This is a genomic window from Gilliamella sp. App6-5, from assembly GCF_001690525.1.
Classification (GTDB): domain Bacteria; phylum Pseudomonadota; class Gammaproteobacteria; order Enterobacterales; family Orbaceae; genus Gilliamella; species Gilliamella apicola_H.
The window spans coordinates 1-49165 of the sequence record NZ_LZGT01000030.1; the positions used below are offsets into that span (position 1 = coordinate 1).

General features: G+C 35.8%; 40 protein-coding genes, 2 pseudogenes and 2 riboswitches. Of the genes and pseudogenes, 17 read left to right on the forward strand and 25 right to left on the reverse strand.

Features of this window, described 5'->3' with window-relative positions; all coding sequences use genetic code 11:
- Together A9G24_RS03465 and clpB are read right to left on the reverse strand one after the other, a co-directional pair.
- A pseudogene (locus A9G24_RS03465) lies at window positions 1-622 on the reverse strand (transposase); the annotation flags it as partial.
- Between the two features lie 119 nt (window positions 623-741).
- A complete protein-coding gene (gene clpB, locus A9G24_RS03470) occupies window positions 742-3312 on the reverse strand; it encodes an ATP-dependent chaperone ClpB (protein ID WP_065637778.1) in 2571 nt (856 codons plus the stop codon).
- A 289-nt stretch (window positions 3313-3601) separates the two neighbouring features.
- A riboswitch (PreQ1 riboswitch) is annotated at window positions 3602-3647 on the forward strand.
- A 3-nt stretch (window positions 3648-3650) separates the two neighbouring features.
- On the opposite strand from clpB, the gene queD reads away from it, so the two are divergent.
- The 3 genes from queD to A9G24_RS03485 all read left to right on the forward strand — a co-directional run bounded on the left by queD (window position 3651) and on the right by A9G24_RS03485 (window position 5872).
- The gene (gene queD, locus A9G24_RS03475; RefSeq protein ID WP_065637779.1) at window positions 3651-4079 is read left to right on the forward strand and encodes a 6-carboxytetrahydropterin synthase QueD; all 429 of its coding nucleotides are present in this window, start codon (window positions 3651-3653) and stop codon (window positions 4077-4079) included.
- Complete coding sequence (locus tag A9G24_RS03480) at window positions 4076-4690, forward strand: 7-carboxy-7-deazaguanine synthase QueE (protein WP_065637780.1); 615 nt, start codon at window positions 4076-4078, stop codon at window positions 4688-4690. Before queD ends, A9G24_RS03480 begins: the two co-directional genes overlap by 4 nt.
- A gap of 96 nt (window positions 4691-4786) precedes the next feature.
- The gene (locus tag A9G24_RS03485) at window positions 4787-5872 is read left to right on the forward strand and encodes a DUF1176 domain-containing protein (protein ID WP_065637781.1); all 1086 of its coding nucleotides are present in this window, start codon (window positions 4787-4789) and stop codon (window positions 5870-5872) included.
- 146 nt (window positions 5873-6018) lie between these two features.
- On the opposite strand, the gene pgeF is transcribed toward A9G24_RS03485, so the two are convergent.
- Entirely contained in the window at window positions 6019-6786 is a 768-nt protein-coding gene (pgeF, locus tag A9G24_RS03490; protein ID WP_141673049.1) for a peptidoglycan editing factor PgeF, read from the reverse strand.
- Window positions 6787-6794: 8 nt separating this feature from the next.
- A complete protein-coding gene (gene rluD, locus A9G24_RS03495) occupies window positions 6795-7769 on the reverse strand; it encodes a 23S rRNA pseudouridine(1911/1915/1917) synthase RluD (RefSeq protein WP_065637783.1) in 975 nt (324 codons plus the stop codon).
- A 92-nt stretch (window positions 7770-7861) separates the two neighbouring features.
- Here rluD and bamD point away from each other — a divergent pair.
- The 6 genes and pseudogenes from bamD to infA form a co-directional block, all read left to right on the forward strand.
- Window positions 7862-8584: pseudogene (gene bamD / locus A9G24_RS03500) on the forward strand (outer membrane protein assembly factor BamD); the annotation flags it as partial.
- A gap of 376 nt (window positions 8585-8960) precedes the next feature.
- Window positions 8961-11543 (forward strand): leucine--tRNA ligase, encoded by a 2583-nt coding sequence (gene leuS / locus A9G24_RS03505; protein ID WP_065637785.1) that lies wholly within the window; start codon window positions 8961-8963, stop codon window positions 11541-11543.
- Between the two features lie 35 nt (window positions 11544-11578).
- Window positions 11579-12073 (forward strand): LPS assembly lipoprotein LptE, encoded by a 495-nt coding sequence (lptE, locus tag A9G24_RS03510; RefSeq protein WP_065637786.1) that lies wholly within the window; start codon window positions 11579-11581, stop codon window positions 12071-12073.
- Between the two features lie 7 nt (window positions 12074-12080).
- A complete protein-coding gene (gene holA / locus A9G24_RS03515; protein ID WP_065637787.1) occupies window positions 12081-13085 on the forward strand; it encodes a DNA polymerase III subunit delta in 1005 nt (334 codons plus the stop codon).
- Window positions 13079-13732 (forward strand): nicotinate-nucleotide adenylyltransferase, encoded by a 654-nt coding sequence (nadD, locus tag A9G24_RS03520; protein ID WP_065637788.1) that lies wholly within the window; start codon window positions 13079-13081, stop codon window positions 13730-13732. Before holA ends, nadD begins: the two co-directional genes overlap by 7 nt.
- 185 nt (window positions 13733-13917) lie before the next feature.
- A complete protein-coding gene (infA, locus tag A9G24_RS03525) occupies window positions 13918-14136 on the forward strand; it encodes a translation initiation factor IF-1 (RefSeq protein WP_025315083.1) in 219 nt (72 codons plus the stop codon).
- Between the two features lie 117 nt (window positions 14137-14253).
- On the opposite strand, the gene A9G24_RS03530 is transcribed toward infA, so the two are convergent.
- On the reverse strand, window positions 14254-15702 hold the full coding sequence (locus A9G24_RS03530; RefSeq protein ID WP_065637789.1) for an amino acid permease: 1449 nt from the start codon (window positions 15700-15702) through the stop codon (window positions 14254-14256).
- Between the two features lie 202 nt (window positions 15703-15904).
- Window positions 15905-16171, reverse strand: coding sequence for a YkgJ family cysteine cluster protein (locus tag A9G24_RS03535; RefSeq protein WP_065637790.1), 267 nt, complete (start codon window positions 16169-16171; stop codon window positions 15905-15907).
- A gap of 115 nt (window positions 16172-16286) precedes the next feature.
- Here A9G24_RS03535 and yeiP point away from each other — a divergent pair, with 115 nt between their 5' ends.
- The 4 genes from yeiP (at window position 16287) to A9G24_RS03555 (ending at window position 20089) form a co-directional block, all read left to right on the forward strand.
- A complete protein-coding gene (yeiP, locus tag A9G24_RS03540; RefSeq protein ID WP_065637791.1) occupies window positions 16287-16859 on the forward strand; it encodes an elongation factor P-like protein YeiP in 573 nt (190 codons plus the stop codon).
- Between the two features lie 14 nt (window positions 16860-16873).
- Window positions 16874-17770, forward strand: a complete 897-nt coding sequence (gene ttcA / locus A9G24_RS03545) for a tRNA 2-thiocytidine(32) synthetase TtcA (protein WP_065637792.1) — start codon at window positions 16874-16876, stop codon at window positions 17768-17770.
- 257 nt (window positions 17771-18027) lie between these two features.
- On the forward strand, window positions 18028-18855 hold the full coding sequence (locus tag A9G24_RS03550; RefSeq protein ID WP_065637793.1) for an MBL fold metallo-hydrolase: 828 nt from the start codon (window positions 18028-18030) through the stop codon (window positions 18853-18855).
- A gap of 13 nt (window positions 18856-18868) precedes the next feature.
- Window positions 18869-20089, forward strand: a complete 1221-nt coding sequence (locus A9G24_RS03555) for an MFS transporter (RefSeq protein WP_065637794.1) — start codon at window positions 18869-18871, stop codon at window positions 20087-20089.
- Window positions 20090-20156: 67 nt separating this feature from the next.
- Here A9G24_RS03555 and A9G24_RS03560 read toward each other — a convergent pair whose 3' ends face one another.
- The 8 genes from A9G24_RS03560 to rplM all read right to left on the reverse strand — a co-directional run bounded on the left by A9G24_RS03560 (window position 20157) and on the right by rplM (window position 30082).
- A complete protein-coding gene (locus tag A9G24_RS03560; protein WP_065637795.1) occupies window positions 20157-22319 on the reverse strand; it encodes an extracellular solute-binding protein in 2163 nt (720 codons plus the stop codon).
- A gap of 64 nt (window positions 22320-22383) precedes the next feature.
- Window positions 22384-25227: a bifunctional [glutamate--ammonia ligase]-adenylyl-L-tyrosine phosphorylase/[glutamate--ammonia-ligase] adenylyltransferase gene (gene glnE, locus A9G24_RS03565; protein ID WP_065637796.1), complete on the reverse strand. Its 2844-nt coding sequence runs from the start codon at window positions 25225-25227 to the stop codon at window positions 22384-22386.
- A gap of 455 nt (window positions 25228-25682) precedes the next feature.
- Window positions 25683-26729, reverse strand: a complete 1047-nt coding sequence (locus tag A9G24_RS03570; RefSeq protein WP_065637797.1) for a hypothetical protein — start codon at window positions 26727-26729, stop codon at window positions 25683-25685.
- Window positions 26730-26745: 16 nt separating this feature from the next.
- Window positions 26746-27690, reverse strand: coding sequence for a CYTH domain-containing protein (locus tag A9G24_RS03575; RefSeq protein WP_065637798.1), 945 nt, complete (start codon window positions 27688-27690; stop codon window positions 26746-26748).
- 124 nt (window positions 27691-27814) lie between these two features.
- On the reverse strand, window positions 27815-28225 hold the full coding sequence (locus A9G24_RS03580; RefSeq protein WP_065637799.1) for a ClpXP protease specificity-enhancing factor: 411 nt from the start codon (window positions 28223-28225) through the stop codon (window positions 27815-27817).
- 49 nt (window positions 28226-28274) lie between these two features.
- On the reverse strand, window positions 28275-28907 hold the full coding sequence (locus A9G24_RS03585; protein WP_065637800.1) for a glutathione S-transferase N-terminal domain-containing protein: 633 nt from the start codon (window positions 28905-28907) through the stop codon (window positions 28275-28277).
- Between the two features lie 342 nt (window positions 28908-29249).
- Complete coding sequence (rpsI, locus tag A9G24_RS03590) at window positions 29250-29642, reverse strand: 30S ribosomal protein S9 (RefSeq protein ID WP_034915459.1); 393 nt, start codon at window positions 29640-29642, stop codon at window positions 29250-29252.
- Between the two features lie 11 nt (window positions 29643-29653).
- Window positions 29654-30082 carry a 50S ribosomal protein L13 gene (rplM, locus tag A9G24_RS03595; protein ID WP_065637801.1) on the reverse strand — a complete coding sequence of 143 codons (429 nt, stop codon included), beginning with the start codon at window positions 30080-30082 and terminating at the stop codon, window positions 29654-29656.
- Between the two features lie 276 nt (window positions 30083-30358).
- On the opposite strand from rplM, the gene A9G24_RS03600 reads away from it, so the two are divergent.
- A complete protein-coding gene (locus A9G24_RS03600; protein WP_065637802.1) occupies window positions 30359-30979 on the forward strand; it encodes a YrbL family protein in 621 nt (206 codons plus the stop codon).
- Window positions 30980-31240: 261 nt separating this feature from the next.
- On the opposite strand, the gene A9G24_RS03605 is transcribed toward A9G24_RS03600, so the two are convergent.
- The 11 genes from A9G24_RS03605 to coaA form a co-directional block, all read right to left on the reverse strand.
- The gene (locus A9G24_RS03605) at window positions 31241-31924 is read right to left on the reverse strand and encodes an amino acid ABC transporter permease (protein ID WP_065637803.1); all 684 of its coding nucleotides are present in this window, start codon (window positions 31922-31924) and stop codon (window positions 31241-31243) included.
- 6 nt (window positions 31925-31930) lie between these two features.
- Complete coding sequence (locus A9G24_RS03610; protein WP_065637804.1) at window positions 31931-32656, reverse strand: amino acid ABC transporter permease; 726 nt, start codon at window positions 32654-32656, stop codon at window positions 31931-31933.
- A gap of 3 nt (window positions 32657-32659) precedes the next feature.
- On the reverse strand, window positions 32660-33493 hold the full coding sequence (locus tag A9G24_RS03615) for an ABC transporter substrate-binding protein (RefSeq protein ID WP_442902750.1): 834 nt from the start codon (window positions 33491-33493) through the stop codon (window positions 32660-32662).
- Window positions 33494-33666: 173 nt separating this feature from the next.
- A complete protein-coding gene (gene ndk / locus A9G24_RS03620; RefSeq protein ID WP_065637806.1) occupies window positions 33667-34089 on the reverse strand; it encodes a nucleoside-diphosphate kinase in 423 nt (140 codons plus the stop codon).
- Window positions 34090-34101: 12 nt separating this feature from the next.
- Complete coding sequence (gene pbpC, locus A9G24_RS03625; protein WP_065637807.1) at window positions 34102-36399, reverse strand: penicillin-binding protein 1C; 2298 nt, start codon at window positions 36397-36399, stop codon at window positions 34102-34104.
- A gap of 119 nt (window positions 36400-36518) precedes the next feature.
- Window positions 36519-41678: an alpha-2-macroglobulin family protein gene (locus tag A9G24_RS03630; protein WP_065637808.1), complete on the reverse strand. Its 5160-nt coding sequence runs from the start codon at window positions 41676-41678 to the stop codon at window positions 36519-36521.
- 438 nt (window positions 41679-42116) lie between these two features.
- Window positions 42117-42797: a 7-cyano-7-deazaguanine/7-aminomethyl-7-deazaguanine transporter gene (locus A9G24_RS03635; protein WP_065637809.1), complete on the reverse strand. Its 681-nt coding sequence runs from the start codon at window positions 42795-42797 to the stop codon at window positions 42117-42119.
- A 46-nt stretch (window positions 42798-42843) separates the two neighbouring features.
- Window positions 42844-43500 carry a 7-cyano-7-deazaguanine synthase QueC gene (gene queC / locus A9G24_RS03640; RefSeq protein WP_065637810.1) on the reverse strand — a complete coding sequence of 219 codons (657 nt, stop codon included), beginning with the start codon at window positions 43498-43500 and terminating at the stop codon, window positions 42844-42846.
- 27 nt (window positions 43501-43527) lie between these two features.
- Window positions 43528-44001, reverse strand: coding sequence for a preQ(1) synthase (gene queF / locus A9G24_RS03645; RefSeq protein WP_065637811.1), 474 nt, complete (start codon window positions 43999-44001; stop codon window positions 43528-43530).
- Window positions 44002-44004: 3 nt separating this feature from the next.
- Window positions 44005-44049: riboswitch (PreQ1 riboswitch) on the reverse strand.
- A gap of 159 nt (window positions 44050-44208) precedes the next feature.
- Entirely contained in the window at window positions 44209-44637 is a 429-nt protein-coding gene (locus A9G24_RS03650) for a DUF1090 domain-containing protein (RefSeq protein WP_065637812.1), read from the reverse strand.
- Window positions 44638-44658: 21 nt separating this feature from the next.
- Window positions 44659-45594, reverse strand: coding sequence for a type I pantothenate kinase (coaA, locus tag A9G24_RS03655; protein WP_065637816.1), 936 nt, complete (start codon window positions 45592-45594; stop codon window positions 44659-44661).
- Between the two features lie 170 nt (window positions 45595-45764).
- Between coaA and yihI the strand changes: the two genes are divergently transcribed.
- The 3 genes from yihI (at window position 45765) to A9G24_RS03670 (ending at window position 48955) form a co-directional block, all read left to right on the forward strand.
- Complete coding sequence (gene yihI / locus A9G24_RS03660; protein ID WP_065637813.1) at window positions 45765-46256, forward strand: Der GTPase-activating protein YihI; 492 nt, start codon at window positions 45765-45767, stop codon at window positions 46254-46256.
- Window positions 46257-46571: 315 nt separating this feature from the next.
- Window positions 46572-47942, forward strand: coding sequence for an oxygen-independent coproporphyrinogen III oxidase (gene hemN / locus A9G24_RS03665; RefSeq protein WP_065637814.1), 1371 nt, complete (start codon window positions 46572-46574; stop codon window positions 47940-47942).
- A gap of 200 nt (window positions 47943-48142) precedes the next feature.
- Entirely contained in the window at window positions 48143-48955 is an 813-nt protein-coding gene (locus tag A9G24_RS03670; RefSeq protein ID WP_065637815.1) for a hypothetical protein, read from the forward strand.
- Window positions 48956-49165 lie beyond the last annotated feature (210 nt).

The following is a 49165-nucleotide window of genomic DNA, read 5'->3' on the forward strand; positions in this document are numbered from 1 at the left end:
GTTGTACTGACTTTAACCTCCTTGTATTTCTCTACCGTCGATGGCTTTAAGGCTTTTTTCCGTTTAATTCTCTTTCTGCGTTGATGGCTTGATTAAGCGCATCAATATATTGACTGGGCTCAACAATACGCTGCTCATTACGTGCTTTGCCTTTATTGGCATTTGCTTTTAGGTGAGTACTGTCCGTATATAATACCCGACCACTTATCAACCCTTTGGCAATGGCCTGCTCAACAATATTATCAAAAATCTGTTGATAGATTTCACTGTCATTAAACCGACGGCGACGATTTTGGCTAAGTGTTGAGGCGTCAATCACTTTTTCGGTTAATCCCATTCCCAGAAACCAGCGGTAAGCTAAATTGACCTGAATTTCCTGAACCAGACGACGTTCACTGGGGATACCGAAAAGATACCCCAATAACATGATTTTAAACAGTCTGACCGGATCTTCTGCCGGACGACCGTTATTAGGGCAATAAAGTGGTGCTACCGCTTCTCGAATAAATTCAAAATCAATGACTTTAGCTATTTTACGAACAAGATGATTTTGGGGGACAAGCGCATCTAGCGAGATTTGCTCTATTTTTTCTGGTGTCGCTGGAGTTGGTTTTTTTAGCATAGAAGAACTTCTCTTATAATGGACTCCTCTCTATTAGATCAAAGAACTCGCCAAAAAGCGAGTTCTTTGTCATCAATCTGAACCGACCCTAAAAGGTAGGTTTGTCATTTGATGGTTAATTACTGTTTAGCTTCAATATTATCGCCAACCAGCTCCAAATGAATAGTTTTACCCGGAACTAATTTGCCAGAAAGTATTTGCTGTGCCAATGGGTTTTCGATCTCTTGTTGGATCGCGCGTTTTAGCGGTCTTGCCCCATAAATTGGGTCGAAGCCGACTTTAGCAAGTTGTTCCAACGCTGCATCCGAGATATCCAATTGGTAACCACGTTCATCTAAACGTTTTTCAACGTGTGCTAATTGAATTTTTGCAATCGCTTTGATATTTTCTTGACCAAGTGGATGGAATACCACTGTTTCGTCAATACGATTGATAAATTCTGGTCTAAAGTGTTTAGTCACAACTGTCATCACTAGCGCTTTCATTTCGTCATAACTTAGCTCAACTTGACCTTGAATTAGATCAGATCCTAAGTTTGATGTCATAATTATGACGGTATTACGAAAATCAACCGTGCGACCTTGGCCATCGGTTAAGCGTCCATCATCCAGAACTTGCAGTAAGATATTAAAGACATCTGGATGGGCTTTTTCGACCTCATCAAGTAAAATGACTGAATAAGGTCGACGTCTAACGGCTTCAGTTAAGTACCCACCTTCTTCATAACCAACATAACCCGGAGGTGCACCAATTAAGCGAGCAACAGAGTGTTTTTCCATAAACTCTGACATATCAATACGCACCATGGCATCCTCGCTATCAAACATAAAGTTAGCCAGTGATTTGCAAAGCTCGGTTTTACCGACCCCTGTTGGTCCTAAGAATAGGAACGACCCAATTGGTTTGTTTGGATCAGAAAGTCCAGCCCGACTACGACGAATCGCATTGGCAACCGCTAATACCGCTTCATTTTGACCAATGACGCGTTTGTGTAAAGCATCTTCCATATGTAATAATTTGTCTTTTTCGCTCTCAAGCATTCTAGAAACAGGAATACCTGTCGCTTTAGATAACACTTCGGCAATTTCGTCATCGGTCACTTTGTTACGCAATAACTTCATTGTCTTGCCTTCTAACTGGGTTGCTGAAGCAAGTTTCTTTTCGAGCTCTGGTATTTTGCCGTATTGTAATTCAGACATTTTGCTCAAGTCGCCGGCTCGACGTGCTTGCTCTATTTCAGTCCGCGCTTTTTCCAGTTCAGCTTTGATGCTTTGCGTGCCCGAAACGGCTGCCTTTTCTGCTTTCCATTCTTCTTCAAGTGATGCATATTCCTTTTCTTTTTCAGAAAGTTCATCGTTTAACATCTCAAGTCGTTTTTTACTGGCATCGTCAGACTCTTTTTTAAGCGCTTGTTGCTCAAGTTTAAGTTGAATTATGCGCCTTTCAAGTCGATCTAAAGATTCAGGTTTTGAGTCCATTTGCATACGAATACTGGATGCTGCTTCGTCAATTAAGTCAATTGCTTTATCAGGTAACATACGATCAGAAATATAACGATGCGATAACGTTGCCGCTGCCACAATTGCTGGATCGGTAATTTGTACATGATGATGCAGTTCATAACGTTCTTTTAATCCACGCAAAATGGCAATAGTATCTTCAACTGTTGGCTCGGCAACATAGACTTTTTGGAAACGACGTTCTAACGCCGGATCTTTTTCGATATATTGACGATATTCATCAAGTGTTGTTGCGCCCACGCAGTGCAATTCTCCACGCGCTAATGCAGGTTTTAGCATATTACCGGCATCCATTGCACCATCGATTTTACCAGCACCAACCATGGTATGGATTTCATCGATGAACAATATAATGCGACCTTCTTCTTTTGCTAAGCCTTTAAGCACGGCTTTTAACCGTTCTTCAAATTCACCACGATATTTAGCACCCGCAATTAATGCGCCCATATCTAACGATAAAACGCGTTTATTCCGCAATCCTTCAGGCACTTCGCGGTTAACAATGCGTTGAGCTAAACCTTCCACAATGGCGGTTTTACCGACACCAGGTTCACCAATTAATACCGGATTATTTTTAGTACGGCGCTGTAATACCTGAATTGTTCGGCGAATTTCTTCATCACGACCAATAACAGGATCAAGCTTACCTTGTTCTGCTCGTTGAGTTAAATCAATGGTATATTTTTTAAGAGCACCACGTTGATCTTCTGCATTAGGATCGTTCACGTTATCGCTACCTCTTACTTGATTGACTGCTTGGCTAAATTTGTCTTTATTAACGCCTGATCTTTTAAGAATATCACTTAAACTACCCTTATCTTCTAAAGCGGCTAATATAAAGAGTTCTGATGAGATATAGCTATCGCCATTCTTTTGGGATAATTTATCGCAAAGATTTAATACTCGAACAAAATCTTGCGATGGCATAACATCCCCACCAACACCTTGAACTTGGGGTAATCGATCAATGGCTTGCGTTAATTCTTGTTGCAAAATAGCAACATTTGCACCAGCAGTAGTCAATAATGGTGTTATACTGCTACCTTCTTGATTAAGCATGGCTGATAGGACATGCACAGGCTCTATATATTGATTGTCTTTACCCAACGCAATAGACTGTGCACTAGCTAAAGCTTGTTGAAACTTGTTTGTTAATTTATCTAACCTCATAGTATTTATCTCCTGAGCAATAGATTTGGATTCAATGCTTAACGCATTCAACCCATTTGCATGTGATCTAAATGTGTGTTGCAAGCTAAATTTCAAGAGCAAATCCACAATATTTTTTATAAAATTTATACAGCAAGATCAGCAAGTATTTAAAGCTTAAATAGTGTCAAAAATAAAGGTTATCACGATTCAATCAATTACCACTCAATGTTGTTTTAAATAAAACTTACAAGATGACAAATTAGCTTTTATCTATTATATTAGCAGCGTCTTTATTTTGTTAGGTTCGCTAACCGTGGTTCGTAATCCATCCCACGTAAAAAAACTAGGTATATAAAATGTTCAAAATAGCCAAAGAGTTTCAATTTGATGCTTGTCATATGTTAGATGGGCACAATAAAAAGTGCCACAATCTGCACGGTCATACTTATCGTTTATTAGTCGAAATTAGCGGTGATCTTATCGATAATGGTTCGAGTCAAGACATGGTCATGGATTATGCCGATTTAAAGCTAATAGTTAAACAACATATTGTCGATCCGTTAGATCACGCCTATCTTTACAATAAACATAACCCCAATGAGAGCCGTATCGCGTCGTTACTACAAGAAATGGATCGTAAAATTTTCGCCTTTCCATGTAGAACCACCGCAGAAGCAATGAGCAAATTTATTTTTGATCGCCTATCTCAATATTTGCCTGTTTCGATGATCAAATTATGGGAAACGCCAACTTCATATTGTGAATATCACCGGAGCCAAAAATGATCGAATTTCGTATCGTTGAAATCTTCGAATCTTTACAGGGCGAGGGTTATAATACTGGCATGCCTGCTGTTTTTATCCGTTTTGCTGGGTGCAATTTAAATTGTGCTTGGTGTGATACTAATTTCCGCCAATTTACCCGATTTACGGTAGATGCTTTAATGACTAAAGTTAGAGAATATAAAAGCAAAAATATCATTATTACCGGTGGCGAACCAACTATGGTTAAAGCATTACCTGAATTGCTTGTACCATTAAAAAATGCAGGTTATTTTATTGCCATTGAAAGTAATGGTCTTGGTAAAGTTGATCCGCTTATTGATTATATAGCACTCAGCCCCAAATTTTGCTATCAATCACATTATCAAAAAATTAAGCAAACAACAGCAAATGAAGTCCGAATTGTTACAGAAAAACATGATGATTTTCTTGATTTTTGCCAATATATTGAAAAACAGATTAATGCTAAACGTTATTATCTTTCACCTTGTGAAAAAAATGGCGAAATGAATATGCTTGAGACAATTGAGCTTCTTGGAAAAATCAACCAATACCGTATAGATAATAAATGGCTATTAAGTCTGCAAACCCATAAATTTGCCAATATAGAATAATAGATTAGTATCAAATATTAATACTTAAATAACCTTAAAAACCAACAGTTTTTATTAATTTTAATCAAATAATTAATCTATTATTTGATTAAAATTATGATTATACTATCCCCCATACCCCATTTTATAAAATTAAACACCATGCGTTTTTACTATTATTTATTATTAACTGTGTTTTCAACTCCAGCCATAGCTTGGGATATGGTTTGTGATAATACGTTAACTTGTCGTGTTATAGAATATAGCGATATGTCTGATACAGGATTGATAAAATCATCAATATTATTTGAGCGAAAAGCGGGCGCTAATCAGCCAGTTGAAATTTATGTTAGAACAAAAAATAGCGAAGAAGATATCGAAATTAAAGACACACAACAATTAGACAATTCATTGGCTCTGTTCATTAATCAAGAATATTTCGGTGAATTAAAAGAAATACGGAACAATATTTATCAGTTATCACAACATCAAGCCACAAAAGTTATTCAAGCGTTTACAAAAAATGAGAAAGTTATATTCCGTAACAATAGAAGTCAATCATCCTATACCAATGGCGGATTTTATGATGTCATGTTAACAATGGACAAAAAACAAGGACGGGTTGGTACAACTGGCGCAGTTATAGCACATGGTAATAAAAATGAATCAAACGTTTATGCACCAATACCTGTACCAACTATAAAAAAAGGTAAAGTAATTGATCCAGAACAAAGTCAAGAACTGAATACTAATGAAGTAATTAAAATATTCCCCCAATTCAAAAAACGCTATATACATGAAGCTAAATGTGATGCTTATGATTTAGAAGATCCTTATTATGATGAAACACAAGGATATGATAAAAGATTTCGATTAATTAAATTAGATAATAACCACGATTTACTTGAAACTTGGTGTTGGTTTAGCGCATATAACTCAGGTAACGCCTATTGGATAATTTCTAACACAGTTAAACCAAGTAATAAAAATATAAAATTTATAAATAATGAGGGCAATACATACAAAAATGGAACAATATCCAGTATAGCTAAGCTAAGAGGTGAGGGAGATTGTTTAGAAAAATCTAGTTGGACTTGGAATGGACATAAATTTATGCTTTCCTCTAATATAAGTACAGGTGAGTGCTTAGGTTTTGACGGTGGGGCTTGGGAATTACCTTCTTTTATTAGCAAAATAAAGTAATAATTAAGTAATAAAAAGTTTTCAGGGTTTATAGGCGGTTTAGACATTGTACGCTTTATATATTAGCATTTTACCGCCGATTTTATACTATACTTACTTTATAAACACAGATAAAAATTGACGTTTTTTAGCTGAAAAACCACTTTTTATTCAAACCAGATCATTGATGCCATTCTGCCGGTTTTGTTTTCGCGCCGATAAGAATAAAATTTATCTTGTTCAGTATAAGTACAATAATCACCCCCAAAAATTTTAGTTACACCCATTGAATTTAATCGCTGTCTAGCGATTAAATAGAGATCAGCAAGATATTTTTGCTCAGTTGGATTGACAACTTTAAATGCTTTTTTCGCTTCTGGATCAGCGTCTTCAAACTGCGTTTTTACTTCATGACCAACTTCAAACTTTTTAGCACCAATTGCAGGTCCCATCCAAGCTAAAATATCAGAACGAGGGCAAGCAAACTTTTTAATTGTCTCTTCTAAAATACCATAACAAAGCCCACGCCATCCAGCATGAGCTGAAGCTACCTCATCACCATAACGAGAACAAAATAGCACAGGCATACAATCAGCGGTGAGCACTACACTTACCTGTTTAGCTTGCCACGTATAAGTCGCATCCGCTTCAATGATTTGTGTTTTGTCTGCTATCCCCGTTGGGGATTGTAATTTAATCGATGAAATATCAAGCACAGTCGTGCTATGAGTTTGATAAAGCCAATAAGGTTCACTGGGGATCTGTTCTGCTTGGATTAAGCGCCTACGATTCTCTGACACATGTTCTAAGATATCATTAGTTTGGCTACCTATATTTAAACTATCAAATGGAGTACAACTTATCCCTCCTGTCCGTGTTGAAGTAAAAGCATGAATATTTTTGGGCGCTGACCAATAAGGATAAATGGATCGGATCATATTTGTTACCAATCCAATTCTTCTTTATGTTGTTCGGTATCTTCTTGCAATGCTTGAATCAGTTTTTGCATATCATCAGGAATAGGCGCATGCCATTCCATTTGTTCCCCTGTTATAGGGTGATATAAGCGTAACATGGTAGCGTGTAATGCTTGGCGGTCAAAATCGCGCAAGATTTGCATAAACGATTCGCTTGCACCTTTGGGCGGTCTTGGACGCCCACCATAAAGTGGATCACCAATTAACGGATGGGCAATATGTGCCATATGCACACGAATTTGGTGAGTTCGACCTGTTTCTAAGCGCAAGCGCAAGCGTGTATGTAGACGGTACTTTTCCATTACTCGATAATGGGTGACCGCAGGTTTCCCCGTTGGAAATACTGCCATATGTGTGCGTTTAGTTGGATGGCGCGTAATAGGCTGATCAACCGAGCCACCTGCAGTGATAATACCCATAACAACCGCTTCATATTCGCGCGTGATTTCACGCAATTGGAGTGATTCAACTAAGTGTGTTTGAGCCATAATGGTTTTAGCAACAACCATTAAGCCCGTTGTATCTTTATCTAGACGATGCACAATACCTGCCCGTGGTACTCGAACTATATCGGGATAATAATTTAATAAGGCATTTAATACTGTACCATCAGGATTACCAGCGCCAGGGTGTACAACTAAATCGCGGGGTTTGTTGATCACTAAAATATCGTCATCTTCATAAACAATATTGAGTTTTATATCTTCGGGTTGATGATAGGTTTCTTCTTCGATTTCAGCATTAATTATTATTTTTTCGCCACCAAGTACTCTTTCTTTGGGTTTATTAACGATAACATCGTTGACAGTAACTTTATTATTCACAATCCAATCTTTTATTCTTGAACGCGAATAATCAGGAAAAAGCGCTGATAATGCTTGATCTAAACGCATCCCTAGTTGGGTTTGTTCTATTTCAGTTGATAATTTTAACTCGTGCATGTGTAATTTATCTATTTTAAGCTGTTTTGTTTTAGAGTATTATATACCAATCATCGCCTTTAATGTTTAATTATATTTGGATTGAAAACTGAATGAAATTGCGTTTACACTCTTTGTTAGCTATCGCTTTAAGCGGCATGTTAATTGGCTGTACTTCTTCCAAGTCCGATGTTGAAAATGTACCCGAAATTGAACTGCATAACAAAGCGAAATCATATCTCGAGAATGGTAATATTAAATCCAGTATCACTGTATTAGAGGCTTTGGACAAGAATTATCCATTTGGCCCCTATTCTCAACAAGTGCAACTTGATTTGATTTATGCTTACTATAAATCAGGTGATTTAACGCTAGCTGTTGCGTCAATTGACCGATTTTTAAAACTAAATCCAACACATTCAAACATTGATTGGGTGATTTATATGCGCGGTATTTCGAATATGGCGCAAGATGATAATATGATTCAAGGGTGGTTCAACGTTGATCGTTCAGATCGCGATCCTGACTATGCCGCAGCAGCGTTTAAGGATTTTACTTATTTAGTATCAAGCTTTCCAAACAGTCAATATGCCGCCGATGCGCAAAAACGCCTTGTGTTTTTGAAAAACAGATTGGCTCGCTATCAATTAAAAATTGCGCAGTTCTATACAAAACGTGGCGCTTATGTCGCAGTGATTAATCGTGTGACGGAGATGCTAGTTACATTTCCAGATACCGATTCAACTAAAGAAGCTTTGCTTTTAATGCGCAACGCCTATAACGAGTTAGGTCTAGTTGATGAAGCCCAAAAAGTCGATCAACTAATTCAAGCCAACCTTGAAAACATGCCTAAAGAAGAGCAACGTTCGCTATTATCACGCTTTACCAGCGTTTTTAATGGCGGTTAGATTTCCTAAATTGAAGATCCCTTCTTTGGATAATTTTGTTTGGCTTTAATCGCTATTTAATTAAACTTAAATAGCGATTAATTTGTTTTATAGCCACCCGTTATATCTAACCTACTATAGTTTAAGCATGTTATTTAACATTAGCAATAAAATATACTCAATAGTTTACAATTTATTATTCTTTAAATTTGCCACTGCAAGAAATCAATATCTTGATTCACATATCGTTTGTAAAACGTGTCAATAACCAATACAATTAGCAACATATTTTTATTAGCAATAATAGATAGGACATTAACTGGTCATGCAAGAACAATATCGCCCAGATGAAATCGAAGCCACTGTACAACAACACTGGCAAGACAATAAAACTTTTCACGTTACCGAAGATCCATCAAAAGAAAAATATTACTGTTTATCGATGCTACCTTACCCGTCTGGGCGTTTGCATCTTGGTCATGTTCGCAATTACACCATTGGTGATACCATTTCACGTTACCAACGCTTAAACGGTAAAAATGTACTACAACCAATTGGTTGGGATGCGTTTGGTTTACCTGCTGAAGGGGCTGCTGTTAAAAATAATACTGCACCAGCAAAATGGACATACGAAAATATTGCCTATATGAAAAAGCAATTACAGCTTTTAGGCTTCGGTTATGATTGGGATCGCGAAGTGACAACTTGCCGTCCAGAATATTACAAATGGGAACAATGGTTTTTTACCAAGTTATATGAAAAAGGCCTAGTTTATAAAAAAACATCTGCGGTTAACTGGTGTCCAAATGACCAAACCGTACTTGCTAATGAGCAAGTGGTTGAAGGTTGCTGTTGGCGTTGCAGCACCCCTGTTGAACGTAAAGAGATCCCACAGTGGTTTATTAAAATCACCGAATATGCTGAAGAGCTACTTAATGATTTAGATATCTTAAAGGACTGGCCAGAGCAAGTTAAAACTATGCAACGTAACTGGATTGGTCGCTCTGAAGGGGTTGAGTTTGATTTTGTTGTTGAAAATTATGCCGATAAATTACGCGTTTATACAACACGCCCCGATACTTTAATGGGGGTGAGCTTTATCTCAGTTGCCGCAGAGCATCCTCTTGCACAATTAGCAGCAAAAAACGATCCTAAAATTGCTGAATTTGTTGCTGAATGCAAAAATACCAAAACCGCCGAAGCCGATATGGCAACCATGGAAAAGAAAGGCATTGCAACTGGCTTTTATGCTATCCATCCGTTAACAGGAAAAAAAGTTCCTGTTTGGATTGCTAATTTTGTGTTAATTGAATATGGTACTGGTGCCGTCATGGCCGTGCCGGGACACGATGAACGCGATTATGAATTTGCCTCAAAATATCAGTTACCAATTAATCCTGTTATTTTAACTCAAGACGGCAATGCACCAGACTTGTCTGAAAAAGCATATACTGAGCATGGCAAATTATTTAATTCTGGCGAGTTTGATGGTCTGGATTTTGAGCAAGCGTTTAATGCTGTTGCCGATAAATTAATTGCGTTAGGTATTGGTCAACGAAAAGTTAATTACCGTTTGCGTGATTGGGGCGTCTCGCGCCAACGTTATTGGGGTGCGCCTATCCCAATGATGACGCTTGAAGACGGTACAACTATTCCAACACCAGAAGATCAGTTACCGGTTATTTTGCCAGAAGACGTCGAAATGAACGGTATCACTAGTCCAATTAAGGCCGATCCTAACTGGGCAAAAACAGCGGTGAACGGTCAGCCTGCTCTACGTGAAACCGATACGTTTGATACCTTTATGGAGTCATCTTGGTATTATGCCCGTTATACTTGTCCACAATTTGACAAAGGTATGTTAGACGAAAAAGCAGCTAATTATTGGTTGCCTGTCGATCAATATGTCGGTGGTATTGAACATGCGATCATGCATTTGCTTTATTTTAGATTTTTCCATAAATTAATGCGTGATTTTGGTTTAGTTTCGTCCGATGAGCCTGCAAAACGTCTATTATGCCAAGGTATGGTATTAGCCGATGCATTTTATTACACCAGCCCAACCAATGAACGCATTTGGGTTTCACCAACCGAAGTCACTATTGAACGTGATGAAAAAGGTCGCATTGCTAAAGCCGTTGACAAACATGGCAATGAACTAGTCCATGCAGGTATGACGAAGATGTCAAAATCCAAAAACAATGGTATCGACCCTCAAGAAATGGTTGAAAAATACGGAGCCGATACGGTTCGATTGTTTATGATGTTTGCTTCGCCAGCGGATATGACATTGGAATGGCAAGAGTCTGGTGTTGAAGGCGCTAACCGATTTATTAAACGTGTGTGGCGTTTAGTGTATGAACATACCCGAAAAGGTCAAACCGCTAAACTTGATATTACAGCCTTAGATAGTGAACAAAAATCATTACGCCGTGAGCTACATAAGACCATTGCAAAAGTAAGTGATGATATTGGACGCCGCCAAACGTTTAACACCGCTATTGCTGCTGTGATGGAGTTTATGAACCGCTTACAAAAAGCACCACAAGAAACCGAGCAAGATCGTGCACTCATGAGTGAGGCATTAAATGCGATTGTTCGTTTACTTTACCCTATGATGCCACACGCTTGTTTTGCTATGTGGCAAGCTTTAGGTCATAACGAATCGATTGATAATACAACTTGGCCTGTTGCTGACCAATCAGCAATGATTGAAGACGAAAAACTTATTGTTGTGCAAATCAATGGTAAAGTCCGTGGTAAATTTACGGTGCCAGCTGATGCCGATCAAGATTTTGTTGTGTCGCAAGCGAAACAAGAACCTAATATTCAAAAATACTTGAGCGATGTTACTATCCGTAAAGTAATTTACGTTCCAGGTAAATTATTAAATCTTGTTGTGGGTTAAGATTGTTTGATAACTAAATTTAGGCAGTTATAGATATGAAAAAATATTTAGCATTATTTATGTTATTAGCGATATCCTTAACAGGATGTGGATTTCATTTGCAGCATGAAACAGAAGTGCCTGAGCGGTTTAAAACGATGTCTTATGTAAGCTATGACCCTTATGGCCGTCTGTCTCGCGACATTAAAGAGTTATTACACGATAACAAAGTGACTTTAACTACTAATAATGCTACAAGTCAGGTACCATCGTTAAGAATGTTAAGCGAAAATCTAAGCCGCAATACTATTTCGATTTATCAAGATGGTAAAGCAGCCGAGTATCAATTGGTATTAACCGTTGAAGCACAAGTTATTATTGCTGGTCAACAAATATATCCAATTAGTGTACGTGTATTTAGGACATTTTTTGATAATCCATCTGAAGCTTTGGCCAAAACGGTTGAGCAAGATTTAATTGAAAACGAGATGTTTAAACAAGCTGCTAAACAAGTCATCCGTAAATTAAAATCGATTGATGCAGTAAATTAACGTTGTCATGATTAAAATTAGTGTCGATCAAATTAGTCATAAATTAGGATCACCCTATTATTTAATTTTAGGTAGTGATCCTTATTTACAACATTATGCGCAAACTGAGTTACGGAAAGCTTTTACTCACGCAGGCTTTAATGAACAGCTTACGTTTGTTATTGATAATCAAACCGACTGGACCGCAATTTTTGATAGCTGTCAGGCGATGAATCTATTTTCTACCAATACTTTAATTTCACTTGATTTTGGTGACGGTTCGTTAAATGCAGGTATTACCGCAAAACTTAATACACTAAGTGAGGTTTTAACCCCTGATATTGCGCTAATAATCACGCTTAATAAAATCACTAAATCGCAAGAAAATACTATTTGGTATAAGACATTATCAGATAAGCTAGTGGTTGTTAATTGTACCACACCAGATACGTTGCAGTTACCACAATGGATTAAAAATCATTTGCAGCAACAACATATAACCATTGGCCCAAAAGCAATTGAATTGCTTTGCTATTATTACGAAGGTAATTTACTAGCGTTAACGCAAATTATTGCGCAGCTAAAATTGCTGTATCCCGATCAGAACATTTCGTATGATGAAGTCGAAAGTAATATTAATGATTCAGCAATATTTACACCCTATCATTGGACTGATGCAATGATTTCCTGCAAAACGAAGCGAGCTATTCACATTTTACAGCAGTTGAAAATAAATGAATTTGAGCCGTTAATTTTGTTGCGGATTATTCAACGTGAGTTGATATTGATGATTAATTTAAAAAAGGGGTTGCAAACAAAATCATTAAAACAAACTTTTGATGAATATAAGGTTTGGCAAAATAAAAGAATGATTTATACTAATTATCTAAACCGTTGCGATCTTAAAAGCCTATTTAATTTGTTAGCCAAGCTGACTGAAATCGAAATCAGTTTAAAACATGATAATCAAGCGCAAATGTGGGATGCGATATCTAGTTTATCAATGCAGTTTATGGGATTCGATAAATGCTAACTGCGTTATTAGGGGGAACTTTTGACCCGATCCATTATGGGCACCTTCGCCCTGCTATTTCGTTAGCTAACGAAGTTGGGCTAAAACAGATTAGTTTATTGCCTAATCATATTCCACCCCATAAGCCACAACCCGAAGCAAGCACTGAGCAACGTTTGGCAATGTTAAAATTGGCTATTGAAGATTTGCCATTATTTAAATTGGATGTAAGAGAAATCTTACCTGAAGCTTCAACTCGTCCTTCTTATACCATTGAAACGCTTCAAGCTTGGCGACAAGAAAATGGGGATAGTGAAGGATTAGCTTTTATTATGGGGCAAGATTCATTATTGAGTTTGCCAACTTGGAATAAATGGCAAACGTTACTTGATTATTGTCATTTACTCATTTGTCGTAGGCCGGGTTATGCAAAAAATACCAATAATATTGAGCTACAACAATGGATTGATGTGCACAACACCCCAAACACACAAGATTTGCATGATTCACCGCATGGTTATATCTTTTTTGCGCATACACCACTTGAAGATATTTCAGCGACTGAAATCAGACAAAATATTAACCATCAAGCCAGTTGTGAAAATTTGTTGCCACCCAAAGTATGGCATTATATTTATCAGCAAGGACTTTATCGCGTAAAGAAATAACAGAAAGGACTTTACATCTGACAGTTTTTTCGGCATTATTTCGCCGCTGTGTTTATATATTTTAAATTCAGTTTTTTTGTGTTTATACTTAACTTCGCTAAGTCATCTAATAAAGCTCTAATATAGAGGCAAAACAGATAGTCAGTTGAGTATATTTAATTTGTATTTATTATTAAGAGGCCCCAATGGCAAAAGAAGATAACATTGAAATGCAAGGTACTATACTTGATACACTTCCAAACACGATGTTTCGTGTTGAACTTGAAAATGGTCATGTCGTTACTGCACATATTTCTGGTAAGATGCGAAAAAATTACATTCGTATTTTAACTGGCGATAAAGTTACTGTTGAAATGACACCTTATGATCTGTCTAAAGCACGTATTATCTTCCGTAGTCGCTAATATCGTTATCAAGATAAACTATTTAAAACTATATAACAGTTTATTTCTCTCTTTTTTAATAAAAAACCGTCGACTTTTGTCGACGGAAAAGTAAAGAATTGGGACTAAACTTATGAATTAATCTTCTTTAGAAAAGTCCATCTGTTCGTATTTAACCCATTTTGTCTTTTTCACTAGCTTGTAGCCAAAGTAAATCACTAAAAATAATGGTATACCAATATAGGTCGCGATAACACCATTCCAATCAATGGTATCTTGCAAGAAAGCTTCGTAATTTTGACCAAGGGTAATAATTAAGCATAATACAAAAGCGAAAATAGGGCCAAATGGGAAGCAACTTGATTGATACGGTAATTGATTAACATCCTTACCTTGAATAGTGTAACCCTTTCTAAAACGATAATGGCTAATCGCAATTCCTAGCCAAGCAATAAAGCCTGTCATACCTGACATATTAAGCAACCATAAATAAACAGCCTGATCTTTGTACATCGAGGTTAAGAAACAAAGCATAGCCACAAATGTTGTTGCTAACAACGCAGCACGAGGCACTCCTGATGATGATAAGTTTGAAAATATTTTAGGCGCTTTACCTTCTTTAGCAAGTGCATATAGCATGCGGGTTGAAGCATACAGCCCTGAGTTACCCGCAGATAATACGGATGTTAAAATAACTGCATTCATTAATGCCGCAGCAGATAATAATCCTGCATGTTCAAATACAAGGGTAAATGGACTAACACTGATATCAGTTTCATCGTTACGTAGTAAATTAGGATCAGTATAAGGAATAATCAAGCTGATAACTAAAATCGCAAAGATATAAAATAACAAGATTCGCCAAAATACTTGTCGCATAGCTTTAGGTATGTTTTTTTCTGGATCTTTTGATTCACCCGCTGCAATACCTATTAATTCGGTACCTTGGAATGAAAATCCAACCACCATTGCGACACCAATCATTGATGAAAACCCACCCGCAAAAGGCGCTTCTTTGATTGTCCAATTTTTCCAACCAGCCACTTCGACACCTCGAAAGATGCCAATAATCATTAATAAACCAACTACAATAAAAATAATCACAGTAACAACTTTAATTAATGAAAACCAAAATTCTGCTTCACCAAAACCTTTAACTGAAATATAGTTTAAGCAAAAGATGATACTTAAAAACAATAAGCTCCATAACCAGCTATAAGGTCCTGCATCAAACCAATAAGAGATAACTAATTGAGCTGCAACTAAGTCTACAGCAACCGTAATTGCCCAGTTGTACCAATAGTTCCAACCGATGGCAAAGCCAAACGCTTCATCGACATAACGTGAACCATAAGTTGCAAAAGTACCTGAAACAGGCAGATAAGCTGCTAGCTCACCAAGGCTGGTCATTAAAAAATACACCATCACACCTATAATGGCATACGAAAGCAATGCACCACCAGGACCTGCCTGAGCAACAGTTGCACCTGATGCAACAAAGAGCCCAGTTCCGATCGAACCACCAATAGCTATCATAGCTAAATGGCGGGCTTTTAAATCTCGTTTTAATTTGTTTTTCATAATCATTTTCTTCTGTCTAAAAAGATCAAATTTATTGGTAATATTAGCCACTTATTTGATGTATAAAGATATATGTGGTTAAAATCTATCTCAAAAATTTATTGATATTTATCACTAAATAATGAAGTGCGGAAAGTTTATCAAAAAAACTACTGTACGAGATAAATAATTCTAATAATCGAACTGTTTTGTTAAATTTAGGCAATACTTAACCTTTAGTTAGCTGTTCTAACTGTATTAGATAATTCATCGCTTGCATTCTATTATTACCACACATTTCGATGCTGGGTTTTAATCGACCACAAACTGTAGGCCTTGATGGGTGTAAAAATAATTTACATTGATAATTATTATCTAAATGAATGCAAGCAACGCCAGCAGGCTTCCCTTTAGGCATACCAGAAATAGTTGATGAAATCGATGGCGCAATACAACAAGCACCACAGTTTTGCCTGCATTTGAATAAATCTGCCATAGTTTTTCTTTAATTTAAGGCGCTTGAATAAATTTTGATGGTGACAATAACAAGTTAGCGGTAAAATAGCGAGCTAATTTTTAACTCTTTTTATTAATTGTGAAGAATAAATATTATGGCTAAAGCAAATGAAATAAAACGTGGCGATGCAGTCGCCTTTAATGGCAAATTATTACTGGTTAAAGATATTGATGTTCAAAGTCCAAGCGCACGTGGTGCAAGTACACTTTATAAAATGCGTTTTACCGATGTCAAAAATGGTGGTAAAGTTGAAGAGCGTTTTAAAGGTGATGATATCCTAGAAACGATTGAACTATCACGCCGTCCTGTTAGTGTTTCGTATATTGATGGCGATGAATATGTGTTTATGGATAACGAAGATTTTACCCCTTATATCTTCAAAAAAGAGCAAATAGAAGATGAGTTATTGTTTATTCCTGAAGGCGGCATGAATGATATTCAAGTGCTAATGGCGGATGGCGAAGTCCTTGCTTTAGAATTACCGCAAACGGTTAACCTCGAAATTGTTGAAACTTCGCCAAGTATTAAAGGGGCGTCAGCCAGTGCGCGAACTAAACCAGCTACGTTATCAACAGGGCTTGTTATTCAAGTTCCTGAATATATTGATAACCACGAAAAAGTTAAAATTCATATTGCTGAACGCCGTTATATGAGCCGTGTCGAATAACCAATAAAATTGTAATGAATATATATAATCAAAATAAACTACACAAACGATTGCGTCGCTTGACTGGTGAGGCAATCACTGACTTTAATATGATCGAAGAAGGTGATCGTATTATGGTTTGCTTATCAGGTGGTAAAGATAGTTATACTTTGCTTGATATTCTAATTAACTTGAAAATCAGCGCCCCCATAAACTTTGAACTAATTGCAGTTAATTTAGATCAAAAACAACCTGGCTTCCCCGAACATGTTTTGCCTCAGTATTTGCAATCACTAGGCATTGAATACAAAATCGTGCAAGAAAACACCTATGGTATTGTCAAAGAGAAGATACCTGAAGGTAAAACAACTTGCTCGCTTTGTTCACGGCTACGCCGAGGAATATTATACCGCACAGCCACCGAACTTAGTGCAACAAAAATTGCCCTTGGCCACCATCGTGATGATATTTTAGAAACATTGTTTTTAAATATGTTCTATGGCGGTAAACTCAAAGCAATGCCACCGAAGCTAATGAATGATTCAGGCGAACATATCATTATTCGACCACTAGCTTATTGCAAAGAAAAAGACATCGCTAAATACGCTGAAATTAAACAATTTCCGATTATTCCTTGTAATCTTTGTGGCTCACAACCCAACTTACAAAGGCAAGTAATTAAAGAAATGCTCAATGAATGGGATAAAAAGTTCCCCGGACGCATTGAAACCATGTTCCGAGCAACACAAAATATCACCCTATCCCATCTGTGTGATACCAATTTGTTTGATTTTAAAGGAATTAAAAAAGGTGATCTAGCTATTAACGGTGGTGATATCGCTTTTGACCGCGAAGATATGGTGCCAACCGTTGGCTTTGATGCTTCAGAGCTTGAAGAACAGGATATGATTTTATGGAAGAAAGCAAAATAGCTAATCCAGTCAATAAAGTTTATTGTTCCGCTAAATAACTTTCAAAATTAACCCAGTCTCAAAAGTTATCGGTGAATTTTTTTAATTCACCGATAATATTCCCCCTAAAATTTATGATCTTGCTCACGCATTAGTAAAAAATTACGTTTTTTTATTGTAGAATTATGTATCGTAAAATAAAATTGAAACGTTCCAATTTTAATAAATAGATAAAAACAAAACTAGATAGTGGCAAGCTAAACTTATAGGAGAACAATGTGAAATTACAATTTTTGGGAACGGCGGCATCCGAAGGTATTCCAAATCCTTTTTGTAAATGCCAAATATGCGAAAAATCGCGCATTATAAAAGGAAAAAACATACGCACGCGTAGTTCTGTTGTCATTGATGACATAATGCAAATTGATTTTGCTCCAGAATTTAGCTATCAAGTGATGCGTGAAAATATCGATGTCACCAAAATAAAAGATCTGCTGTTCACTCATACTCATCCTGATCACTTCAATGTAGGGGATTTGTTTAGCCGTATGGTGGACTATGGATTTAATATCACTCATCCACTTTATGTATACGGTAATGATATTGCAATCAATGGCTGCTTAAATGTATTACCAGGATATAGCCATGAGCGTTTTGTGTTCAATTTATTAGTGCCCTATCAATCTGTTATAACATCAGCCGGATATACAGTTACACCACTACTTGCTAATCATGCTAAATGGGAATTTTGCTATATCTATTTAATTGAAAAAGACGGCAAAACCATACTTCACGGTCATGATTCGGGATATTTCCCTGAACTAACTTGGCAATGGCTAAAAAATAGTGGTAAAAAAATCGATTTAGCGATTTTTGAGTGTACTTATGGATATAAACAAAATGATCGTACTAATAATCATATGAGTATTGAATCAGTAATATCGGCACAAAAACGGATGCTTGATGAAGGCATTTTTCATAGTAGTACACAACTCATCACCTCTCATCACTCTCACAGCAGTGGCTTTATGCACGATGAATTAGTTGAGATTTTTAAACCTTACAATATTGAAGTCGCTTACGACGGCTTAATAAAAATAATTTAATAGGGAACTTACTATGTTCAAAATACCTCGTTTACTGATAATGATGTTTTTACAATATTTTGTGCAAGGTGCATGGAATATGGTTATTGGCTCGGTACTTGCCGCTTATGAGTTAAAAGAGATCGTTGGTTCAACTTATTCTGTATTAGGAATTGCAACCATTATTTCACCACTATTTATTGGTATGGTTGCGGATCGATTTATTGCCTCACAAAAGATGATGGGGATACTACACATTATTAATGCAGGTGTACTATTTTTAATTCCTAATTTTGTTGAAAGTAGCAATACTGTTGGCTTTTTAATTATGATCTTTATTGTTGGATTACTCTTTTACCCAACTACGGCGTTAGCCAATAGTGTCAGTTTTAGGCATATTGATGGTGTACGTTGGTTCCCGATCATTCGTGTGTTTGGCACCATTGGTTTTATGGTTGTCGGTTTTATTCTTGGTTATACTGGTTTTTCAAAATCAATTAACTCATTTTTACTTGCAGCTGTAGCTTCGGTCGTATATGGTGTTTATTGCTTTACCCTACCAAACACGCCACCAACAAGCAAAAATAAAAAATTTTCAATCCGCGATGCAATGTGTTTAGATGCATTATCATTATTTAAAGATAAATATTTCACCATCTTTATGTTATCAACCTTTATATTGATGATAACAAAAACTGCTTATAGTGCTTACTTACCGGTATATTTACCAGTACTTGGTCTTGAACCAGCATCAATGATGCAAATTGCTATCGCGACCGAAGTTTTATTTATGTTCCTTTTATCGTTCTTATTGGGACACTTTGGCTTTAAAAAGATTATTTTGTTCGGTGCCATTTGCTGGGTCATTCGTAGTTTAATGTTATCTTTCGCTGCGACTACTGATAGTGGTACGCTCTTTTATGTGATTGGTGCCTTATTGTTACAAGGAGCTTGCTGGGACTTCTTTTTTACCGCTGGAGATATTTATGTCGATAAAAAAGCAGGCCCTGAAATTAAAGCTCAAGCTCAAGGTTTACGTCTTATTGTATCCAATGGATTTGGTCTATTTATGGCGGCATCAGTATGCGGATTTATCAATAACCGAGTAGTTACAGAAAAAACCTTACCAAATGCAGGTCCACAATGGCAAGAGTTTTGGATCTACCCAGCTGCTGTAGCCGCCGTCGTTGCTGTTGGTTTTTGGTTTTTCTTTAGAGATAAAGATATTATTACGACCTCTAAAACCACTTCATAATTAAAACACAATAAATAAAGTAAATATTGATATAACAAACACCATACTGCTAATAATATTAACGTTATTAGCAGTATTCTTTTTTTATATGAGAGTTAATTTTTAAAATAACCTGCTCTGAACTATATTGTCCTTTAATCCACTTTGATAAATAATGACCAATAATATGTTCAATATGCCTTAAATTAATAGCTTGGTTACCTATATAGTTTTCTCGTTTTCCGTTGGCATACTGTAATTGTGCTAATTTCAACCAAGGATAACTTTTTATAATACGTTGGTTTTGAAGAATACTATTTTGTGCGGTTGTACCACCTAATAATGCAATTTGCTCACTGATTTCTTCAGAATAAATCCAATCAAAAAATAGTGTCGCCGAAACTGTTTTTTTACTATATTTTGAAATACCTAATGAGCCACCACCAAATAATGGGCTATTACCAGGCACTTGAGCATACCCCACTAATGGCAAAATATTTCGATAATTGATATAACTGAATAAATTAACATAGACCATTATCATTGCTAACCGACCTTGCTCAAATTGATTAACTGACTCTTGCCACCATGCTGCATCTACTTTGTTTGCAATCTGCATAAAAGACTGTAATTGCGTCAATGTTTCAATAGCTATTGAACAATCCAAACCTAATTGTTGGTTGCTAAATAGCTTACCTCCCTGAGCGTAATAACGTACTAAAAATTCAGATGCAATAATTTCTTCATTACCTAAGGTTATGCAACTACCAAACTCTACTGGTGATTCAGGATTTTGTGCTTGATTAAAAAAGCCAGCAATTTGATCAAATTTTTTAAAATCAACGGGCACATCTAAATGTTGACGATATTTTTCAAAATAGGATCGTTTAATTAAGGGATCTTCAAACAGATCTTTACGATAAAATAACATCTGCACGCTGGGATCAAAAGGAAGTGCATAAGCCGTATTATTCACATAGCTATATCGTTTAACAATTTCAGGTAAATAGCGATTGAATAAATTAGTTAAGTTAAGATTTAAATCAGATAATGGTTTAAATATCTTTGGGGCAAACCAAGGTAATCCTGCCATATCAATACGAATAATATCAATTTGTTTATATTGTTCAAGCTTATTGAGGATATGATAAATTTTATCAAACGGTTCGATAATTAAATTAACTTTGATTCCGCTCATTTTTTTAAAATGTGGAAGTAATTTTTTTAAAGCCTCCGTTGATGGACTAGGTATAATTAATACATTGATTTCCTCATTGTTATTAAATTTGGTATTAGCAATCTGATCAGGCAATAAGAAAAATCCTTTATTATCTAATTTAGAAACTTGCTCTCCTTTGATTAAGCTAATGATTTGCTGGCTTAACATACCATAATTCATATGATATTGATAAAAATTGTTTTCATAAAAAAAACTATCATCAGTAAGCGTATAAATAGGCGGACAAAGTTGCAAGCTTCCAAAATAACTAGCATTCCGTAAATAACGAGCACGCTCAATATCCATGGTAATAAGCACATCAAAAGGTTCAGATTCTTTTGTAAAAAAACTGAAAGACAAATTATAAGTAGTATTTGACGGAATTGATTCAATACTTTTTAATTCAATAGGATAATGTTGTGCATTAAAGGCTTTTTGCAAACCTTTTTTAAAAGATTGTGCATGAGTATGATGATCAGAATTACTCAGTAAACCAATACGTTTATAATCATGTTTCATTATCTGACTAGCAATATCAGCGCCGGCTTTCTCGTAATCCAACGTAATAAATTGCACAGCCGATTCAGGTTGGCGATAAACAAAAATAATTTTTTCTTTAGCTATTTTTATTCTTTGGTAATAACGATTGGCATTGTCTAAAGTACTAACGGCTATCACTGCATAATCGCGCTTAACAGCTATCTGTTCAATAATTTTTTGTTCTAGCTCTCTGGAATCATAAGTTAGGTATAACGTTAGTTCATAACCAAGCTGATTTAAATCATGAAATAATCCATCATAAACATTAGCATATTGTTGAGATGTGATATTAGGCAAAACAACTGAAATTGTTTTTGCCGCACCTTCTTTTAGTATTTTCGCTTGTAAATTAAGCTGATACCCCAGCTTTTTAGCTGCATCTTCCACTAGTTTAATTTTTTTAACACTAACATTTCCACGGCCATTAAGTACATTTGAAACCGTACCATGTGATACACCTGCTTGTTTAGCTATGTCTTTAATCGTTGTCATTTAGTTTTAAACTCCGAAAATTAAAACAAGATTTTTTGCCAAATTAAGCTGCTAACACCAAATATCAGGTTAACCACTTTTTCCAACTCTGGCTAACAATATGCCTTTCTTGTTTAAAACACGAATTCTCAACCGTGATCGGTAAAACTTGCAGTGCTAATTGATGAATTTCGTTACGCATATCAATATAAGCTTTAGTTAACTGCTCGGCTTCTTCGTTATCCATAATTTGGTAATTTGCCGCGAGTTCTAAAATGCGCACATTGTCGCTCCATGTTGTCATCTTGGGATACTGATAAGCATAATTAAGTACCAGATATTGCGATAAAAACTCAATATCACCAATACCACCCTCATCAATTTTTAAATTAAATAAATTGTTTTGAGCGCTACCTAGATGTACTCTCATTTTTTCACGCATTTCACGCACTTCTTTTTTTAATATAACTTCATCACGCTTTTTGCAAAGTACATTATGCCGAATTTGGTTAAAGCGTTTGATTAATTCACCTTCACCATATACAGCTCTAGCACGCACTAAGGCTTGATGTTCCCATGTCCAAGCTTCATTCATTTGGTAATCTTCAAACGAATCTAAACTACAAGCAAGAAGCCCCGCATCACCTTGTGGGCGAAGCCTTACATCGACTTCATATAAAATACCAAAGCTAGTGCGCACATTAAATAAATGAATAATTCGCTGAACTAAACGCAAATAAAATTGACGGCTATCGATCTGTTTATTTCCATTAGTCATGCTATTGACTGGACAATCATGTAAAAAAACCAGATCTAAATCAGATCCATAACCTAGCTCCCAGCCACCTAATTTACCGTAGGCAACCACAACTAAGCCTTTATTATTATCGCCCAAATGCTCTGGTTTGCCATAACGAGCAAGCATTTGGTTCCATGCCATTTGTAAAACAAAATCAAGTAATGCCTCAGCCACATAGGTTAAGTGATCGCTGACGTTCATGGTTGATAAGACTTGTTCAACATCTGCTGCTGCAATATGCAGTAATTGCATTTGCTTAAATTGGCGTAAAACTTCAAGTTGTTGTTCTTCATCATCCAACTGAATGCGTAATAAATACTGATAAAGCTGGCTTTTATACTCATTAGGTGCAACGGTTTGGTACAACGAATTGATATCAATAAGTTCATCTAATAATATGGGATAATGAGCAAGTTGATCGCTAATCATTGGCGATGCGCTACATAAACGAATTAACTGTTTTAATGCAGTCGGATACTCCAATAATAACTCTAAATAAGTCGTGCGACTAACAATATTAATTATCAATGGTAAAATTCTTGGTAATACCATTAATGCTTGTTTGTCAGCACAACAAGCTTCTAATAGTCTTGGCATTAATTGATCAAGTATTTCTCGTCCACGAACACCAATTGTTCGTTTACTTATATCATCTCTAAATTGCACAAGCATCTGCCAAAATTGATTTGCCTCACTATCTGAATAGTTAGGTAGTATTGCCATCACATCATTTAATTGTAGATCTGGTACCCAAAGATCATCAAATTGATCATTATGCTGTTTATCATTAGAGGACAATTCAGGCTCTACCTCTCCAATAAGTTCATTGAATACTAAACGATTAATTTGCATTCGTGCCGATAATTCAGTTGCAAAATCAAACCAATTATTAAAGCCCATGCTTATCGCTAAACGTAACTGATCAAGATCATCCTCTGGGAGTGTTTGGGTTTGCTCATCACGAATCGCTTGCAGTAAGTTTTCGCAACGGCGCAAAAAAAGATAATTTTCGCGTAACGTCGATACTTCTTGAGCGCTCAGTAATTGTTCATGCCCAATGACCTGTAAAGCAGATAATAATGAACGAGTTTGTAGGTTCACTACGCGACCACCGCGAATAAGCTGAAAAACTTGTACAATAAACTCTATCTCGCGAATGCCACCTGCCCCAAGTTTAATATTGTTTTTTAAACCACGGCGATGCACTTCGCGTTCAATCATGCTTTTCATATTACGCAATGATTGCAAGACGCTAAAGTCAATATAACGACGATACACAAAAGGTTTTAGTATTTGGTAAAGCTCTTTAGCATAAGGTGCTTGCTCATTACCCAATACTTTTGCTTTAACCATTGCATAGCGTTCCCAGTCACGCCCTTGTTCTTGGTAATAATCTTCCATGGCAGCAAAACTCAATACTAAAGGCCCTCCATCACCAAGCGGGCGCAAACGCATATCCACACGGTAGACAAAACCATCTTCAGTAATTTGATCAAGTACTTTAATTAAACGTTGACCTAATCGCGTGAAGAATACCGCATTATCTAACTCTCTCCGCCCTCCTTGTGTTTGCCCATGCTCCGGATAAGTAAAAATCAAATCAATATCAGACGAAAAATTAAGTTCTCCTCCGCCTAGTTTGCCCATCCCTAAAATCAGTAATGGCTGTAGCTCACCTTGAGCATTACAAGGAGTTCCCCACTCTTTACAACTAAGCTCATAGAGCCAATCACGAGCTGTAACAATGATCACCTCAGCCAGTTCACTCAATTGTAATAAAATCTGCTCATCATTGCTGCTATGTGTTAATTGAGACCACGCCAACCGGACTAAAATATAACGACGAAATTGTCTTAATATCTTCATTAATTCAGTTTCATCTGAACCTACTGTTAATTTTTCACTCAACCACTTTTGATAATATTGTCTTTCGTCGGCTTGTGGTGGATTTTTTACGATATCAGAAAGCCACGGTGGAAATTGATAAAAAGCATCCACCAAAAAATCACTGTGTACTAAAATATCAAGATTAGCTTCCACCTCATTCGGGGGGCATTGCTTAAGTTGAAAGGTAATTTTTTGCTTTTGCTGCTCAAGCAAAGTGGAAAGCAAGTGGTTAAGTTCCAACATGGGTAAACTCTCTTAGAAATATTTTTACTAAAAGTAAAATCACTAAAATAGAACCATATTATAAATAACTTTTGCTATTGATATAGTATTTTATATACAAAATAAAAACTTGCAGAAAAATAATGGATAATGCATACAAAAAATAAAAACTGTTTCAAGTTATTTGTCTTATCTTTGCCATATCGACAATACACATTTTGGAACGAGAGTTTTTTTGCTAAGATAGCATAATTACCTTAATCCTAATAAAAACATGCCATAACAAGAGGGAGTAAAAATTTCAGGTATCGCTCTATATAATCAATAACAATATATAATACAAGACAGTACTACTTATTATAGTGCCACACCTGTTGTGCTTAATGTAAAATGTTGCCATTAATAATAACAGAAATTGAACTTGCTTAATGCCAATTTTACCAGTTCAATTTCTGTTAAGTTAATTGGTGTAAGTCCTATTCAGGCGATAGCTTAACAAAACAGGATAAATTAGCTTTTTTACTAAAAAATGCCTTGGCTGTTTTGCGGACAATACCACAACCCGTTACACTTAACATGAGAAATAATAACATAATATCGGCTATAACTATGATCAGCATTTCATTGTTTGTTAATGAGTTTGCCATCTTATCAAACCATTTTAGACAATATATATTTATAGAGATGACAATTATTGCTGTTAATAATGTCAACATAAAAGCAATAGCAGAACTAAAAATTAATGACTTCACTTGCAATTGACCATTAACTGCCATAAATTTTTTTCGTAAAGCAAAATAACCGATCATATTTATAATCAGCAAAAACGCTGAATAAAACATAATAATTACAATATTATGTTCAAAGGGGGCTGTAGAATCTAGAGGATCTTTAGGAATAAAAAAGAAATTTAAACAGAACAAGACAATAGCTAGATAATAGAAATTAAACAATAAAATAAATAAAGATAAATGAGCTTTTTGACTATTGTCTGAGGATAATACAATCATATCTGGCTCTGTTACAAAAGCAGTTCGCAGTAGCTTTCCCCCTAAATAAATCGCCATTATTATCCAAATATAACAAGCTAATCTAAATATGCCTATATAGAGACTTTCTATATGAGGAAAATAATATGGCGCTATAGCAGAATATAAAAATCCAAGAACCTGTCGCTCAAATAGAATTTGACAACCATTGATACCTATTATTATCAAAAAAACAATTAAGAATACACAAAGCAGATTCTTTTTATTGGCCCGATAAACCGAATTCTTGTGCAATATTATGGCTGAAGTAATAAAAATTAAAACCAGATTTGCTAGCTGATTAAAAGTATTAGGCAAAACTATATGAATAATTAATGATACAAAAGAATCGGCCCAAATATATGGATTAAGCTTTGCATAACTGAAAACCATGTTGTCAACAAGAAGTTCTCGCCCAACCAAAAAAGTGCTATCTAGCACCCCATAAAACAGTACGAACAAGAACGGTAATTTAAAAAAGGAGAGTTTTGTCATTTTACTTTTCATTTAATTAATTAACAGTTAGATTTGCAATCAACATTAGTTTCAACTTTGTATTGATCTCACTAAAAGCAAATTCTTTTACAGAGTTAATGGACAATAATGCCATTTGCCATTGGGTAAATTCAGGTTCAAGCGGAAGATGTTTATCTATTAGGATATAATTGATTTGATTTAGTGTCTGTTGGTATAGTTCCAGATCATTAACTTCTAACGCATACTCTTCGTTTTGTTGCCAAAACTTTAATAGCTGCACCAAATCTTGATGAACTTGTGGAGCAAACTGGCAGATTTCTAATGGCACATTTTTGAGTAAGTAATAACCTCTAGCGGCTTTACTTTGTGAAAAAAGATGCAAATGAAATCGACTTAATTCAAGCGCAAAATTGAGTAAATCCTGCTTATTACCTTGTTTGATCTCTAATTCGACTTCTTGGATTATTTTAATTTTTCCATTTGAGTGAATTTCACCTTGATCTAATGCTACTTCAATTTCACTACTTGCAAACGAAATTAACCAAACTTGACGTTTAAAGTCAGTTGAAAATAACGGTAATAAATCTTGCTGTAATCGCTCAATATCACAATTAGCAGGCAATGCCGAATGCGGTAATACAGTTAAATTAGGCACTGAATTAGGCAAATCAGCATTAAACTCAGCTCGCTCATGTAAACCCGCAATAGTTTTTTTATCACGTTTCAAGGTGATTTCAAAATGAGTTATCGTGCTGTCATTGCTTGTTCTGACTCGTAAACCACATCCATGATGACGCAAATAATAGTCCACTGTATCATAATAGGTGTTACAAAGTGTTAATTGCGAGAATGTACGTTTTTGATTTGATATTGCAGAAAACTCTAGTTCATCAGAGTGCGCCCATTGATTTAAATAAAGTTGCAACGCAGCAATATCACTATTATTTATTTCAAACTTTAATTCAATTTCGTTACTCATTAATCTATTTTTTATTCGTTATTGTGATTCATCTATTGTGTAGTTATTATGTAAAGCAATCAATGACGGAAAAACTATGCATTAAACAGTACCGTCAATTAATGTTCGTGAACTAGATTACCAATTACTTTACGACACGAAATGGATTAGTTGGCTTAGGTTTGGATTGTTCGGATTGTTGAGATGGTGCTTCACGCTGAGCATGATATTGCGGCTCATCTTCAAATCCCATGCCAACGCCATTTTCGCGTGCATAAATAGCCTCAATTGCAGCCATCGGCACTACAATGTGTTGGGGTACGCCAGAAAAACGAGCATTGAATTCAATTTGTTCATTAGTAGATAAATATTGGCCTACCGATTGCGGGGCAATATTTAAAACGATTTGATTGTTTTGGATAAATTCCTGCGGCACTAATACACCATATACCGAAGTATTCACTACAATATAAGGCGTTAAGTCGTTATCTAAAATCCAATCATAAAAAGCCCTAAATATGTAAGGGCGACGCGGGGTCATTTGCTCAAGTTCCATTAAGGCCACCTTGTCTAAAATTATCGTAAATAAGGATAAATTTAATTGATTAAGATCTTATCTTTTTTTCTTCTTCTGTTAATGAATTAACAAAAGCAGGACGTTCAAAAATTCGTGCCATATAGCCTAAATAATTCTTTTCAGCGACTTTTGGTAATTCAATGTCAAGCAGAGGTAATCGCCAAAGTAATGGCGCAAAGTAACAATCACTTAAAGTAAAATCATCACTCATAAAATAATCTGCTTCTTTAAACATAACCGAGATGGAAACAAGATCATCAAGAAGATTTTTTCGTGCTATTTTGGCAGCATCGCTATTAGGATCAGCAATGATTGTTTCGTAAGCACTGTACCACTCCTTTTTAATTCGATACATCGTTAATCGAGAATTCGCTCGAACAATCGGATAAACTGGCATTAATGGCGGATGCGGAAAGCGTTCATCAAGGTATTCCAATGCAATATGTGGTTCATATAACGTAAGATCTCGATCAATTAAAGTTGGAATTGAACCATATGGGTTAAGATCCAATAATTCTTGAGGTAAATTATCTGCCGTTACAAACTCTATTTCCGCAGTTACCCCTTTTTCTGCCAGAACAAAACGGATCTGATGTCCGTAAATATCTGTTGTATCACAAAATAATGTCATCACAGAACGTTTATTAACAGCAACAACCATATCCACTCCAAATATATAAAATTAAAATAAGTTTTAATGATGACCATTCTAACAAATTGAATAACAAATTTGTTAAAAAAAATGAATTTTCTTACGTTATTTTCTTGAATAATACAATATTGAAAAAAAGTTTCAGAAAAGCATACGTTTTAATATAAAAGATTGCAGAATGAGTTAGATTCGTCAAATTTAAGAAGATTCATTTATTTGCCGATAACCTTGCATCATTCAAAGTCACTTAATCAAAAGAAAGAATGTTTTTAATAGATAAAAACCAGCATAAAAAACCCAGCCAATGCTGGGTTTTTGAAACAAAATTGTAACGTTTTTGTAATATTGAAATTAACGTTTGCTGAATTGTGGACGACGACGTGCTTTGCGTAGCCCCACTTTTTTACGTTCAACTTGACGTGCATCACGAGTAACGAAACCTGCTTGACGTAATGCAGAACGTAAAGTTTCATCATATTCCATTAATGCACGAGTAATACCGTGACGAATTGCACCCGCTTGACCTGAAATACCACCACCTTTAACCGTGATGTAAAGATCAAGTTTGTCAGTCATTTCGACTAACTCTAACGGTTGCATAACAACCATACGAGCAGTATCACGACCAAAGTATTGCTCTAATGAACGTTTGTTAATAACGATGTTACCACTACCTGGTTTGATAAATACACGAGCAGCAGAACTTTTGCGGCGACCTGTACCGTAATATTGATTATCAGCCATCTTTTATCCCCTTAAATATCTAATACTTGCGGTTGTTGTGCCGCATGATTGTGCTCATTACCAGCATAAACTTTTAGTTTACGGTACATTGCACGACCAAGAGGACCTTTCGGTAACATGCCTTTTACAGCAATTTCGATGACTTGTTCAGGATGACGTTCAATCATTTCTTTAAAAGTCGCTTCTTTAAGTCCACCGATGTAACCAGTATGACGATAATAGATCTTATCAGTGCGTTTTTTGCCTGTTACAACAACTTTTTCTGCATTGATAACGATAATATAATCACCTGTATCAACATGTGGTGTGTATTCTGCTTTGTGTTTACCACGCAAACGGCTTGCGATTTCAGTAGCTAAACGACCTAACGTTTTACCTGCTGCATCAACAACATACCAGTCGCGTTTAACTGTTTCTGGTTTAGCTGAAAAAGTACTCATTCGTAATTATCCAAATTTTAATTAATCTCACGTTAATAAATCACTTGATTTATTTACACTTTTTGATCAAAACTATTAATTAACTCACCCCTTCGAGTGGCCATATTAATGTTGACAATCGAAAACAACGTTGGGAAGAACGTTGTCGTAACGTGGGTGGCAACATTATACAGAAATAATATAAAAGCGCTAGAGTTAAAAAGAAAAAATCATGGCGATAAGAAACGCTTACTGTTAAACTTTCACTTAACATTAAATAACGGCATATTGATATAAATGGACAATACAATTCTACTTTCTAAAGGCGATTATATAGGCAAAGGGTTACACCGCAAATGCTATCATCATCCAATAGCTCCTAATAAATGCATTAAAGTTAATTACAATGACGGCGCAGAAGAAGAAACAAACCGCGAAATAGCTTATTATAAACACCTTATTAAACGTAATATTGCGTTTGATGCATTAGCAAAATATTATGGCTCAGTTTCAACCAATTACGGTAAAGGGCATGTTTTCGAGCTTATTCGAGATTATAATGGTGAAATAGCCATACCGCTTGAAAAATACCTTGCTGATAATAAATTAACTAAACAATATTATGATGATTTAGTTATATCATTAAAAAATTTAAAATCAGCTTTATTAAAAGACCGCATTATTACAATGACAATCAAAAGCAAGAATATTTTATTTCAGCATTTAAGTGCAGATAAAAGCCGATTGATTATTATCGACAATATCGGTAATTCAACCCTTATTCCCATCGCTAATTATATTTCTTTTTTTGCGAAAGCTAAAATTGAACGAACTTGGCAACGTTTTTTAACATCAATTATTAAAGAAAATGACCACAATAAATTAATTACACGTTTAGTTGAAGATGTGAATCAATGATACGAAATTATGCAATATCACCTTTCACATTATCGGGTCTATTTTTTTTAGGTGAATATACCATGATGCACTTTAACAATACTTAAACCAAGCCTAATGCCATTATGCTTGTGATCCATGCGAAAAGGCTTGGGTCACTTTTTCGATTTTAGATTCATCTAAATTATTAATAAATTAACTTAAAAACTTTAAGAGAACCTTAATAAAAAGGCTTTATTTAATAGATAGATTAATGTGAACAAAAATAAATAAAACAAAATGTCATTTAAAACGAAATGCTCGGCATTTTGGCAAAATCGAAACAGCAAAATCAAGCAAAGCGCAGATAATAAAATAAACAATAATAACAAATAAAAAGATCTCAGTTGGATAAACCATACTACGATTATTAACTTGAGTAGCAATAAAAGTAAATTCCGCCACTCCGACAATATAGGCCAAAGACGTATCTTTAATAAGCGATACCCACTGATTAACAAAAGACGGCAACATCATTTTAAGAGCTTGTGGTAAAATGATAACTAAAATAACTTGCTTTTTAGTCAACCCTAATGAAAATGCTGCTTGCCATTGTTCTTTAGCCACAGCAATCATACCAGCATGCACTGAATGACCAATATATGCGGCGCCAATTAAAGATAGTGCAAATATCACCGTTGCGATAGCTGGCACATCAACATTAAGCAATACAGGTAATAAAAAGTAAGTCCAAAAAATAAGCATAATAACAGGGATTGCCCTTAAAAAACCAAGAATACCGATTAATAAATAGCGCACTGTTCCTTTTAAGACAGTCAACCCTACGCCAGCAAAAATACCTAACAGCGTTGAAACGATAATTGCAGCAAAACTCATTAACAATGTTAAAAAAATGCCTCCGGGAAAGTTTCCCCACATCATATAACTTAAATTGTTATAAATAACCGCTAATCCTTTGATTTCCATAATTGATTACACCTTACCTATTTGTAATCGTTTTGCTTGATAAATATTACCTAAAGTTCCAACTATCACTATTGCCAAAATATATAATAAAGTTGCAATGGCAAAATCTTGAAAGGTTTTTAATGATTCGGTTTCAACTTGACGCGATACATAAGAAAGCTCTAGTACACCAATAGCCATTGTTAACGACGAATTTTTGATAATATTCATATACTGACCAATTAAAGGCGGAAAGGCAATACGAAAGCTTTGCGGTAAAATAATAAATCGCATACTTTGCCACCAAGTTAACCCTAATGCTAATGAAGCCTGTCCTTGCCCTTGTCTTATACCAGCAATGCCGGCTCTAAACTCTTCGGCAATAAAAGCACTGGAATAACACGTTAAACCAACTAAACCAATCATAAATTCAAAGGAAGGCATTTTCAGTGAAAAAAAGAAAAACGAAATTTGTGGTTCATCAAATAGCCATAACTTAAATTCGACTGGTAATAAATTACCCACACCAAAATACCAAAAAAAGAGTTGAGGTAATAATGGGGAATAACGAAAAATTGCGTTATACCCCATTACAATCCCTTGAATAATCTTTATCGAGCTTTGTTGAGCAATAACTAATAAAAAACCCAATAATGTTGAAAAGACGATAGTAAGCAATGAGATAGCTAACGTAACTAAAAAACCATCCCATAACCACCACCAATAACGGGATTGAAGTAATTGCTCGTGCATAACTTACTGACCTTTACCTATTTTAAAGTCACCACGAGGCATGGCTGATGTGGTTTCAGGTCCAAACCAACGGTTATAAATTGTTAATGCTTGACCATCTTTTTCAAGTGTTAATAAAATTTGGTTGACTTTTTCTTTTAAGCGTTCCTCCCCTTTTGGTATACCAACTGCTTGATATTCTTGGGTGATACTAAATGGCGAAATTTCAAATGCTGCGCGTTGTTCTTCCGGAACATTAGCGAGTAAACCAATTAATTTGGCATCATCTTGAGTAATTGCTTGGACAACACCATTACGTAATGCCGCAAAGGCAAATGGTGTATCATCATAAGAAATCACTTTAGCCGTTGGGTATTTTTCGCGTAGTGTGATTTCCATCACCGTACCTTTATCAGCACCGATACGCAGATTTTTCAAATCATCAGCTGATTTTAAAACGCCCTTTTTCGCGAGAAATTTTTGACCAGTTGCAAAATAAGGCAAACTAAAATCAACAGTTTTTGCCCTTTCATCAGTTACAGTAAAGTTAGCAACAATTAAATCGGCTTTTTGGGAAGTTAATAGCGGAATTCGATTGGCTGGATTAGTTGGTACAAGATCAATTTTCACATTCAGTGCTTTAGCTATTTCATTGGCATAATCAACGTCAAGACCAACAATTTTATTGGTCTTTTCGTCAACATATCCAAATGGCGGGTTACTATCAAACACGGCTATTTTGATTTCCCCGCGTTTTTCAATGTCATCAAAGCGATCTGCATAAGCAAAATTTGCACCTAACAAACTACTTATTAATGCGACAACAGTGAGTGATTTAGTCAACAATTTCATCCTGATTCTCCCGAATAAAGGTTATGTTATTTTCAGTTAAAGTCTAACAACAAAGAACTGAATGAATAAATAACAAATACTCACATGGTTATAACTTAAAGTTATATCGATCATGTTTTGAAAAAGAATCCTAGAATAACGGTAATACGCAATACAACACGGTATTTTATAAAATTAATTTACCCAACTATCTCACCATCGAAAAAAAAGTAAGCAATTTCTTTTTCGGCTGCGGTTAAAGAATCTGAACCATGTACAGCATTTTCGGTCATGCTGTCAGCAAAGTCCGCTCGTAAAGTGCCCGCTGTTGCTTTAGATAAATCAGTCGGTCCCATCAGTTCCCGATAACGCTGAACGGCATTTTCACCTTCTAAAATCTGAACCACTATCGGGCCAGATATCATAAATTTAACTAATTTATCAAAAAATGATTTACCTTGATGCTCAGCATAAAAGCCTTCAGCTTGTTCTTTCGTTAATCTAAGCATTTTTAGGGCAATAATGTTAAGTTTTGCTTGGCTGATACGGGTTTCAATTTCACCAATCAATTGCTTTTTAACGGCATTGGGTTTGATGATGGATAATGTTCGTTCAATAGTCATGCTTGCTCCAAGTTAATCAAGGGTAAATGCCAGTCGCGAAATTTGCCCGCTTTGGTCTAATAATAATAGACGATGTAAACCTTTTTGAGTTACCGTTAAAGCAACTTTTTGATCGTCATGTGTTTGCTCAATCAGTTCACCATCTAAAAACCACCATTTATCGCCTGTACCACCTTGTGGTGTTACATCAATGGTGACATCGTGTTGCCCTGGCAAACGTTTTACTAATTGGTTATCCCGTAACCCAATGATATTCAGTGGCAAAAAGATATCTTTACCAAATACAGGGCAATTTTTATCAACCTCAGGGAACAACGATTGCCGACGCTCTTTGGGTAACAGCCAATTTTCTAAAGCGATTGGCCAAAGCGCAATCTGTTTTTTATGCGCATTACTACAATCTGCTGATACCCGTTTTCCTGCATCATTGACCCAGATCGTTACCCATCCTGAACGGTAGAGATTGTTATTAAGCACTGTGAAAGTATCAAGCGTTGGGGGGACCATATTATTTAATATCCAAGCATTTTTTTGGCGATGGCAGTTTTCGTCATTTGTAGGCAATATTTGCCCTGATGGCCAACAAATTTTTTCTGAAGTTACCGTTGCTGGTTTTGTTACTAAAGGTAATGGTCGATTGAGTCGTCGCTCTTTATTTAATAACAATGTATTAACTTGTTGCAAAATTGGCACTGCTGTGATGGCGCCATATTGACCAACAACTGGCGTGCCATCTGGACGCCCGACCCAAATGCCAATCAAATAGCGAGGATTAACACCAATCGCCCAAGCATCACGATAGCCATAGCTAGTACCTGTTTTGTAAACAAGTTGCTGATGATTAACTAACATCTGCCTTGTGATCCATGCGCTGCCATCGCTAATAAATGGCTTACTTAACAATGGTTCATCTTGTGTAAAACGTAAAGGGCTGACTTGTCCATGACGAGCAAAGGCACTATAGGCACTGACCAAATGATCCATTCTTAACGATGCACCACCTAATATATACGAAATATTAGGATTATTTCCAGTAGATACCAGTGACAACCCAACACTAGCAAGTTTGCCGGTAAACCGTTTTGGACCATAGAGTTCAATTAACTGAACAGCAGGTAAGTTCAATGAGTTTTTTAATGCCTCTGAGGCACTGATTGGTCCATAAAAATCTTCATCAAAATTGGTAGGACGATAATCAGAACTGATTCGAGGCGTATCTTGCAATAACGATTCAGAATGAATCATACCATCATCAATCGCGAGTGCATACATAAAAGGTTTTAATGTCGATCCAGGTGAGCGAAGTGCACTTATCATATCAACCTGACCAAATCTTTCTTTATCATTAAAATCTGCTGAACCAACATAGCCCTTTACTGACATATCGGTATGATCGACTATTAAAATAGCCAGCGAAGTTTTAGGGGGTAGCTGATTTTTACGATTAGACGCAATATCTTCAAGGTTATACTGAAGAGAGTGATCGATCGTTGAATGAATGATATCAACATCAGGATATTGCTGACTTAATCTTCGCGCTAATAAAGGTGCTAGTTGTGGCTTTTTACGTGGGTAAACCCACACTTCTTCCTTTCGAACTTGCTCAATAATATCGGATGACCATACTTGATATTGAGCTAATCTTGCTAAAACTTTGTCTCGAGCTTGTTTGGCGCGCTGAGGATACCTATCCGGACGCAAACGACTTGGCGCTTGTGGCAATACCGCTAATAAAACCGCTTCGCCACGTGTTAACGCTTTTGGCGCTTTGCCAAAATATGACCAGCTCGCTGCCCCCAAGCCTTCGATTGTTCCACCAAATGGTGCACGGTTGATATATAAAGTTAAAATTTCATCTTTGGTAAAATATAATTCAAGTTGTAGCGTTCGAAATATTTGTTGTAACTTTCCAGCTATGGAACGATCGTGAGGATCAAGCAATCTTGCAACCTGCATCGAAATAGTACTGCCACCTGAAATAATTTTTTTATTGGTGATGTTTTGCCAAGCTGCTCGCAGTAACGATGCGGGATTAACACCAAAGTGATCATAAAAGTGGCGATCTTCATAATTTAATAATACATCAAGGTAATCATTGGGCACTTCATCTAATTGAATAGGATATCGCCAAACACCATTTTCATCAGCAAATCGCCAAAGTGGTGTGCCATTTTGCGCAAGAATGGTTTGTGTGTTTTTATTTTTTGCAATCGATAATGGAAATAAGTGATCGGCAACAAAAAAGCAGCCTAGCAATAAAAGGATGAAAAAAAACACGAAAGCCAGAATGTTAAGCAGGTACTTTTTCATTTTGTCAAAAAGTTTCAGGAAACTCTACGTTTTAGTATAAAAAGATACCGCTAACGTTTGTTAGCGGATAATCAATTTGTTTATATTTTTAGTCATTAATCTGAATTAATGTTTTAATACTATTGTTGCTTTGGTTCATTAGGTTCTGCATTGCGCTCAACAACTGACATGACATCAACAGATTGACCAATTGCAAACCTATCAGGACGATACATTGATTCAACATAAGGGTATGGCATCATATAATTACCTGCCGTCACAGCCCTAACTAAATAAGCAACACGAGTGCGATAGGTATCTTCACTCATATAATGATTAATATCAACGGCTGCGACGTATCTATCATCACGAAACTCTTGATATTTAACATCATTGCTATCTTCATCTTTCAACAAATTAGCTAATTCAGGGATCGCCTGTAAGCTAACACTGCTATTGGTTAGATTTTGGTTTTCTAATTCAAGACCAGCAGGTAAAAAGTCAACAATTAACGCATCATGCATAGCTTCTTTATGTGAATTAACATCTAATACAACTGCCATTAAATCCCCCACCTTCATTTGATCGGGTTGAATTTTATTACCATTCAAATCATAGTAAGTACGTTTAATTGTTAATACATTTTCATCACTGGTTGGCGCGGGGGCGTTTTTACCATAGCCTGACACGGTGAATTTGATATAAAGCGGCTGTGCGTCTTGTGGATTTGAAATCGTTAAGCCACTTGCTAAATTAACAAATCCAAAAGAACGCGATAATGTCGAATCGACCTCATTTGACTGTTCATTAATTACAACATTAAACTTGTGTGAAGATTTATGTTGATCTAATGACCAGCCTGCCACAAATAATGCATTAAGTTCCTGTGTTGAAAAATAACGAGTATCATTAAGCAAATCAGATAAATGAATTAAATAATCAGCTTGTTTATCAACACTTAATCCGTTTTCAATCAACAATGATAAAACTAACGCATTATCACGAATCGCACTACCATATTCGCCAAGCCAAGCATATTGATTATTATAACTTGTTGTAAATACATGTAGCATCAAACTGTTATAGATATTATCAAAACCAGCGAGTTTGGCCGATAATGCTAACTGAGCAACAGGTAATGGTGACAACACCTTAAAATTACTTTCTGTGATTTGTTGAGACATTCGATTGATCTCATTACGCATTGGTACCGTAATTTTATTTTGCTTTGCCAGTACCACTAAAGCATAAGCTTTAGTAGCAAATTGCGTATAATCGCTTACTTGTGAATAGTCATAATAGTTGTGTAAGCTATTAAATGCATTAGCATCATAAATATATTGGCTAATACGAGAAATAGCTGCACTAAGCGCATCGTTATTAATATTATAACCACGTTCTTTAGCTTGCAATAAAAAGTCGGTCGCATACACGGTTAACCAATGTTCTTCAGCACTCTCGTTATTCCATAAACCAAAACTACCATTATTACGTTGCATTGATAAGATTCGCGAAATACCTAATTGCACTTTTTCGCGTCGCTGTTCATCCGATTCAGTTTTAATTCCCAAAGCTGCAAGCTGTTTTTGGTTTGCATATAATGACGGCATTAAGCCACTAATGGTCTGTTCCAAGCAGCCATATGGATAGGCAAATAATTCTTTAATGTACTGAGCAATATTAAGTGGCGGTTGATCTGATATGATTAATTTACCATCAACCGTATTTTCAATCATCTCAGCAATACTATCTTTAGGTAATATCCAACTGTCTCCACCATTTATTGCTGCCGCATAATATTTCGTTGTTGCGGCATAAGCAGGTCTAACACCAATCTTCCATGAGCGTTTGATTTGGTAATCAGAACCATCATCTAACAAAATCCCTTTGACATTAATAGTTACAATACCTTGTCCATAGCCATAATCAGCAACAACCGGCACTTGAATAATTTGTCTTTGCTTACTATCTAGTGTTATTGGCGTGCTCTTAACTGTATTTTGATGAATCAAACCATCCGTTGAAACATCAACCTGCATTGTTTGTGTTTTTTCGGTTAGATTATTAAGATCTAACGCCAAAATAGCCTGATCACCACCCGATAAAAATCGTGGCGTCGATAATTCAGCAACCACTGGCGATGCAACGATCATCGCTTGTTCAGCCTTGCCATAACGACTATCGTCCCATGCTTGCGCCATGATGCGTAATTCGCCATTAAAATTAGGCAAAACTAGATCAACAACACCTTCACCTTCATCGTTAAGATCAATAGTTTGTAATTGTTGAGCCACAACATTGACTTCGGTTAATGTTTTTTTGCCTCCTGCACCCGCTGCGCCAAGCATAGCATCACCACCAAAGCTCACATTCACATTGCGTCCTTTTCCTTCAATCAATTTGCCGTATACATCGTAAAGATCAACATCATAACGTTTACGACCTAAAAACACGCTATAAGGATCGGGGGTAGCAAAATTGGTAATATTCAACACGCCAGAATCCACAGCCGAAACCAATACCGTTACCTTACGATCTTTGTGGATGGATTTTTTATCCAATTTAATTTTTATTGGAATAGTTTTTTCAGGCTCTGTCTTTTTCGGTGCTTCGATATTGACATTTAATTGACGATCAGAGGTATCAATGGGTAAATAAAGCAACCCAATTGCTCGTTTAACCGTTTGTACTGTTGCATCGGTTGATGGACGAATAATCATCGCATTAATATAAATATCATGACGTCCCCAATCTTGAATTGGGATTTCGACATCAAGTCCGTTTTCATCAACGGTAATATCTTGTTTCCATAACATACCGCCATTGGTTTCAAGAGATACATAACCCGATCCCGCTACAGGTGCTTGTACATGTATTTTAGCAGTATCGCCAACTGAATAGGCTGTTTTATCAAGGCTTAATTTAACCTGATCTGGGCGAACAGCATTGGTACCATTAGTGTTATCTTCCCAATTGTAACCACTTCTAAAACGTAGGCTACTGGTGATGTTATTTTTAGTATCGACAATTTCAATACGGTAAGAGCCATAATCATCTGTTTGGTAGCTGACTTTGGTTGTGCCATTGGCATCAATAGAAAGCGGTTGTTCTTGCGCAACAAATTCACTTGAATTGTATTCTTGATGCCATCCAGCATCGTCAGACCAGCTCCAATAATAATTACGACGTTCACGAATAATTCTCGCCTTTAAATGATTTGCAGCCAGCTTCTCGCCATCGATGTTAACATAGGCGACTTCAAACTCTGCATTAGTCCCTTTATCAACTGTCGGGCTGGTTTCGTACCGATCCGAAGACCAATCATAATAAGGCGATTGAGAAAACAGCGCCCGCACTGCTGGCATTTGCATATTTGGCCAAATAGTCTGGCTGGCATAACGTGTAACAGGACGTCCCCCTGAATCGAGTAAGCTTGCTTGCAAAATAAGTTTAATTGGAGAGCCCAATTTACCCCAATTGCTAGTATCTATCACAACTTTTGCGATCCCGTTTTTATCTAAAGCCGTCTCAATATTATCAAGTTGATGAGCAAGATTACTGCCAGTCACATCACCAATTTTATAATCGGCAAGTTCAGGGATTGAATCGATCTTCTTAACAAAAACATTCCCCTCTAAACTATTACCGGCAGCAGGAGCACCATAAAGGTACCAACCTTTCACATCAAAATTGATACTTTTATCCAACATAATAGGTTTATTTGATGTGGTCGTAATTTCCATTGCCATACGCTCTGGCAAAAATTCTTCCACACGGAACCACGCATAACGGTAATTATCGTCACCTAAATTAAAACGAAATGCCCATTTACCCGTTGCCACATTGGCAGGAATAACATATTGCCATTGATATAAACCATTGGAATCAGTTTTAGCATCGATAGTGAAAGTTTCAACAACTTGATTATCCGGAGACATAACATCAACCACAATCGGTTGCACAGGCAATGGCTTACCATCGGCATTACGCAAAAGCGCATTAAAATAGATCGTTTCTTGAGGGCGATACAAGTCACGAGGACCAAAAGCAAAAAGTTGTTTTTGATAAAAAGCCGAACCTGTTAAGTTATATTCGCTTAAATCTAATGCACTGCGATCCAAATTTAGCAACGAAATCTGTTTGCCATCATTGGCAGTAAGTAAGCCATAATCCATGCCTCTTGGTAAAGCCACTTCAGCATAACCTGTAGCATCCGTTTTGGCTGAAATAGTTGTACAGTTTTTATTGCTATCTCGAATACTTTTGGTACATAGCACCGATAAATTGACATCAGCAAGCGGTTTACCATTGTCGAGCCCATGAGTAATGACTGATAATTTACCGTTTTCATAAATATGCACAGCAATACCAATATTACTGATTGTAAACAACGATGCTGGATTTGAATAATCATAGCTTCCTGCTTGACTCATAACTGCAAGATAAACACCTTCTTGCTGAAGTTGTGGAATGGATGCAAGGTTAAGTAAAACAGTTTCTTGCGAATTACGTTTTGGATTCAGATCAAACCGAGACGTATAGACTAAATCAGTAAATTTATTAATATTCTTTGCATTCCAACTAGTCAATTGGTTAATAAAACCATAATCAGCAATAAAATCAGATAACTGTTCAGGTTTAACTTTAAAGAAATTAACATCAATTTTATCCACATTAAGTGTGGTAACTGGCAAACCACTCATTGATTTACTTGGCAACAAAAAACCACTGCTAGCAAATCCCACCATCGGCTTGCGATCTTGGGTTTTAATTTCCGTTTGGTAGACTTCTTTTAAACTGTTGCCATTAATTGCTGCTAACATCTTATCAATTGTCAGTTCTAATTTACGATTGGGTTCAAGATATCGATGTCTTAACTCTAATCCGTTATCTGACAGTTCCCAAGTACCGTCAACATTGCCAGCTTGGCGATCAACTAAACGAAGCAAATTAGAAAAATTAAGATTAGGATTCAAAGGCACTGAAAAGGTAATCACCAATGTACTTGAACCATCAACAATGACTTCAGAAGTATCAATAACGGTTAACGCTTTATCATGATATTTTTCGATTAATTCAGGGGTTGGGTTAAAAATAGGTTTTGCTGGTTCATCTTGTGCTATTTTGCTTTCATCATTGAGCTCACTAACATGAGCTGTTTCGTTGTTATCAATCAATTCTGCTGCTGGTTGTGTGGTGATTTGTTGTTCATCGCTTGCACTTTGCTTAGTGTCATTATTATCACAGCCAGCTAATACTAACAGCAAGCTAAATACAGCTAAATGTTTTACTAATCGCATTTTCCACCCCGTATATAATTATTATTTGCTGATCTTCTTTAGCTAAAATTTAATCACATATTATGTACTACCCTTTACCTTTTAGCAAAGGGTGTTTAATAAGGTTTGATGATTTTTTGTATAAAAACAGAGTAAATAAAAAATCTATAAAATCAATATCTTTTCTGACTGCTTTTTGCAACAACCTATATCAGATCTCGGCTTATCCTGATGCCAAATTCATGACCCTATTCGCCTTTAGATGTTTTGGAAAACTGGAACGTTTTCTCATAAAAATCATTCAGATAGGTCGTTGATTTTATTTAAGTTAAACATAACTTATTTAATTAAATCAAATTTTTATGGGGATATTTTTCAGTATTAAACATAAAACTCATCTAAAATAATAATGAGTTTTATGTTTGTTCGGGTGAGTAACTAAAATTTAGATTTTAATGATTAATTGTTTTTTGGCGTTGCGACTAATTTTTTGAGAATAAAATTTAAAATCACACCATAAAGTGGCAAAAAGAATAATCCGCAAATTAGAATTTTGAAACTATAGTCCATTAACGAAATTTCGGCCCAGTGATTTGCCATAAATTCATCGCTACTTTGATAAAAGGCAATAGCAAAAAAAACAATAGTATCAATACCATTACCAAAGATAGCCGATGCTGTTGGTGCAACCCACCATGATTTATTTTTCCTTAAATAATTAAAGACAGTAATATCCATCAATTGCCCAACTAAATAAGCAGCAAAACTCGCTAATGCGATTCGAAAAACAAAACTATTAAATTCCGCCAATGCCGACAAACCAACCCAATGTGTTTCAAAAAATAGCACTGAAATCACATATGAAAATAGTAATGCAGGTATCATTACTACAAAAATTATCTTTCTGGCCAAACTTGCACCATAAATTCGAATGGTTAAATCGGTGGTTAAAAAGATAAATGGAAAAGTGAAAGCCCCCCATGTAGTGTGAAAACCCAAAATATCAAACGGGATTTGAACTAAATAATTGCTTGAAGCAATAACTAAAATGTGAAAAAAAGCCAACCAATAAAGCGCTTTTTGCTGTTGCCCACGGGTAAAGTTTTTTTCTATCGATTCGAACTGATTCTTTAAGTACATCTTGTTTCCTTTTTAATGGGGTGAGAGAACCCAGTTATTAATAAATCTATCTAGCCTTAGCCACATATTCTTGTAAGCCCTTATCGCGCAGCAGACAACTAGGACACTGACCACATCCCCTTTCAACGCCGTAATAACAGGTGTGGGTATGTTGTTGGACATAATCAAGATAGCCTAGTTTATCGGCCATCTCCCACGTTTGTGCTTTGGTTAAATACATTAGTGGCGTAATGAGATTAAACGCATAGTCCATGGCTAAATTCATTGATACATTCATTGATTTAATAAAGATATCACGACAATCTGGATAACCACTAAAGTCGGTTTCACAAACGCCAATAATAATGTCAGAAATCCCCTGCTGTTTGGCATGGCAGCCAGCTAACAGTAAAAAGAGCATATTACGCCCATCCACAAAGGTATTAGGATAATTGCCATCTTGAGCTGATTTAATTTCTTGTGAATCGTCAATAAGCGCATTATTCGTGGTTTGTTTGATAACAGAGGTATCAATGACAGTTTGCTTTATGCCTAAATCTTTGGCGATCCATTTGGCTTTTTCAAGTTCAATTGCATGACGTTGACCATAGTGAAAACTGATTGCCTGAACGTTTTCACGTCCATAATCAGCAATGGCTTGCAGTAAGCAGGTGGTTGAATCTTGCCCGCCAGAAAATATAACGAGTACTTTACGAGTTTGCATTAACGGTTCCTATTTGGATGGATTAAATTAGCGATTATCCACTTTTTCTGGATACATATCGTGATTAGCTAATCGATTAGCCGCAACTTGTTGCCAATGAGTCCCTAATTTGCCATAGTTGGCGTAAGGATCAATCGAAATGCCACCGCGTGGTGTAAATTTACCCCAAACTTCAATATATTTAGGATCCATTAATTTAATCAGATCTTTCATAATGATATTAATGCAATCTTCATGATAATCACCATGATTACGAAAGCTGAATAGGTAGAGTTTTAGCGATTTACTTTCAACCATTTTAATATTGGGTACGTACGAAATATAAATCGTTGCAAAATCAGGTTGCCCTGTGATAGGGCAAAGACTAGTAAATTCTGGGCAGTTGAATTTAACAAAATAATCGTTAGTTGGATGTTTATTATCGAACGTTTCGAGTATTTCAGGACAATAGGTTGTAGGATAGCGAACAGACTGATCGCCTAGTAGTGTAATTTTACTCATAATGTTTCCTTAGTTTTTTAGCGTGGGAGGTTCACGAACCACGTAACAAGGCGCACACCATACTCTTTTTGTTTTAAAAAGTCTAGTATGACAAGGATTAATACAAAATACCAAATTAACACCATCAACAGTAACCATTGATGGAGCTAATGATAAAAACACGGTTGAAAAACAAGTGAATTGGATGAATAATCTGCGTGTTACCGCTTATTTCAATTTTAATTCTTGATAAAATTTAGCTAATTCAGTTTTAGCTTCATTGAGTTCTTGTTCAACCTCGGCTAATTTTGCTTGTTGTTTGGCAATTTTATGTTCATTACCTTTTGCTTTTGCTTTCGCTAACGCTTGAGTCCTTTCTGCCACTTTATTGGATTTGTCGCTAACATTTTTTTTGTATTTAGCTTCTAAATCATCATTTGAACAATGCTTATTGACATCGTGTAATGCTTTTTCCAGTCCTTTAACTCGGTGAGAGTTATTATGCTTTTTAGCATACTCAATCTGTGTTTCAATAGTTTGTTTTTTGCTTTCACACGTTAATCCTTCAGCATGTTCTGAAGCATAAGCACCAAGCGAAAATAAACCCAACAAAGTAATAATGGTTACTTTAGTTATTACTCGAATTACTGATTTCATATCAATTTCCCCCCCTTTACTTTATTTTCTTAACTGAATCAAATCAACTTTGTGATCTTTACCTTTAGTCAGAATTAAACTCGCCCTTTCCTTTGTTGGTAGGATGTTTTCTATTAAATTCAATTCATTAATTTCACGCCAAATGCGATTAGCAATGTTTACAGCTTCTTGTTCTGGAATTTGTGAGTAGTGGTTAAAATAAGAGTTCGGGTCACTAAATGCACCCGCTCTAAATTTTAAAAAACGATTTACGTACCAATTATGTAATAACGAAACTTCAGCATCCACATAAATTGAGAAGTCGACATAATCAGAGACAAAAACACGGTTATTTGCTTGCGGATAATTCAAGGTGCTTTGTAGTACATTTAATCCTTCAAGAATCAAAATATCTGGACTATCAATCACCATTTCTTCACCTTCGACAATATCATAAACTAGATGAGAATACACGGGAGCTTTAACGTTCGCTTGTCCTGATTTTATATCTGCAACAAAATTGAGCAGTTTTTTTATATCGTATGATTGTGGAAAGCCTTTTTTGTTCATTATTCCACGTTCTTCAAGACATTTGTTGGGATATAAAAACCCATCGGTTGTGACTAAAGCCACTTTACGATGCTCTGGCCAACGCGTTAACAACGCCTGCAATACCCTTGCTGTTGTGCTTTTACCGACAGCAACGCTACCTGCAATACCGATGATATAAGGAATTTTATGACTTTTGCCTAAAAACTTAGACAGTACCGCCTGCCGGCTAAAGCTATTACTAATATAATAATTAAGCAATCTTGATAAAGGTAAATAGATGTCACTGACTTCATCCATCGATAAGTCTTCATTAATGCCTTGTAAAGAAGTTAACTCGTCAAGGGTTAACGTCATCGGTACCGCATTACGCAAACTTGCCCATTCTTGACGATTAAATTGCATATAAGGGCTCAAATGATTTTTCATTTTATTTTGTTCTCTAATTCGATCTGACAAATTTATTGGACTCAGATTATACATAAATCTCTTTTTTTACAATCTTAAATTAGCATGATTGCTTCATCATAGCTATATTTAAGACTTACTGATAAAATACACTTGTTAAATGATTAACCCTAATATGAAACAGAGATTATATGTTAAAGAATAAATCGAAACCAAAAACTAAAAAAAGCCGTCAAGAGATTAATGAAGAGTCTCGTGAACTAAAGCGCAAACGTAAGCACAAAGGCTTACCAAGTGGCTCTCGTTTTAATAATCAAGATGATAACAAAAATAAAAATTCGACCAACAAAAGCAAAGATCCACGCATTGGCAGCAAAAAACCGATTTCATTAGTTGTTGAAAGTTCAAGCGCTATAACAAAACCAGTTAAACAACCTAAACCAATCAAATCGATTTTATCGCCACAGCAAGAATTAGAACAATTAGAAAACGATCCAAAATTAGATATATTGCTGGATTTAGTCGAGCAAAATACCAAACTCACTAAAGATCAACAAACTTATCTTGATAGCAAATTAAATCGTATTGATGAGTTGATGCAAGAGCTTGGTTATACTGATGATGATTTTGAAGATGAAGACGAAAAGAAAGAAGATATTGTTAGTTTATTAAAACGAAACTAATAAAAGACAACTGTTATTAGTATTTTCTCAATGCAAGCAGAAATATGATTCTAATCATTTAATTTCTGCTCATAATTTAAAATTAAAAACTATTATCTTTTATTCAATCCATTGATAACTTAAAAGCGAGCAAATCATAATGCCAATATTAATTATGTTAAGTTTATATTTTGGATTATTGATTTGCACCTTGTTATATTTAAATAAAACCAATCGAATCAAAATTAAAACAAAAATCAAGAACCAGCAAAAACCGATATTAAAAATTCATAAAAATAACAATACCAAAAACAGACTTAAACGGAAGTAAAAAGCATGGCTGATACGCAATTATGGGATCAAGTATTAATTGAAAAATACAATTATTCAGGTCCAAGATATACCTCTTATCCTACTGCACTTGAATTTAATGAAGAATTTAGCAAGCAGGACTTTTTATCGGCCGCCACACGTTACCCTACAAAGCCATTATCGCTTTATGTACATATCCCGTTTTGCCATAAACTTTGTTACTTTTGTGGTTGTAATAAACTCATTACTCGCCAAACAAAAAAAGTCACCAAATACCTCGATATTTTGGATATTGAAATTGCCGAACGGGCAAAATTATTCAAACAACGCACAGTAACACAAATGCACTGGGGCGGGGGTACACCAACTTTTTTAACTGATGATGAAATTACTCGCCTGATTACTTCGCTAAAAACGCACTTCAATTTTGCGGATAATGCCGAACTGTCGATCGAAATCGATCCTCGTGAAATTACGCCACAAACCATCGACCACTTAGCGAGTGTTGGTTTTAACAGGTTGAGTATGGGGATTCAAGATTTTAACCACGAAATCCAAAATCTAATTAATCGCAAACAAGATGAAACACTAATACGTTCTCTTATCAATCAGGCACGAAAAAATCGTTTTCACTCTATTAGTCTAGATCTAATTTATGGTTTACCCAAGCAGACCGTAGAAAGCTTTACCGAAACACTCAATAAAGTGATAGATATTTCACCCGATCGTTTAAGTGTATTTAATTATGCTCATTTACCAGATCGTTTTGCCGCGCAACGTAAAATTAAAGATGATGATTTACCAAATGCCAACCAAAAATTGCAAATTTTACAAACCAGCATCCAAAAATTAACCGATGCTGGTTACCACTTTATTGGTATGGATCATTTCGCCAAACCCGCCGATGAGCTGGCTATTGCTCAGCGAGAAAATAAATTACACCGCAATTTCCAAGGTTATACAACACAAGGGGACGCGGATTTACTTGGGCTGGGCGTGTCAGCCATTAGTATGTTAGGTGATAGTTATGCGCAAAATCAAAAAGATCTGAGTAGCTATCAAAGTCAAGTTGAACAAAAAGGTCATGGATTATGGAAAGGATTTGATTTGAATCAGGATGATATCATTCGTCGTGATGTAATCAAGCAACTCATTTGCCACTTTTATCTAGATAAAAAAGCAGTAGAAGAACAATTTCATATCCAGTTCGATAACTATTTTGCTGAAGACTTAAAACTACTCGCGCCATTGCAACAAGATGGATTAGTCACCGTAAATGACCAGATAATTAAAGTTCAACCTAAAGGGCATTTATTGATACGCAATATTTGCATGTGCTTTGATATTTATATGCGAAAAATGGCAAGGCAACAGCAGTTTTCTAGAGTTATTTAATTTGAAGTCGTTTTTTAAATTATGGCAAAGCGCGTGAGTGATTCCTATAAAATAAATATTATGATAAGATTTCGTCTAATTTAATAAAAGAAAGTAATAACTTATTCATTTTATCGTGTTATTAAAAGTTAGCCTTTAATAGCACAATCTTAACCTTTAGACATGAAATATTTATTTTTAATAAGGAGTATATTTATAAAATGGGATTGATGAATAAATTAGTAGAAGTATTTCCAACTCGCCCTTTAAAAGTTGTGAAGCTAAAGCAAGAAGGCTCATTACATCAAATAAGAAGAATATTTGCGGCAATATTTTTCTTTGGGTTAGCAATGTTTATAGCCCTGAAAAATTATCCTGGATTAATTACTGATTATAAAATATCACGTAATCCCGTTGTGGTTGATTATGATGTAGAAGGAAAATGCCGTGCAAAGCGTATAATTGATAATTGTTCAGTGAAAATTACCACAGATAAAGGACAAGTTATTACGCGTGATTACGTTTTCCTTGGTGGAGCAAAAGAAAATTATAAAGTAGTAGCTGTAGCTTCTGCCGATGATCCATCACTAGTAACAATCGATTTAGCTATTAGTAATATGCGGAATCTATTTTGGACTACGACTGTTCTTACTCTTTTGTTATTGGTGGTTACGTGGATGATTTTAGTCCTTTTTTTAAGAACACATAAAATGATAAAAGTTATCGATGAAATTAACGGACAAAAGTTAACCCCTGTTATTGTGCCGATTAAATTAGCATCTTATGGTAAAACGATAACCTCTTTATATCGTGCAAACAATGCGCAAGGAAAAAATGTTAAATGTATAGCTCATTTTAATAAACACGTAGACGGCGGTGGACCAATCATTATAGGTGATATGATTAAAAATAAATGTAATGCGTTGGCCGTAGTCGGTGAAAGCAACACTATTCCTATTCTTCTTGATCAAGACTTTACGCGCTGTGATTTTACTGATAATGAAATTCAAGCATTAACAGAAGCCCTTTCTTAATCTAGATAGGATATCAATAATAGTGAAATCAGCTTAAATCTAGCTATTTACATTTTATAAATAAAAGGGCGATAAAATCGCCCCCAGATTGATGACAAAGAACTCGCTTTTTGGCGAGTTCTTTGATCTAATAGAGAGGAGTCCATTATAAGAGAAGTTCTTCTATGCTAAAAAAACCAACTCCAGCGACACCAGAAAAAATAGAGCAAA

Excerpts from the sequence above, each read along its gene's own strand:
- A9G24_RS03485 (WP_065637781.1), top strand. The coding sequence starts at position 4,787 with ATGATTATACTATCCCCCATACCCCATTTTATAAAATTAAACACCATG.
- A9G24_RS03575 (WP_065637798.1), bottom strand. The coding sequence starts at position 27,690 with ATGAGTAACGAAATTGAATTAAAGTTTGAAATAAATAATAGTGATATT.
- A9G24_RS03570 (WP_065637797.1), bottom strand. The coding sequence starts at position 26,729 with ATGACAAAACTCTCCTTTTTTAAATTACCGTTCTTGTTCGTACTGTTT.
- hemN (WP_065637814.1), top strand. The coding sequence starts at position 46,572 with ATGGCTGATACGCAATTATGGGATCAAGTATTAATTGAAAAATACAAT.
- ndk (WP_065637806.1), bottom strand. The coding sequence starts at position 34,089 with ATGACTATTGAACGAACATTATCCATCATCAAACCCAATGCCGTTAAA.
- A9G24_RS03650 (WP_065637812.1), bottom strand. The coding sequence starts at position 44,637 with ATGAAATCAGTAATTCGAGTAATAACTAAAGTAACCATTATTACTTTG.
- coaA (WP_065637816.1), bottom strand. The coding sequence starts at position 45,594 with ATGAAAAATCATTTGAGCCCTTATATGCAATTTAATCGTCAAGAATGG.
- A9G24_RS03585 (WP_065637800.1), bottom strand. The coding sequence starts at position 28,907 with ATGGTTGTTGCTGTTAATAAACGTTCTGTGATGACATTATTTTGTGAT.
- A9G24_RS03560 (WP_065637795.1), bottom strand. The coding sequence starts at position 22,319 with ATGACAACGATTAAAGACATAGCTAAACAAGCAGGTGTATCACATGGT.
- pbpC (WP_065637807.1), bottom strand. The coding sequence starts at position 36,399 with ATGAAAAAGTACCTGCTTAACATTCTGGCTTTCGTGTTTTTTTTCATC.
- A9G24_RS03610 (WP_065637804.1), bottom strand. The coding sequence starts at position 32,656 with ATGCACGAGCAATTACTTCAATCCCGTTATTGGTGGTGGTTATGGGAT.
- leuS (WP_065637785.1), top strand. The coding sequence starts at position 8,961 with ATGCAAGAACAATATCGCCCAGATGAAATCGAAGCCACTGTACAACAA.
- queD (WP_065637779.1), top strand. The coding sequence starts at position 3,651 with ATGTTCAAAATAGCCAAAGAGTTTCAATTTGATGCTTGTCATATGTTA.
- A9G24_RS03630 (WP_065637808.1), bottom strand. The coding sequence starts at position 41,678 with ATGCGATTAGTAAAACATTTAGCTGTATTTAGCTTGCTGTTAGTATTA.
- A9G24_RS03580 (WP_065637799.1), bottom strand. The coding sequence starts at position 28,225 with ATGGAACTTGAGCAAATGACCCCGCGTCGCCCTTACATATTTAGGGCT.
- A9G24_RS03480 (WP_065637780.1), top strand. The coding sequence starts at position 4,076 with ATGATCGAATTTCGTATCGTTGAAATCTTCGAATCTTTACAGGGCGAG.
- rluD (WP_065637783.1), bottom strand. The coding sequence starts at position 7,769 with ATGCACGAGTTAAAATTATCAACTGAAATAGAACAAACCCAACTAGGG.
- A9G24_RS03605 (WP_065637803.1), bottom strand. The coding sequence starts at position 31,924 with ATGGAAATCAAAGGATTAGCGGTTATTTATAACAATTTAAGTTATATG.
- A9G24_RS03555 (WP_065637794.1), top strand. The coding sequence starts at position 18,869 with ATGTTCAAAATACCTCGTTTACTGATAATGATGTTTTTACAATATTTT.
- A9G24_RS03530 (WP_065637789.1), bottom strand. The coding sequence starts at position 15,702 with ATGATTATGAAAAACAAATTAAAACGAGATTTAAAAGCCCGCCATTTA.
- rpsI (WP_034915459.1), bottom strand. The coding sequence starts at position 29,642 with ATGGCTGATAATCAATATTACGGTACAGGTCGCCGCAAAAGTTCTGCT.
- glnE (WP_065637796.1), bottom strand. The coding sequence starts at position 25,227 with ATGTTGGAACTTAACCACTTGCTTTCCACTTTGCTTGAGCAGCAAAAG.
- lptE (WP_065637786.1), top strand. The coding sequence starts at position 11,579 with ATGAAAAAATATTTAGCATTATTTATGTTATTAGCGATATCCTTAACA.
- queF (WP_065637811.1), bottom strand. The coding sequence starts at position 44,001 with ATGAGTAAAATTACACTACTAGGCGATCAGTCTGTTCGCTATCCTACA.
- yeiP (WP_065637791.1), top strand. The coding sequence starts at position 16,287 with ATGGCTAAAGCAAATGAAATAAAACGTGGCGATGCAGTCGCCTTTAAT.
- ttcA (WP_065637792.1), top strand. The coding sequence starts at position 16,874 with ATGAATATATATAATCAAAATAAACTACACAAACGATTGCGTCGCTTG.
- A9G24_RS03535 (WP_065637790.1), bottom strand. The coding sequence starts at position 16,171 with ATGGCAGATTTATTCAAATGCAGGCAAAACTGTGGTGCTTGTTGTATT.
- holA (WP_065637787.1), top strand. The coding sequence starts at position 12,081 with ATGATTAAAATTAGTGTCGATCAAATTAGTCATAAATTAGGATCACCC.
- clpB (WP_065637778.1), bottom strand. The coding sequence starts at position 3,312 with ATGAGGTTAGATAAATTAACAAACAAGTTTCAACAAGCTTTAGCTAGT.
- A9G24_RS03600 (WP_065637802.1), top strand. The coding sequence starts at position 30,359 with ATGGACAATACAATTCTACTTTCTAAAGGCGATTATATAGGCAAAGGG.
- A9G24_RS03635 (WP_065637809.1), bottom strand. The coding sequence starts at position 42,797 with ATGTACTTAAAGAATCAGTTCGAATCGATAGAAAAAAACTTTACCCGT.
- rplM (WP_065637801.1), bottom strand. The coding sequence starts at position 30,082 with ATGAGTACTTTTTCAGCTAAACCAGAAACAGTTAAACGCGACTGGTAT.
- queC (WP_065637810.1), bottom strand. The coding sequence starts at position 43,500 with ATGCAAACTCGTAAAGTACTCGTTATATTTTCTGGCGGGCAAGATTCA.
- infA (WP_025315083.1), top strand. The coding sequence starts at position 13,918 with ATGGCAAAAGAAGATAACATTGAAATGCAAGGTACTATACTTGATACA.
- nadD (WP_065637788.1), top strand. The coding sequence starts at position 13,079 with ATGCTAACTGCGTTATTAGGGGGAACTTTTGACCCGATCCATTATGGG.
- yihI (WP_065637813.1), top strand. The coding sequence starts at position 45,765 with ATGTTAAAGAATAAATCGAAACCAAAAACTAAAAAAAGCCGTCAAGAG.
- A9G24_RS03670 (WP_065637815.1), top strand. The coding sequence starts at position 48,143 with ATGGGATTGATGAATAAATTAGTAGAAGTATTTCCAACTCGCCCTTTA.